We start from the raw sequence: 56,482 nt of genomic DNA on the forward strand, positions 1-56,482 counted from the left end.
CCGCTTCAGAGCTCTCGTTTCGGCTCATACGTATTCAGGTGACATAGTGAGTAGTCAGCTCCAATCACCTCTGCAACTGGTTGATACGTTGGGCGATTTTCTAAGTGAGGTTCTGTTAGCATCGGATTTTCAACCAGAGCCGCCACTTTCGTATGAAGTAAAAGGGCTCAACCCGCATTTGAGTGAGGCTTTAATTCTGGCAGTAAATTCGGGTGCACTGGTCGTAGATCAAACGACAGGTCGAAAGCAGTTGATTTTTGATCTTGAAGGCTGTCGGTTTCGCGCATCCCATCGGCTTGCGCCATTTTATAAGCTTCCGACTATCACAGGCCAACCGAGAGTGCTTTCAGGGATGCCGAGGACTCGGCGGTCGTATATAGATCAGCCTGATCTGCTGAGTTGGGCAAAAGACGATGGTTGATGTGGCATTGATAGAACCCGGTGATGTTCAACCTGATCTATTTGTTGGGTGTGTGGGCTACGAACGCCGATCGATCGAAGCTCTTAAAAAGTTAACTTCGGACAGATACAACGGTGAGGCTATAATTTTTGATTATCGGTCGGGAGATCTCCATTCTTATCGTGAGAATATTGAGGCCGAATGTCTTAGGAGTGCGGAGCTCATTGCAGATTTTTGCAAACTTCTCAAGCGTTTGGTTGAGTTAATCAATTTGAGAGAGCAAATTTCGATAACGCTTGATGTAACCTCTTTTGACCGAGAGAAGATTGCTCTTCTGCTTAAGGCAATATTTGAAAATAAGAGTCGCGTTAGCTCCGTCACGATTTGCTATTTCCCAAGGGAATTTACCGAACCATCGCACCGTTTGGACGTGGTTCAGTCATTCGGCCCAGTGCTTCCTGCCTTTATTGGTGAAGCATCCTTTTCTAGAGAGTCTTTAGCGCTTATAATTGGTGCCGGATATGAGTATGGACGAGCAGTCGGCGCCATAGACCTGCTTGAACCAGACCGGATTTACTGTCTGACTCCTGTTGGAACCGACCCGCGTTTTGAGGTGGAAATTGAAAAGAACAACCTCGAATTTAGTTTTTTGGAAGAGGGCGAACTTCTCCAAAGATACGATCTCATGAAGCCAGAGACTCTATTCTACGAAGTTAGAAGAATTGTCGAGTTTGAAACACATGAAAGAAACGTACTTATTCTCCCGCTAGGACCGAAAATCTTTGCTGCGGTGTCACTGATTGTCGCTCTGCTTCTTCATCCATCCGTCATGGTTTGGAGGCACTCCACGACTACTAAGTCTGCGCCGGCATCCACTTCTGATGCGCGCGCTAGCGGGGTCGATGTTCGGCTTGCGTTTAGGTTTACGGACTGACCTGCCGATCATCATTGTCTGATGTCCTTGCTTAGGATCATGGCGATGTCGGCTTGTTAGATACCCTAGCTCGTCGCTCGCCCACGCTCCGAATGTCCGTTGCCCGCCCTTTCATACGCCATTTTTGTTGAGATTTTTTCGAGGTGGCTTTTCTAGAATGCTGGCCACCCCTACACCCCACACGTCGACATTAGGTGAGCAAAGCTGAAACGAGGGGTGTTACGAACACGATCGCATAACTGATTGAATTAATTTCGTTATCCGAGATGTCGTGTCTCAATTCTTCGTTCCGTCGTTCTCTCATCGTCTACTCGCCGTCAGGTGTTCGATGGGTCATCAATTCATGAACGGTCCCTTGCACACATCCAGTCACACATTTAGATTCCAAATCGGTATTAGCGTATCAGAGCACCTCTGTTGAAGTGAGAAAAGCGAAGCTTTTCGAGGTCCTGAACGAAGTGAAGGCATCGGACGGCCGTAGGTTCGAATCCTACCGCCGGAGCCAGGCCCCCCATCCCGAACCGTGGAGATTGCGCCCGCCCCCGGCTCCGGGAACGGGCGCGGCGCGACCTCAGCCCGAGAGCGCCTCGTCACAGCGGCCGCAGACGGCCTCATGCGCATGAAGCCCGACATCGGGCAGCACCTTCCAGCAGCGAGCGCATTTCGCGCCCTCCGCCAAAGCGGGAACCACCGAGACGCCCGCCACGTCGTCGAGCCGGAAGGCGCCCTCCGGCCCCTCCCCCGCCTCGATCCGGAGCGCGGAGACGATGCAGAGATCCGCGAAATCCACGCTCTCCAGCGCCGCCTTGAGGCCCGGATCGGAGACATGAACCACCGGCGCCGCCTCCAGCGAGGCGCCGATCCGCTTCTCCCGCCGCTCCACTTCGAGGGCGCCGGTGACGACGCGGCGGGCCCGGCGCACGCCCTCCCATTTCCTCGCGAGGGCTTCGTCCCGCCAGTCCGGCGTCGCCGGGAAGTCGTGCAGGTGGACCGACTCCTCCTCGCCCGGATACCGCGTGAGCCAGACCTCCTCCATCGTGAAGACCAGCACGGGCGCGAGCCATGTGGTCAGCCGGTGGAAGATCAGGTCCAGAACCGTCCGCGCGGCGCGGCGGCGGAGGGAGGACGGCGCATCGCAATAGAGCGCGTCCTTCCTGATGTCGAAATAGATCGCGGAGAGGTCGACCGTCGCGAACTGGAAGAGCTTCGAGAAGACCCCGGCGAAATCGTATTCGCCGTAGCCCTTCCGCACCGCCTCGTCGAGCTCCGCCAGCCTGTGCAGCAGCCAGCGCTCCAGCTCCGGCATCTCCGCCGGGGCGACCCGCTCCGCCTCATCGAACCCTTCGAGATTGGCGAGGAGGAAGCGCATCGTGTTGCGGAGCCGGCGATAGCTGTCCGCCGTCCCCTTCAGGATTTTCGGGCCGATCCGCTGGTCCGCCATGTAGTCGGCCTGCGCGACCCAGAGGCGGAGGATGTCCGCGCCATACTCGTCGATCACCGCCTGCGGCGCGACGACATTGCCGAGCGACTTGGACATTTTCTGCCCCTTGTCGTCGAGCGTGAAGCCGTGCGTCACCACGGCGCGATAGGGCGCGCGGCCCATCGTGCCGCAACCCTGCAGCAGCGAGGAATGGAACCAGCCGCGATGCTGGTCCGTCCCCTCCATGTAGACGTCGGCGATCCCGTCCTCCGTCCCGTCCGCCCGGTCGCGGAGGACAAAGGCGTGGGTGGAGCCCGAGTCGAACCAGACGTCGAGAATGTCGTCCACCTTCTCCCATTCGTCGGGGTTCACGCCCTCGATCCCGCCGAGGAAGCGCTGCTTCGCCCCCTCCGCGAACCAGGCGTCCGCCCCCTCCGCGCGGAAGGCGGCCTCGATCCGGCCGTTGACGTGCTCGTTCCGAAGAACCTCAACCTCGCCGGGCCGGACTTCCCGCCTGAAGCAGGTGAGCGGCACGCCCCAGGCGCGCTGGCGGGAGAGCACCCAGTCGGGCCGCGCCTCGATCATCGAGCGGAGGCGGTTCTTGCCCGTGGCGGGGTAGAAGCTCACCAGCTTGTCGATGGAGGCCAGCGCGCGGGCGCGGATCGTGGTCCCGTAGTCGTTGTGCTCGTCCTCCAGCGTCCGGTCGATGGCGGCGAACCATTGCGGCGTGTTGCGGAAGATCAGCGGCGCCTTGGAGCGCCAGGAATGCGGATAGGAATGGCGCACCGAGCCCTTGGCGAAAAGCGCGCCGACCTCGGCCAGCTTCTTTATCACGGCGACGTTGGCGCCCGCCTCTTTCCCCTGCGCGTCGAAGATCACCTGCCCGCCGAAGAACGGGAGATCGGCGCGGAAGGAGCCGTCCTCGAGGACGTTGTGGGTCATCTCAAGATCAGGATACTGGTTCTTGAACTGGAGATAGACGTTGTAGTCGTCCGCGCCGTGCGAGGGGGCGGTGTGGACAAAGCCGGTTCCGGCGTCGTCGGTCACATGATCGCCGGGGAGCATCCGAACGGTAAAGTCCCAACGGTTGCTGCTCGGAGCCGAATGATCCACCAGACCCGCGAACGGGTGGCTGCACGAGATTCGACACAGTTCCTCGGCGGAAACCGCTCGGACACGTTCGTATCCCACAACCTTCGCTTTTTCGAAGCAGTCGGTGGCCAGACGGTCAGCGAGAAGCAGGAGATCACCGTTCGCGGCCTTCGCCTCTTCGCCCGCTTCGGTGACGCGGTAGAGTCCGTAAGCGACGAGCGGATTGAAGCAGATCGCGCGGTTCTGGGGAATGGTCCACGGGGTCGTTGTCCAGATCACAACCGACGCAGCATGCAGATCATCGAAGTCCGCAAGGTTCAGGTTGTTTGCCTGACCAACCATCGCCACCGGAAACCGCACCCATACCGTATGGCTCTTGTGCTCGTGATACTCGACCTCGGCCTCGGCCAGCGCCGTCTTCTCGACCACGGACCACATGACCGGCTTCGAGCCCTGATAGAGGCTCCCGTTCATCACGAATTTCATGAACTCGGCGGCGATGGTCGCCTCCGCCGCGTAATCCATGGTGAGATAGGGATTCTCCCAGTCCCCGATCACGCCGAGGCGCTTGAACTCCGCGCGCTGCACGTCGATCCAGCCTTCGGCGAATTTCCGGCAATCGGCGCGAAGCTCGCCCACCGGCACCGCGTCCTTGTCGAGCCCCCTGGCGCGATAGGCTTCCTCGATCTTCCATTCGATGGGGAGGCCGTGGCAGTCCCACCCCGGCACATAGCGGCTGTCATGCCCCATCATCTGGCGGGAGCGGACGATCATGTCCTTGATCGTCTTGTTCAGCGCATGGCCGATATGGAGATGCCCGTTGGCGTAGGGCGGGCCGTCATGCAGCGTGAAGGGCTTGCGGCCCGGCTTCGCGCGAAGGCGGGCGTAGATGTCCAGCCGCTCCCACCGCGCCAGCCATTCCGGCTCGCGCTGGGGGAGCCCGGCGCGCATCGGGAATTCGGTTTCGGGGAGGAACAGCGTCTCTTTGTAGTCGGGCGCGGCGGGCGCGGTCGTCTCGGCGTCCATGTCGGTCATCCGTGATGGGGAAGGGGCGTGCGGAAACCCGGCGCTCCCTCAGCGGGGCGCCGGGCCGGTAATTCGCAGAACGGCCCGATCCGTGATCATGCGGGCTCCATACCAGCGCAGGGCCGCGCGGTCCATGGCTGCGGGTCGATGCGCGTTCCTTCACGCTCCGCCCATCCCCGTCCTTGCGACGGAAGCGCCGGGCCCCGACGTGAGAGGGGCAGGCAACAGGAGGAAGACGCGATGTTGAAGCCCCTTCTCGCCGGCGCCGTGGCGCTCGGCCTCTTGATCGGAGCCGCGCCGCAGAAGGCCGCGGCGGATGACGACGTGCTCCGCGGCGTGCTGCTCGGCGCGCTGGCCGGCGGCGCCATCGCCATCATCATCGACAACGACCGGGACAAGCGCCATTACTCCCCGCCGCCGCGCCGCGTGTACCATTACGACCGCGGCCACTACAGGGGCTATGATCGCGGCTATGACCGGCGGCGCCCCGTCATCGTCGAGAAACATGTCTATCGGGACCGCGGCCATCGCGGATACCGCCACCGCTACGACCGGCGCGATTACCGCGTCCGCCACTACGACTGAGCGGCGGCGGGGTCAGAGCCCCGCCTCCAGCCGGCCGAGCAGCGCCGCCATCATCGAATCGCAGGCCGCCATCTGCGCGCGGGAGACGAACTCGTCCGGCTTGTGGCCCTGCTCCATCGAGCCCGGGCCGCAGACCACGGTCGGCGTTCCGAGCCTCGCGGAGAAGAGCCCGCCCTCGGTGCCGTAGGCGACCTTGATGGTGGAGTTGCCGCCCGTCAGCCCCTTCACGAAGCTCACGATCTCCGCGCTCGGCGGCGTGTCGAGCCCGGGATAGCCCATGAATTCCGTGAAGCTTATGGAAGCGGCGGGATCGCCCGTCGCCGCGGCGATGGCGTCTCCCTTCTCGGCGAGCCCGGCGAGGATCGCGTCCGCGTCGTCCCCGGCGAGGTTTCGGATCTCGAACTCGATCTCCGCCCGGTTCGGCACGATGTTGAGCGCGACGCCGCCCGCGATCTTGCCGACATGGAGCGTGGTGTAGGGCACGTCGTAATCCCCGTCCCGCAATCCCTCCGCCTCGATCCGCGCCTGCTCGGCCCGGATCGCGCCGATGAAGTCGGCGGCGAGATGGAGCGCGTTGAGCGCCATGGGCGCGAGCGCGGAATGCCCCTCCCGCCCGCGGCAGATCGCGCGGAGCCCGCGCTTGCCCTTGTGCCCGGTCGCGACCTGCATCGCGGTCGGCTCCCCGACGATGCAGAAGAGCGGGCGGATCGGCGCCGCCTCCATCATGTCGATGAGGGACCGGACGCCGAGGCAGCCGACCTCCTCGTCATAGGAAAGCGCGATGTGGAGCGGCGTGGAGAGCCGCCGCCGCCCCGCCTCCTCCGCCGCGGCGAGGGCGGAGGCGACGAAGCCCTTCATGTCCGCCGCCCCGCGGCCGAAGAGCTTCCCCTCCCGATCGACGAGGCGGAACGGGTCGGAGGACCAGTCCTGTCCGTCCACCGGCACGACGTCGGTATGGCCGGAGAGCATGACGCCCGGCCTGTCCGCCGGGCCGATCGTGGCGAAGAGATTCGCCTTGCCGCCGCCAGCGTCCGGAATGACCGTGATCCGCGCCCCCGCCGCCTCCAGCAGGGCGCGGGCATGGTCGATGAGGGCGATGTTCGGGTCCCGGCTCACGGTCGGGAAGGCGATGAGGCGGTCTAGGATCTCGATGGAACGCATGGGCACTCTCCTTCGTCTTCCGGGATAGCGGCTCGGCGGGCGATGCGCCATTGTCCCGCCCCGGACCGGAGCGCGCATGACCGAAGACCAGGCCTTCATCCTCCTCATCCTCGCCGCGGCGGGGGGCATGTTCCTCTGGGGGAAATGGCGGCACGACATGGTGGCGCTCGGCGCCCTCCTCGCCGCCTTCGCCGCCGGGCTCGTTCCGGGGGAGGAGGCCTTCGCGGGGTTCGGGCACCCCGCCGTCATCACCGTCGCCTGCGTGCTGATCCTGAGCCGCGGGCTGCAGACGACGGGCGCGGCGGAGGCGCTGGCGCGGGCGGTGCTGCCGAAGGATGCAGGCTTCTCGCTCAGCCTCGCGGCCCTTGTGGGGCTGGGAGCCTTCCTTTCGGGGTTCATGAACAATGTGGGGGCGATGGCGCTCCTGATGCCGATAGCAGGGCAGATGGCGAAGGCGCATGGCGTCCCGCCCGGGCGGGCGCTGATGCCGCTCGCCTTCGGCACGATCCTCGGCGGCATGACGACGCTGATCGGCACGCCGCCGAACCTCATCGTCTCCGGCTTCCGCGCGAGCGCGGGGGGCGAGGCCTTCGGGATGTTCGACTTCACGCCGGTCGGCCTCGCCGTGGCGCTCGCGGGCGTCGCCTTCGTCGCCTTTCTCGGCTGGCGGCTGACCCCGGCGAGGGAGGTGGGGGGGACCGAGGGGTTCGAGACCGGCGGCTATCTCGTGGAACTCCGGCTCGGCGAGGAAAGCCGGGCCGCGGGCATGACGGTGCGCGCCGTGGAGGCGGAGATGGAGGGGGGGCAGATCGTCGCCCTCGTCCGCTCCGGCGTCCGGATCGAGGCGCCGCACGGCGCGCGGAAGGCGCGGGCGGGGGACATTCTCGTCGTCGAGGCGGAGATGGAGGGCCTGGCGGACGCGCTCTCCTCGCTCGGCCTGAAGCTGGAGGAGGAGAAGCGGGGCGACGAGGCGCGGGAGGATGTGGAGATGCGGGAATATGTCGTCCGCCCCGGCTCCGCGCTCGCCGGCCGCTCCGCCTCGCAGATGCATCTTCGCACCCGGTTCGGCGTCAACCTCCTCGCCGTGGCGCGGGACGGGCGACGGAGCCGCGCGCGGCTCCGGACCCTCCTTCTGAAGCCCGGCGATCTCCTTCTCATGCAGGGGCCGGCGGACGCGCTTTCCGAATTCGCGGCGGATACCGGAGCCGTGCCGCTGGCGGCCCGCGACCTCTCGATGCCGGACGGCAAGCGCGCCTTTCTCGCCGCCGGAATCATGGCGGCGGCGCTGCTGACCGTCGCCCTCGGGCTCGTTCCCGCCGCCATCGGCTTCGCGGGCGGCGCCCTCGCGGCGATGGCGACCGGGATCGTCCCGCCCCGCACCGCCTATGACGCGGTGGACTGGCCGGTGATCGTGCTCCTCGGCGCGCTCATCCCCGTCGCGGGCGCGATGGAGACGACGGGCGCGGCCGCGGTGATCGCCGACGCGCTGATCGGCGGGCTTTCGGGCGGGAGCCCGATGATCGGCCTCGCGCTCATCCTCGTCGTCACCATGTTCCTCTCCGACCTCGTGAACAACGCGGCGACGGCGGCGGTGATGTGCCCCGTCGCGCTCGGCGCGGCCTCCGCGCTCGGCGTGAATCCGGACGCCTTCCTCATGGCCGTCGCCATCGGGGCCTCCTGCGCCTTCCTCACGCCCATCGGCCACCAGAACAACACGCTCATCCTCGGCCCCGGCGGATTCGGCTTCGGGGACTACTGGCGGCTCGGCCTGCCGCTCGAAGCGCTCGTCGTGGCCATATCGGTTCCACTCCTGCCTATGATCTGGCCATTCTGACGACGTTAGGAAAAAGCTAACCCACCCTGCACCGATTGAGTCTTGCCCTTCATGTCAGCTTCGCGTCACTTTTTTGCGGCGCACACATCGGGGGAGCGACAGTGAAGGACGGGGGCAGGGCCGACGCGGTCGAGCTTCGGGGGGTCGTCAAGCGCTATGGCGCGGTGACGGCGCTGAAGGAGACGTCCTTCGCCATCCGCGACAACGAGTTCTTCACGCTGCTCGGCCCGTCCGGCTGCGGCAAGACCACGCTCCTGCGCATGATCGCCGGGTTCGAGGAGGCGAGCGCGGGGGAGATCCGCCTCTATGGCGAGGACATCGCCGCGCTGCCGCCGAATCTCCGCCCCGTGAACACCGTCTTCCAGCAATACGCGCTCTTCCCGCACATGAATGTGGCGGAGAACGTCGCCTTCGGGATGCGGATGAAGAAGGTCCCGAAGCCGGAGATCGAAAGGCGCGTCGCGGAGGCGCTCGCGCTCGTGAAGCTGGGCGAATTCGCCGCCCGCCGCCCCTCCCAGCTTTCCGGCGGGCAGCAGCAGCGCGTCGCGCTCGCCCGCGCGCTCGCGCCGGGGCCGAAGGTGCTTCTGCTCGACGAGCCGCTCTCCGCGCTCGACCTCAAGCTGCGGCAGGCGATGCGGGTCGAGCTGAAGGAGATGCAGCGGAAAAGCGGCATCGCCTTCGTCTTCGTCACCCATGACCAGGAGGAGGCGCTGACGATGTCGGACCGGATCGCCGTCATGTCGGCGGGCGAGGTGCGGCAGATCGGCGGCGCGCAGGAGATCTACGAGGCGCCGGCGGACCGGTTCGTGGCGGATTTCATCGGGGAGACCAACCTCCTCGAGGTCGAGGTCGCGCGCGCGGGGCCGGAAGGCGCGGCGATCCGGCTCGCCGGCGCAGAATTCATCGCCGCGCCGCGGGCGGGCGTGAAGGCGGGGGAGAAGACCGTCGCCTCGATCCGGCCGGAGCGGATCACGCTCGTCGCCGCCGCGGGCGGGTTGACGGGCGTGCTTGAGCGGCTGGTCTATCTCGGGACGGACTGGGCGGCGACGCTCCGGCTCGACGACGGGCGCGCGATCACCGCGCGGGCGCAGAACGCGCACGGGCAGAAGCTCTCCGTAAGCCCCGGAGAGCGGGCGACGATCCTGATCGACGAAGGCGCGCCGCGCCTTCTGCCGCGCTGATGGCGGGGGGCGGCGGAGGCGCGGGGGGGCGGACGCAATCCGCCGCCTATGCGCCCGTCCGGCTCTGGCTCCTCCTCCCCTCCTGGGCGGTGATCGCGATCTTCATGGGCCTCCCGCTCCTCATCATGCTGGTCTATTCCTTCCTGACGAAGGAATTCCGCGGCGGCGTGATCTGGGAATTCAGCCTCGCCGCCTATGACCGCTTCATCTTCGACCGCGGGCTCTTCGGGGACGATCCGCCGGTCCTCAACACGACCTATCTGACGATCTTCGCCCGCTCGCTGATCCAGGCGCTGGTGGCGACCGCGCTCTGCCTGCTGATCGGCTTCCCCGCGGCCTTCTACATCGCGACCCGCCCGCCGGAGCGGCGGACGCTCTGGCTCCTGCTCATCACCGTGCCCTACTGGGTGAACCTCCTCATCCGCACCGTCTCCATGAAGTTCCTGATCCGGGAGAACGGGCCGCTGAACGAGTTCCTGATGGGAATCGGGCTGATCTCGGAGCCGCTGCCGCTGGTGAACACGGACATCGCGGTGCAGCTCGGGCTCTTCTATTCCTATCTGCCGTTCATGGTCCTGCCGATCTATGCGGCGGTGGAGCGCTACGATTTCTCGCTCTCGGAGGCGGCGGCGGACCTCTACGCGGACCGCTGGACGATCCTCCGCGAGGTGACGCTGCCGGCGGTGCGGCCGGGCGTGATCGCGGGCTGCATCCTCGTCTTCATCCCCTCGCTCGGCGCCTTCCTCGCGCCCGACCTCCTCGGCGGGGCGAGGACCTTCATGATCGGTTCGCTGATCGAGGAGCAGTTCAAGGGCGCGGCGGGGGACTGGCCCTTCGGCGCCGCGGCGGCGACGATCCTGATGACGATCGTGCTGATCGCGCTCCTCCTCCATGCCCGCGCCGAAGCGCGGCGGGAGGTCTGAGATGGCGCGGCGGAACGACGTGCGGCGCTATCCGGGCTTCCTCGGGATCACGCTCTTCTGCCTCGTCGTGCTCTATGCGCCGCTGATCGTCGTCGCCGTCTACAGCTTCAACGACTCGCCCTCCATCACGCTCTGGGGCGGCTTTTCCTTCCGCTGGTACGAGGAGGTTTTCTTCGGGCTGGAGGCGGAGAAGTTCAAGCGCGCGGCCTGGAACTCCGTCACCATCGCGCTGATGGCGGGCGGGGCGGCGACCGTGATCGCGACCGCCGCCGCGCTCGGGATGGTGCGGGCCGGTCGGTTCCGCGGCAAGGGGGCGAGCTTCGCGCTCCTCTCGCTCCCGATCATGGCGCCGGAGATCGTGACGGCGGTGGCGACGCTGATCTTCTTCTCCGTGATCGGGCTGACGCTCGGCTACGGCTCGATCCTCCTCGCCCATATCGTCTTCTGCATCCCCTTCGCCTATCTCCCCATCGCCGCGCGGCTCGAAGGGATCGAGGGGGCCTTCGACGAGGCGGCGCAGGACCTTTACGCGACCCGGTGGGAGGCGTTCCGCTTCGTGCTCCTGCCGCTTCTCGCGCCGGGCATCGTCTCCGGCTTCCTCCTCGCCTTCATCATCTCGCTCGACGACTTCATCATCACCAACTTCGTGAAGGGCGCGGGGGTGGAGACGCTGCCGACCGCGATCTTCGGCGCGGTGAAGCAGGGCATAAAGCCGGATATCATGGCGCTCTCGACCCTGATGCTCGGAATCTCCATCGTCCTCGTGACGATCTCTTACTTCGTGGGAAAAACAGGCTCGACAAGGAGGTAGAAATGAACGTGCTGAAACTCGGGGCCGCGGCCCTCATCCTCTCCGCCGGCGCGGCGGGGGCGCAGGAGAAACTCTCCGTCTATCACTGGTTCGAATACATCCCGCAGGAGCTGGTGGACAAGTTCACCGCCGAAACCGGGATCGAGGTGACCATCGACACCTACGATTCGAACGAGGCGCTGCTGGCGAATCTCAAGGCCGGCAGGCTCGGCTCCTACGACGTCGCCGTGCCGGGGGACTACATGGTCTCCATCATGCGCAGCGAGGGGATGCTGGACGAGATCGCGCCGGGCGAGCTGAAGAACATCGGCAATGTCGAGCCGCAATGGATGGACGTCGCCTTCGACCCGGGCCGCAAGCACTCGATCCCCTATCAGTGGGGCTCCACCAGCTTCATGGTGAACCGCAACGCCTTTCAGGGCGACATCCGGACGACGGAGATCATCTTCAACCCGCCGCCGGAGCTTTCCGGCAAGATCAACGTGCTCGACACGGCGGGCGAGACGCTGACCTTCGCCTCGCTCCATCTCGGCATCCCGCAATGCACGACGGACCGGGAGCAGCTGAAGGCGCTCAACGATCTCGTGCAGGGGGCGAAGGCGCACTGGGCCTCCTTCAACTCCGACGGGGCGAAGGACGTGCTTGTCTCCGGCGACGCGGCGGCGGGGATGATCTGGAACGGCTTCGGCCAGAAGGCGCGGCTCGAAGGCGCGAATGTCGAATATTCCTATCCGAAGGAGGGCTACATCGTCTGGATGGACAATGTGGTGCTGCTTAAGGACGCGCCGAACCGCGCCGCCGCCATCAAGTTCATGGACTTCCTGCTGGAGCCGGAGAACGCCGCGGCGGTGACGAACTTCGCCCGCTACACGGCCGGGGTGAAGGGGGTGGAGCCCTTCCTCGACGCGGAGCTGAAGACCTCGCCCGAGCAGAACCCGCCCGCGGACGCGCCGGCCGGGACCTTCGTGCAGGTCTGCGACGAGGCGACCCAGAAGGTCTATGACCAGATCTGGACCCGGCTGAAGCAGTGAGGCTCGCACTCTGGCAGGGGGCGTCGCCTTCGGGCGACGTCGAGGCCGCCTTTGCGGAGATCGCCCGCGCCCTCGCCGCCGGACGGGCGGCGGGGGCGGACATGCTCCTGATGCCGGAGCTGTTCCTCCCCGGCTACGGGGTCGAGCCGATGCGGGCCGATCCCGGCTGGGCTCCGCGCCTCTCCCGCCTCGCGGCGGAGGCGGGAACGGGGCTCTGCATCGGGCTGGCGGAGGAAGAGGGCGGCGCGCTCGTCAACGTCGCCCTGGCCTTCGGGCCGGACGGCGCGCTCCTCGCCCGCTATGTGAAGACGCAGCTCTTCGGCGCGCGGGAAAAGCGGCTCTTCACGCCGGGGAACGGCCCCGTCGCCTTCGACTTCGCGGGGACGCGGATCGCTCTCCTCATCTGCTATGACGTGGAGTTCCCGGAGCTGGTGCGGGCCTCCGCCCGCCTCGGCGCGGCGCTGATCCTCGTCCCGACCGCGAACCCCGAACCCTTCGACACGGTGCAGCGCTTCACCGTGCCCGCGCAGGCGGCGATGAACGGGCTCGCCGTCGCCTACGCCAATTTCTGCGGGCCGGAAGGGGCGTTGACCTATAACGGCCTCTCCCTCATCGCCGCGCCGGACGGGGAGCCCCTCGCCAGCGCGGGGCGGCGGGCGGCCTTCCTCGTCGTCGATCTTCCCTCCCGCAGCGACCCGACCCTCCGCGCCCTCTCCACCCAGCTCGAAGACCTCAGGGAATGAGCCGCCCCCCAGGCCATGACATCCTCTTCGAGCCGGCGAGGATCGGCCGCTTCATCGCGAAGAACCGCTTCTACCAGGTCCCCCATTGCAACGGCGGCGGCTATCGCGACCCGTCCGCCGCCGCCGCGATGCGGGCGGTGAAGGCGGAGGGCGGCTGGGGCGTGATCTTCACCGAGCAGGTGGAGATGCATCATACCTCCGAAATCACGCCCTTCATCGAACTCCGGCTCTGGGAGGAGAAGGACTTGGCCGGCCTCGCCCGCATGGCCGCCGCGATGAAGACAGAGGGCGCGCTCGCCGGAATCCAGCTCGCCTATCCGGCAGTGAACGGGCCGAATCTCTACACCCGCGAGGTGCCGATGGCGGTGACGGGCATGCCCGTCCGCGCCTTCATCAACGATCCCGTCAGCGCCCGGACGATGGACCGGGAGGATATCCGCGCCCTTCGCCTCTGGCATGTGAAGGCGGCGGAGCGGGCCGCGCGGGCGGGGTTCGACCTCATCTGCCTCTACGGCGCGCACGGCTTCGGCGTGCTCCAGCACTTCCTCTCCCGCGTCACCAACCACCGGGACGACGAATATGGCGGGAGCCTGGAGAACCGGGGGCGGTTCCTCCGCGAACTCGTCGGCGACATCCGCGAGAGGCTGGGAGACAGCGTGGCGCTGACGCTCCGCCTCTCGCTGGAGGAGATGGCGGGCGAGGGCTTCTCCAACTCAGAGCTGCGCGACTTCATCGAGATGCACGGCGATCTCCCCGACCTCTGGGACCTGGCGCACGGCGCCTGGGAGGATTGCTCCGGTCCCTCCCGCTTCGCGGAGGAGGGCGCGCAGGAGCCGCTCGTGGCGGGCATCCGCGACCTGACGCCGAAGCCCGTCGTCGGCGTCGGCCGCTTCACCTCGCCGGACGCGATGGCGCGGCAGGTGCGCGCCGGCGTGCTGGATTTCATCGGCTGCGCCCGGCCCTCCATCGCCGACCCGTTCCTGCCGAGGAAGGTGGAGGAGGGGCGGGCGGAGGACATCCGCGAATGCATCGGCTGCAACATCTGCATCAGCGGCGACATGACGATGAGCCTCTCCCGCTGCACCCAGAACCCGACCTTCATGGAGGAATGGCGGAAGGGCTGGCACCCGGAGATCATGAATCCGAAAGGACCGTCCGACCGGGTCCTCGTCGTCGGCGCCGGCCCCGCCGGGCTCGAAGCCGCCCGCGCGCTCGGCCTCCGCGGCTATGACGTGGCCCTCGCCGAGGCGACGCGGGAGCTGGGCGGCCGCGTGGCGCGGGAGCGGCTCCTGCCCGGCCTCTCCGCCTGGGGCCGGGTGGCGGATTACCGCGTGTTCCAGATCGGCAAGCTGCCGAACGTGGAGGTTTATCGTGAAAGCCGCCTCAGCGCCGAAGAGGTGCTGGAATTCGGCTTCGAACATGTCTGCCTCGCCACCGGCTCGCATTGGCGGCGGGACGGGGCGGCGCGCTTCCATGTGCGCCCGATCCCGCTCGACCCGGCTCTGCCCGTGCTGACGCCGGACGACCTGATGGCGGGGGCGGAGCCGCCTTCCGGCGCCGTCGTGATCTATGACGACGATCACTATTACATGGGCGGCGTCCTCGCGGAGCTTTGCGCGAAGGCGGGCGCGGAGGTGACGCTCGTCACCCCCGCCGCGCTCGTCTCGCACTGGACGGTCAACACGCTGGAGCAGGGCGCGATCCACCGCCGCCTCGCCGCGCTCGGAGTCCGGATCGTGACGCAGCGCGCCGTGGTCGCCAGGCGCGCGGGGATGGTAGAGACCGAATGCGCCGCGACCGGGGCGCGCGGGGAGATGGCGGCGGACGCGCTCATCCTCGTCACCGCGCGGGAGCCCGATGACGCGCTCTGGCGCGCGCTGAAGGCGCGGCGGGGGGACTGGGCGGAGGCCGGGCTCGCCTCCGTCCGCGTGATCGGGGACGCGGAGGCGCCCGCCCCCATCGCCTGGGCGACCTATGCCGGCCACCGCTACGCGCGGGAACTGGACGCCGCCGATACGGGCGATAATCTGCCCTTCCGGCGGGAGATCGCCGACCTTGCCGCCGATTGGGAGCCGAGCCGATGAAGACCGTCCAGAGCGATGACCACCGCCTGCATTTCCCGCAGGGCGAACTCTATGGCGGCGAGCTGGTGACGCCCTTCGAGCGGCCGAGCCGCGTGGAGCATGTGCTGAACCGCCTGCGGGAGCGCGGCTTCCCCGCCCCGGTCGGGCCAGGCTCGCTCGACATGGGCCCGGTGCGGCGGATTCATGCTCCTGATTTTCTGGAATTTCTGGAAACCGGCTGGAGCGAGTGGGAAGCCGCCGGTTTCAAGGGGGAGATGATCGCCGCCGCCTTTCCCGCGCGCCGGATGCATACGGGGCGCCCGCCGGTCAATATCGACGGCAAGCTCGGCTATTACGCCCTCGCCACCGAGACGGCGATCACCGGCGGCACATGGGGAGCGGCGCAGGCCTCCTGCGCCGTGGCGCAATCGGCGCAGCGGCTCGTCTCGGGCGGGGAGCGGGCGGCCTTCGCGCTCTGCCGCCCGCCGGGGCACCACGCGACGGCGGACATGTTCGGCGGCTACTGCTTCCTCAACAACGCCGCCGTGGCGGCGGAGATGTTCCGGCTCGACGGGGCGAAGCGCGTCGCGATCCTCGACGTCGACTTCCACCACGGCAACGGCACGCAGGACATTTTCTACAACCGCGGCGACGTGCTCTTCGTCTCGCTCCACGGCGCGCCGGAGCACGCCTTCCCCTATTTCCTCGGCTATGCGGACGAGACCGGCGCGGGCGAGGGCGAGGGCGCCAATCTCAATTACCCGATGCCGCCGGGCGCCGCCTATGACCGCTGGGCGGAGGCGCTGGACCATGGTATCGGAAAAATCAGGAATTTCGCGCCGGATGCGCTCGTCGTCTCCCTCGGCGTCGACGCCTACAAGGACGATCCGATCAGCTTCTTCAAGCTGACGAGCGCGGATTTCATGGATTGCGGGCGGCGCATCGCCGCGCTCGGCCTGCCGACGCTGTTCTGCATGGAAGGCGGCTACGCCATCGCCGAGATCGGGGTGAACGCGGTGAACGTGCTCGAAGGTTTCGAAGGCGCGTGAGCCGCCTGTTTTCGCCGCAACGCACTTCGCCCGCGGCGAAGGCGGGGAGGAGGCGTTGAAGCGGCAGGCGGCGGGGCGGTCCGCGCGGCTCCGGCTCTCAGGCGGGCATCCCGCCATCCGCATCGTCGCCCGTCTCGTCCAGGAGGGCGGCGAAATCCGGCGCGGTGACGCGGCGGAGCCCTTCGAGAGCGATGATCCCGTCCTTCTTCAGCGCGCTCATCTGGCGGCTCACCGTCTCCAGCGTCAGGCCGAGATAATCCGCCATCGCCTCCCGCGTGATCGGAAGGTCGAAGGTCACGGCGCCGGCCGCGCCGCCGGGCGCCAGGCTCAGCTGCCGCCGCGCGATAATGGCGAGGAAGCTTGCGATCTTCTCCCGCGCGGTCTTGCGCCCGAGGATCAGCATCCATTCCCGCGCCGCGTCGAGCTCGTCCATCGTCATTTCGAGCAGGCGGCGGGAGATGGCGGGCGAGGTTTCGATCAGCGCCTCGAATTCCGTCTTGGCGAAGCGGCAGACCATCACGTCGGAAACCGCGGTCACGTCATAGGGGGAGTTCGGGCGGCCCGGGCGGCCGACGAAATCGGAGGGGAGGAGGAGCCCGATCATCTGCCGCCTTCCGTCCTCCATCGTCTGGCTCAGCGTCGCGACGCCGGAGACGATGGAGCCGAGGAAGCGGATCCGGTCCCCCGCCCAGAGGATGGTCTCGCCGGCGGCGTAGGTCTCGTAGGTCTTGATCCGGTTCAGCATGTCCAGCTCCGAATCCTCGCAGCGCGAGCAGACGGCCCGATAACGGATCGGGCAGTCCCCGCATTCCATGCGGGCCTTCATGCTGGGAGCTTCGCGGCGAAGAGGCATCGGGTTGATTTCGATCAAGGCCGGAGTTCGGATCGGGCTTCACGCTATGGGAATGAAACACGCCGCGCAACTCGCCGCCGCCGGGCTCTTCCGGGAAAGGCCGCCCCGCTACACCAGCTACCCGACCGCGCCGAACTTTTCCGGCGGGGTGGGGCCGGAGACCTTCGCGGACTGGCTGGGGCGGGCGGGCCGCGCCGGCCCGGTCTCGCTCTACCTCCATGTCCCGTTCTGCCGAAGGCTCTGCTGGTTCTGCGCCTGCCGCACGCAGGGCACGCGGACGGACCAGCCCGTGGCGGCCTATGTCGAGGCGCTGAAGGCGGAGATCGCGCATGCTTCCGAGGTTGCCGGGCGGCCCTCCCTCTCCCGCCTCCACTGGGGCGGCGGGACGCCGACGATCCTCGCGCCGGAGCTGATCGCCTCGCTCGCGCGGACGATCCGCCGCAGCTTCCCCTTCGCGGAGGGCGCCGAATTCTCCGTCGAGATCGACCCGAACGAGATCGACGCGCCGCGAATCGCCGCGCTGAAAGAGGCGGGGATGACCCGCGCGAGCATCGGCATCCAGGATTTCGACCCGAAGATACAGGAGGCGATCGGCCGCCCGCAGAGCTTCCGCGTGACCGCGGAGGCGGCGGCGGCGCTGCGGCGGGCGGGGATCGAGAGCCTCAACGCCGATCTCGTCTACGGCCTTCCGGGGCAGAACGTCGCCAGCCTTCGCCGCACCCTTCGCCGCCTGCTCTGGCTCCGGCCGGACCGGATCGCGCTCTACGGCTACGCCCATGCGCCGCATCTCGCGAAGCGGCAGGCGATGATCCGGGAGGAGGACCTGCCGAAGGCGCCGCTCCGCTTCGACCTTGCGGAGGCGGCGCGGGAGATTCTCGTCTCCGCCGGCTACGATCCGGTCGGCATCGACCATTTCGCGCTGCCGGCGGACGGGCTGGCCCGCGCGGCGCGGGAGGGGCGGCTGAGGCGCAACTTCCAGGGCTATACCGATGACGCGGCCGCGGCGCTGATCGGCCTCGGCGCCTCCTCAATCTCGGAATTCCCCGAAGGCTATGCGCAGAACGCGCCGGCGACGGCGGCGTGGCGGCGGGCGGTGGACACGGGCGCCTTCGCCACCCATCGCGGCCATGTCTTCCGCGGGGAGGACCGGATGCGGAAGGCGGCGATCGAGCGGCTGATGTGCGACTTCGCGCTCGACCTCGGCGATCCGCGCCTCGGCGCCGGGGCCGAGGCGGCGCTCCTCCCGGCGGCGGAGGGCGCGGCGCGGCGCTGGCCGGGCTTCGCGGCGCTGGAGGGGAGCCGGCTTCGCATCACGGAGGAGGGGCGGCCCCTGACCCGGATCATCGCCCGCGCCTTCGACGAATACGACGAGGCGGGCTCGGCCTATTCGATGGCGATCTGAAGGGGCCGCGCGCTCAGGATTCGCCCGCGGCCCGCGCCTCCAGAATCTCGAAGGGCACGCCCGGCTCCGTCTTCGCCCCGCGGATGACGAGCGAGGTCTTGACGCTGGCGACATTCGGCGCCGCCGTCAGCGAGCCCGTGAGGAAGGACTGGAAGGTGGAAAGGTCCGGGGCCACGCATTTCAGCAGGAAGTCGATCTCCCCGTTCAGCATGTGGCACTCGCGCACCAGCGGCCAGGAGCGGGCCTTCTCCTCGAAGGCGCGGAGGTCCGCCTCCGCCTGGCTCGAAAGCCCGACCATCGCGAAGACGGTGACCTCGAAGCCGAGCGCGCGGGCGTTGACGCGGGCATGGTAGCCCTCGATCAGCCCCTCCTCCTCCAGCGCCCGCACGCGCCGCAGGCAGGGCGGGGCGGAGATGCCGAGCCGCTTCGACAACTCGACATTCGTCATGCGCCCGTCGCCCTGAAGCTCCGCGAGAATCTTCCTGTCGATCGCGTCGATCTTGCCGGCGGCCATGCCTTCCCCCGCTCACGGGGTTCGGCCCCGCGTTACTGCGCGTTCGGGTTACCCAATCGCCGCCCGCTGCGCAATAAAATTGCGTAGACTGCCGATCACGCGAACCGGAGCCGCGCTTGGCGCGGGCGGCCCGCGCCGCTACATACGGGCGCGACCAGCAGGACCGAGGATGCCATGACCGAGACGCGCGCGATGAAGCTCCTGATCGTCGGCTCCGGCCCGGCCGGCTACACCGCCGCCGTCTACGCCGCGCGCGCGATGCTCGATCCCGTCCTCGTGCAGGGCATCCAGCCGGGCGGCCAGCTCACCATCACCACCGAGGTGGAGAACTGGCCGGGCGACACCGAGGTGCAGGGCCCCGATCTCATGGTCCGGATGGAGGCGCATGCGAAGGCGATGGGGGCGGAGATCGTCTCCGACATCATCATGGACCTCGACCTCTCCAGGCGGCCCTTCATCGCGAAAGGGGATTCGGGGACGGTCTATGAGGCAGAGGCGGTGATCCTCGCCACCGGGGCGCAGGCGAGATGGCTCGGCCTCCCCTCGGAGGACCGGTTCAAGGGCTTCGGCGTCTCGGCCTGCGCAACCTGCGACGGGTTCTTCTATCGCGGGCGGGAGGTTGTCGTGATCGGCGGCGGCAACACCGCGGTCGAGGAGGCCCTGTTCCTCACCCGCTTCGCCGAAAAGGTCACGCTCGTCCACCGGCGGGATTCGCTTCGCGCGGAGAAGATCCTCGAACACCGGCTGATGAAGAACCCGAAGGTCGAGATCGTGTGGAACGCGACTCTCGAAGAGGTGGTCGGCGCGGAAGATCCCCTCGGCGTCACCGGCGCGCGCATCCGCGACGTGCATACGGGGGCGGAGCGGGTGATCCCCTGCGCCGGCGTCTTCGTCGCCATCGGCCATGCGCCGGCCTCGGAGCTCGTGAAGGACCAGCTCGAAACGCATCACGGCGGCTATGTCGTCACGAAGCCGGATTCGACGGCCACCTCCATCCCCGGCGTCTTCGCCGCGGGGGACGTGACGGACCATGTCTATCGCCAGGCCGTGACCTCGGCCGGCATGGGCTGCATGGCCGCGCTCGAGGCCGAGCGCTTCCTCGCGGGCGAAGGGTGAGGCGCGGCCTCCTCCTCGCGGCGCTCCTCGCGTCGCCGGCCGGCGCGCTGGAGCCGATGGACGGCGCGGCCTTCCGCGCCTTCTCCGAAGGCTGGACGCTGCATTTCTCCGACGAGAGCGGCGCCTATTTCGGCACCGAGCAGTATTTCGAGGACGGGCGGACGATCTGGGCCCCCTCCGGCGGCGGCTGCCATCATGGAATCTGGGCGGAGGACGCGGGGCGGATCTGCTTTCTCTACGATGTCGGCCTCTCCTGCTGGAAGCTCTTCTCCGAAGGCGAAGACAGCATCCTCGCCGAAAGCGTCGAGACGGGCCCGGGCGGCGGCCCGCCGACCCGGCTCCGCCTGATGCGGAAGGACCGGAGCGCCGCCCCCTGCGACGAGGGGCCCGGGGTCTGAACGGGCTTCCACGGCGCGGGCAAGGCGTAAAGTCTTCGTAAACGCGGCTGCCCTACGCTCCGTCTTCTGCTAGTCTCGGTGAAATCGAGCAAGACCCAACGGAGCCGAAGATGCCCCGACCCCTGAACGCCCTCCTTCTGGCGGCGGCCCTCGCCGTCGCCGCGCCGCCCGCCTCGGCGAGCCCCGCCCTTGTCGCCGCCTCGATGGAGGCGGCGGACCGGGAGCGATGGGCGGAGGCCCGCGCCCATGCCGAGGCCGCCGGAAGCCAGGCCGCCCGCGACCTTTACGAATGGCGGCTTCTTTCCGCCGGGGAGGGGGATTGGGCGCTCTACCGCGCCTTCGTCGCCCGCAACCCCGACTGGCCGAATCTAGGCCGCATCCGGGCGCGCGGCGAAGGGCTGATCCCGCGCGGAACGTCGCTCGGGGAGGTCGACGCCTTTCTCGGCGCCGGCGGCCCCTCCACGGGAACCGGCGCGCTCCGCCGGATCGAGGCGCTCGCCGCCGCCGGCCGCGGGGCCGAGGCGGACGAGCTCGCCGCCTTCGCCTGGCGGACATTCTCGCTGACCCCCTCGGAACAGGCGCTCTTCCGCGCCGAGCATATGGGCGCGATCCGCCCGCATCACGAGGCGCGGGCGGACGAGCTGCTCTGGCGCGGGCTGGCGGACGAGGCGCAGGCGATGAAGCCGCTCGTCTCCCCCGGCTGGGCCGCGCTGATCGAGGCGCGGGTGCGGCTCCGCGCGCTGGCGAACGGGGTGGACGGCGCGATCGCGGCCGTCCCGGCCGCGCTGCAAGACGATCCCGGCCTCGCCTTCGAGCGCTTTCTCTGGCGCATGAAGAAGGACAATTACGGCGGCGCGCTGGAGCTGGTCTCCGCCCGGTCCGTCTCCGCCGAAAGCCTCGGGCGGCCGGAGGCGTGGGGCGAGCGGCGGCGGCTGCTCGTGCGCCGGCTTCTGCGGCTCGGGCAGGTGACGGAGGCCTACAACCTGGCCAACCGGAACCACATGGTCACGGGCGCGGATCATTCCGACCTCGAATTCCTCGCCGGCTGGATCGCGCTCCGCTGGATGAAGGACCCGGCGCGGGCGGAGGCGCATTTCCGCCGCCTGATCGTCGCGGTGGAGACGCCGATCAGCCTCGGGCGCGGGCATTACTGGCTCGGCCGGGCGCTGGAGGCGGCGGGGGACCGGGGCGGCGCGCAGGCCGCCTATGCCGAAGGCGCGAAGCATCAGACGAGCTTCTACGGCCAGCTTTCGGCGGAGGCCGCGGGCGTTCCCGTCGATCCCGCGCTCGCGGCGGAGCGGGACGGGGACTGGCGGCGCGCCGCCTTCGCGAACCGCACGGTCGCCGAGGCCGCGCGGCTCCTCTCCGGGGCGGGGGACCGGCGGCGCGCGCACTGGTTCCTCACGCATATCGCCTCGGAGCAGTCCGGCTACGCCGATCTCGCCGGCGCCGCGCATCTCGCGATGGAGCTCGGCCGGCCCGACGCCGCGATCCGCATCGGCAAGATCGCGGCGCGGAAGGGCCATGTGCTGAAGGGGGACTATTACCCGCTCACCGAGCTCGCCCGCTTCAACGCCGGGGTGGAGCCCGCCCTCGCCATGGCGATCGGCCGGCAGGAGAGTGAGCTGAACCCCGAGGCGATCAGCCCCGCGGGCGCCCGCGGGCTCATGCAGGTCATGCCGGCGACGGCGCGGCGCGTCGCGGGCTGGGTGCAGCAGCCCTATTCGCTCGAACGGCTGACGGAGGACTGGCAGTATAACGCCCTCCTCGGGCAGACCTATCTCGCGCGCCGGCTCGGCGAGTTCGACGGCTCGGTCGCGATGGCCGCCGCCGCCTACAATGCCGGCGCCGGGCGCGTCGACCAGTGGATCGCCACCTATGGCGACCCGCGGACGGGCTCGGTGGACTGGATCGACTGGCTGGAGATGATCCCCTTCAACGAGACTCGCAATTACGTGCAGCGCGTGCTCGAAGGGCTCCAGGTATACCGGAGCCGGATCGAGGGGCGCCCCGTCGCGTTCACCCTGAAGCGGGACGCGCTGGGCCGCTGAAAGGGACGCCATGAAGATCACGACCTGCGTCTTCGACGCCTACGGCACGCTGTTCGACGTCGCCGCCGCCGCGCGGCAGGCGGCGGCGGAGCCGGGGCGGGAGGCGTTCGCGGCGAAATGGCCCGAACTCGCGGCGACATGGCGGCTGAAGCAGCTGCAATACACCTGGCTGCGCGCGACGGCGGGGGTTCACACGGACTTCTGGACCGTCACGCAGGACGGTCTGGACTTCGCGCTGGAGGCGCACGGCCTTGCGGAGCCTGCGCTGCGGGCGCGGCTGCTGGCGCTCTACTGGGAGCTTTCGGCCTATCCCGAGGTTCCCGCCATGCTCGCCGCGCTGAAGCGCGCGGGCCTCGCCACGGCGATCCTCTCCAACGGCTCCCCCGCCATGCTGGCGGGCGCGGTGGAGAGCGCCGGGATCGGCGACCGGCTTGACGCCGTGCTCTCCGTCGAAAGCGTCGGAATCTTCAAGCCGGCGCCGGCGGTCTATGACCTCGTGGGGCGGCGTTTCGGCTGCCCTGCCGGCGCCGTGCTCTTCGTCTCCTCGAACGGGTGGGACGCGGCGGCGGCCTCCGGCTACGGCTTCCGCTCCGTCTGGGTGAACCGGGCGAAGGAACCGGTGGACCGGCTGCCCTGGCGGCCCGAGCGCGTCCTGTCCGACCTCACGACGATCCCGGAGATCGCGCAGGCCGGCCTGTGAGGCGCTTCGCCGCCGCGCATGGCCTCTCCCTCGCCTATGCGGACGAGGGGGAGGGCGCCCCGCCCCTTCTCTGCCTCGCCGGCCTCACCCGCTCCTCTCGCGATTTCGACCATTTCGCCGCCGCGCTCCCCTCCGTCGTCGGCCCCCGGCGGATCGTGCGGCTCGACGCGCGGGGCCGCGGCGCCTCCGACCATGACCCGGACTGGACGCGCTACAACGTGATGGTCGAGGCGGGGGACGCGCTGGCGCTGCTCGACCATCTCGGGATCGACCGCGCCGTCATCGTAGGCTCATCCCGCGGCGGGCTCCTCGCCGCCGTGATCGCGGCGACGGCGCCGCAGCGCCTTGCGGGCGTCGTGCTGAACGACGTGGGCCCGGTGATCGAGCCGGAGGGGATCGGCAAGATCATGTCCTGGCTCGGCCTTCCCCCCGCCGCGAAGACGATGGCCGAAGCCGCCGCCGGGCTCGAAGCCGCCTTCGGCGCGCGCTTCCCCGGCGTCGGCGCCGATTTCTGGCGGGACTGGGCGGAGCGGAGCTTCGTCGAGGCGCCGGGCGGCCTCGCCCTCGCCTACGACCCGAAGCTGCGCGACGCGACGCTGGCGCAGGCCGCGGCGGCGCCCGAGGGCGGGCATGACCTCTGGCCGCTCTTCGACGCGCTGAAGCCGATCCCGACCCTTCTCCTCCGCGGCGCGAATTCGGACTTGCTCTCGGCGGCCACCGCGGCCGAAATGCGCGTCAGGAAGCCGGACCTGACCGTCGTCGAAATCCCCGACCGCGGGCATATCCCCCGGCTGGACGAGCCGGCGGCGCTCGCAGCCGTCGCCGCCTTCCTCGGAGGATTCGATGGCCGAAGCCGCGACGATCCATGACATCCGCGCCGCGCGCGGCCGGCTCGCCGGCGCCGCGCGCCGCACGCCGCTTCTCGAATCGGACGCGCTCAACGCGCTCGCCGGGCGGCGCGTGCTGGTGAAGGCCGAATGCCTCCAGCGGACCGGCAGCTTCAAGTTCCGCGGCGGCTGGAGCGCGCTCTCCGCGCTCGACCCCGTCGCGCGGAAGAAGGGCGTCATCGCCTTCTCCTCCGGCAATCACGCGCAGGGCGTCGCCCTCGCGGCGAAGCTCCACGGCGCGCCCGCGGTGATCGTGATGCCGGAGGACGCGCCGCAGGCGAAGATCTCCGGCACCCGCGGCTACGGCGCCGAGGTCGTGACCTATGACCGCTTCGGCGAGGATCGGGAGGCGATCGGCGCCCGCATCGCGGGGGAGCGGGGCCTGACGCTGATCCGCCCCTATGACGAGCCCATGGTCATCGCCGGGCAGGGGACGACCGGGCTCGAAATCGCGGAGCAGGCGGCGGAGGCGGGCGTGACGGAGGGCGACGTGATCGTCTGCTGCGGCGGCGGCGGCCTCGCCGCCGGCATCGCGCTCGCGCTGGAGGAGGCCGCGCCCGGCCTTCGCGTGCGAACGGCGGAGCCCGCCTTCTATGACGACATGGCGATCTCCCTCCGCTCCGGCCGGCGGGAGCGCTGCGGCGCGAACGAGAAGTCGATCTGCGACGCCATCGTCACGCCGATGCCAGGGGAGCTGACCTTCCCGATCCTGAAGGGCCGCGCCGGCCCCGGCTTCGCCGTGGCGGACGAGGAGGCGCGCTGCGCCATGGCCACCGCGTGGAAGCACCTGAAGATCGTAGCGGAGCCGGGCGGCGCCGTCGCCCTCGCCGCCGCGCTCTTCCGGCGGGAGGAGATCGAGGGGGACGCCGTGATCGTCACCGTCTCGGGCGGCAATGTGGACCCTGCGGTCTTCGCCGCCGCGCTATCGGATTACGGAGACGCGCCATGACCTTCCATCACCGCCACCAGAACCGGATCGCCGGGCTCCTGGAGGAGGCGACCGCCTGGCGGCGGGACCTTCACGCCCATCCCGAGATCGGCTTCGAGGAGAAGCGGACGGCGGGGATCGTCGCCGCAAAGCTCCGCGAGTTCGGCGTGGACGAGGTGCATGAGGGCCTCGCCCGCACCGGCGTCCTCGGGATCGTGCGCGGAAAGGGCGAGGGGCCGATGATCGGCCTCCGCGCGGACATGGACGCGCTGCCGATGCCGGACCTGAAGACCGTCCCCTGGCGCTCGAAGTTCGAAAACCGGAACCACGCCTGCGGCCATGACGGCCACACCGCCATGCTCCTCGCCGCGGCAAAGATCCTCTGCGAGACGCGGGATTTCGCGGGCTCCGTCGCGCTCATCTTCCAGCCCGCCGAGGAAGGTATGGGCGGCGGGAAGGAGATGGTGGAGGACGGTCTCTTCCGCCTCGCCCCGTGCGACAGCGTCTGGGGCCTCCACAACTGGCCGGGCGCGCCGCTCGGCGCCTTCACCGCGCTCGCCGGGCCGGTCATGGCCGGGGTGGATTACTTCGATATCCGGATCAGGGGCGTCGGCACCCATGCCGGCACGCCGCATCTCGGCACCGATACGGTCCTCGCCGCCGGGCACATGATCGCCGCGCTGCAATCCGTGGCGAGCCGCACCGCGCCGCCGCAGGAGGCGGCGACGATTTCCGTCACCCGCCTCTCCGCCGCCACGGCCTATCACGTCGTGCCCGACACGACGGAGATCGGCGGCTCGCTCCGCTACGTGAACCCCGCCATCCGCCCGAAAATGGAGGCGCAGCTCCGCGCCGTGGCGAAGGGCGTGGCGGAGGCCTTCGGCGCCGTCGCGGAGATCGACTACCGCGTGAACTATCCGCCGACGATCAACCCCGCGGCGGAGGCCGACCTCGCTGCCCAGATCGCCGCCGGCCTCGTCGGCGCCGAAGCGGTGGAGCGGCGGGCGGAGACCTGCATGGCGGCGGAGGATTTCGCCTTCATGCTGAACCAGAAGCCCGGCCATTACATCTGGATGGGGGTGGACGCGCCCGGCCACACGACGGCGAAGCTGCATCACCCGGAATACGACTTCAACGACGCCGCGATTCCCTACGGCGTCGCTTACTGGCTGTCGCTGGCGGACAGGCTCCTGCCGCGGGCCTGATGGGGCGCGGGGCGCGAACGCCCCGCGCCGCGGCTCAGATCTCCTTGCGGGACATCATGCCGGCGATCGTGTCGGCCTGCCGGATCGCGAGGGCGACGATCGTCAGCGTCGGGTTCTCCGCCGCCCCGGTCGTGAACTGGGAGCCGTCCGAGACGAAGAGATTCGCCACGTCATGCGTCTGCCCCCAGCGGTTGACCACGCCATCCGCCGCCCGCTCGCTCATCCGGTTGGTGCCGAGATTGTGGGTCGAGGGATAGGGCGGCGTCGGGAAGGTCCGCGTCGCCCCCACCGCGTCATAGATCGCGGCGCCGCGCGCATAGGCGTGGTTCCGCATCGCGACGTCGTTCGGATGGTCGGAGAAGTGGACATTGGCGACCGGGTCGCCGAACCTGTCCTTCACGTCGTGGTTCAGCGTCACCCGGTTCGTCTCCTGCGGCATGTCCTCGCCCACGATCCACATGCCCGCCATGTTGTTGTAATGGTCAAGCGCGGAGGTGAACTCCCGGCCCCAGGCGCCGGGGTCGAGGAAGGCGGCCATGAACGGCAGGCCGAGCGCCAGCGTCTCCAGCTCATAGCCGCCGACGAAGCCGCGCGACGGGTCGTGCCTCGACTCGTCCTGCACGATCCCCGCCATGGTGGTGCCGCGCCACATCTTCACCGGCTTGTCGAACACGGCGTAGACCGAGCCCGTCATGTGCCGCATGTAGTTGCGCCCGACCTGGCCGGAGGAATTCGCCAAACCGTCCGGGAACATCCCGCTTTCCGAGAGGAGGAGCAGCCGCGGGCTCTCGAACGAATTGCCCGCGACGCAGACGACGCGCGCCGCCTGCCGCTGGAGCGCCCCCGCCTCGTCGGCGTAGACGACGCCCGTGACCTTCCCCGCCGCGTCATGCTCGATCCGCACCGCCTGGCATTTCTCCCGCACTTCGAGATTGCCGGTCGCCTCCCCGTTCGGGATGTCGGTATAGGCGGCGGACCATTTCGCCCCCCATTTGCAGCCCTGGAAGCAGAACCCGGTCTGCTGGCAGGCGGCGCGGCCGTCACTCTCCACCGAGTTGATCGCCATCCGCCCGGTATGCACCTCCTTGTAGCCGAGCGCCTTCGCGCCCTTCTCGAACACCTTGTAGTTGTTGTTGCCGGGGAGGCCGGGCATCCCGTGCGTGAGCGTCACGCCCAGCTTCTTCTCCGCCTTGTCGTACCAGGGCGCCATCTCCGCCGCGTCGATCGGCCAGTCGAGAAGGCTGGCGCCCTGCACGGGGCCGTAGTTCGTCGCCGCCTTCCATTCATGCTCCTGGAAGCGGAGCGAGGCGCCGGCCCAGTGCGTGGTCGTGCCGCCGACCGCCTTCACGATCCAGGCGGGGAGGCCGGAGAAATCCTTCGCCACGCGCCAGTCTCCGCTCGTCGTGCGCGGGTCGGTCCAGGCGAGCTGGCCGAAGCTCTCCCACTCGTCGTTGACGTAGTCGTCCGGCAGGTAGCGCCCGCCGGCCTCCAGCGCGACGACGGAGATTCCCTTCTGCGCAAGCTCGTTGGCGAGGACGCCGCCGCCCGCGCCGGTGCCGATGATGACGACGACGCTGTCGTCGGAAAGGTCGAATGGTGCAGCCATGATCTTGCCCTCCCTCAGAGCCAGGCGATGTCGTCGAAGCCGCGGTCGATGTAACCGCCCTGGGAGAAGCTCTCCCCCTCATAGCCGAAGATCGGCCAGACGGCCTTCTGGTTGTAGAGCCCGGTCACGAGCCCGCCGCGCACCGTCTGGAAGAAGGCGCTCTCCTCCATCCCGCGGAGGATCGCCACCCGGTCCTTTTCCCAGGCGGCGGAGAGATAATCCGCATGGCCCTTGCCCTGCGCCGCCGCGTCGAGCGCCGCGATCCCGGCCTCGACGGCGGGCGCCGCCTCAGCGGTATCGTAGCCCTTCACGGCGACGGCATAGAACTCGTCCCCGACCTGGTCGTGCGGATAGATGTCCCGCGCCATCTGGATCAGCGTCGCCATCGTCTTCGGCTGGAGCGCAGTCGTCTCCAGCGCCCAGGCCGCATCCCGCCCGGCGACGAAGCCGGGGCCGACGACGAGCGCCGCGCCCGCGGCCATGCTCCTCGCCAGCAATTGGCGCCGCGTGAGCGCCGGTTTCCTCTCCTGGTAGGTCATCGCGTTCCCTTCCTGTTGTTTTTCTCTGGTCAGACGAAGCGCCCGGAGCGTTCCAGCACCTCGATCTCGTAGCCGTCCGGGTCGGCGACGAAGAAGAAGCGGCCGACGAGCTTCCCGTCCGGCGCGAATTCGACGAGCTTGCGCGGGTTCAATCCCTCCGCCGTGAAGCGGGCGTGCTCCGCGTCGAGATCGGCGACGGAGACGGCGAGATGGCCATAGCCGTTCCCGCGGTCATAGGGCTCGGTCCGGTCCTTGTTGATCGTGAGTTCGAGCTCGAACGCCGTCTCCGGGTTGGAGAGATAGACGAGCGTGAAGCCGGAGAAATCGAGCCGATCCGCCACCGCGAGCCCGAAAGCCTTTTGGTAGAACTCGACCGAGCGCGCCTCGTCGAGCACGCGAATCATGCTGTGAATGGCTTTCGCCATGAACGCCTCCCGCCTTGTCTGCGGGGGCATGATGCGCGCCTCTCGCGCGGGGCGGGTAGTAGTCGGTTACTACGTCGCCCGTCGGGCGCTATTCCGCCGCGATCAGCGCCTCGCGCTCTGCGGCGGCGCCGGCCTCATGGAGCAGGCAGGCGCAGCGCAGGAGCGAGGTGAAGTTCGGCGGTTCGCCCCTGAGTTCAAGCACTTCGCCATGAAGCTTCGAGAGGAAGGCGGCCGTCGTCAGCCGCTCGGCCGCGGCGATCCCGTCAAGGATCGACCAGAAGGCGTTCTCGAGGCGGATCGACGTGCTCTGCCCGTTGAGCCGCAAGCGCCGCGTGGTCAGCTCATATCGTTCGGGGTCCTGCCCCGCGAATATTCTGCACATGACGTTCCTCCGGTTCGTGCGGCGTCTTCCGCGCCGCATCGTCCCGCATCTTGCAGCGAAGCCGCGGCTTCGTGAACCCGTCCTGCGCCCGCCGCCGCGATGCGCGGATGGACGCGCGCGCCGCGCTCGTCTAATCATCCGGGGAAAAGAAGGGGAGCCGATGAGCGCGTTGAAACGCCTCCGCCTGCATGACCTGCATGAGCGTATCGGGGCGCGGTTCGCGCCCTTCGCCGGCTACGAGATGCCGGTCCAGTATCCCGCCGGCGTGATGAAGGAGCATCTTCACACGCGCGCCGCGGCCGGCCTTTTCGACGTCAGCCATATGGGCCAGGTCATCCTCCGCGCGCCCGGCGGCTACGAGGAGGCGGCGGCCGCCTTCGAGGCGCTGAACCCCGCCGCCGCGCTCGGCCTCCCCGAAGGCCGGCAGCGCTACGGCCTCCTCACCAACGAGGCGGGCGGGGTGATCGACGACCTGATGTTCGCCAACCGGGGCGACCATCTCTTCGTCATCGTCAACGCCGCCTGCAAGGAAGGCGACCTCGCCCATATGCGCGCCCGTCTCCCCGCCGCCGTGCAGGTGGAGGAGATCGGGGGCCGCGCGCTCCTCGCCCTCCAGGGCCCGGCGGCGGAGGCGGCGCTCGCGCGGCTCCTGCCCGGCGCGGCCTTGATGCGGTTCATGGACGTCGCCGTGATGGATTGGGAAGGGGCGGAGCTCTGGCTCTCCCGCTCCGGCTATACCGGGGAGGACGGGTTCGAGATTTCAGTCCCCGAGGACCGGGCGGAAGCCTTCGCCGAAGCCCTGCTTGCGATGGAGGAGGTGCTCCCCATCGGCCTCGGCGCGCGGGATTCGCTCCGGCTCGAAGCCGGGCTCTGCCTCTACGGCCACGACATCGACCTTGAGACGAGCCCGGTCGAGGCCGGGCTCGACTGGGCGATCCAGAAGGCCCGGCGCACAGGCGGCGCGCGCGCGGGCGGCTTCCCCGGCGCGGCGCGCATCCTCGCCGAGCTGGAGGAAGGCCCGGCGCGCCGCCGCGTCGGCCTCCGGCCCGAGGGCCGCGCCCCGATGCGGGAGGGAACGCCGCTCTTCGCCGCCGCCGAAGGGGGCGAGCCCGTCGGCGCCGTCACGTCCGGCGGCTTCGGCCCCTCGCTGGAAGGGCCGATGGCGATGGGCTACGTCCCCGCCGCGCTCGCCGCTCCCGGAACGCCGCTCTGGGGCGAGGTGCGCGGCAAGCGCCTGCCCGCCACCGTCTCCCCCCTCCCCTTCCGACCCTCCACCTACAAGCGCTGAGGCCCGAGATGAAATACACCGAAGACCATGAATGGCTCCGCGAGGAGGGCGGGATCGTCACCGTCGGCATCACCAAGCACGCCGCCGAGCAGCTCGGCGACGTCGTGTTCGTGGACCTGCCGGAGGTCGGCGCCGAGGTGTCGAAGGGCGACGAGATCGTGGTGATCGAAAGCGTCAAGGCCGCCTCCGACATCCTCGCCCCGCTCGACGGGGAGATCGTGGAGGTGAACGAGGCGCTGGCCGCCACCCCCGCCTCCGTGAACGAGGACCCGGAGGGCGCCGCCTGGTTCTTCCGCATGAAGGTGAAGGACGCCTCCGCACTCTCCGGCTTCATGGACGAGGCCGCCTATCTCGAAATGGTCGGCTGAGGACGACATGACCTATCAGCGCTCCGCCTACGATCCCTACGATTTCGCGAACCGCCGGCATATCGGCCCCTCGCCCTTCGAGATGGAGGCGATGCTGGAGGCGGTCGGCGCGCCGAGCCTCGACGCGCTGATAGAAGAGACGGTTCCGGCCGCGATCCGGCAGGCGGACGCGCTGGGCTGGGAGCCTCTTTCCGAGCACGGCCTCCTCGCCCGGATGCGCGCGGTCGCCGCGAGGAACCGGGTGATGACCTCGCTGATCGGGCAGGGCTATCACGGCACGGTGACGCCGCCCGCGATCCAGCGGAACATCCTCGAAAACCCGGCCTGGTACACCGCCTACACGCCCTACCAGCCCGAAATCGCGCAAGGGCGGCTCGAGGCGCTGCTGAACTTCCAGACGATGGTGGCGGACCTGACGGGCCTCCCCGTCGCCAACGCCTCCCTCCTCGACGAGGCGACGGCGGCGGCCGAGGCGATGACGATGGCGGAGCGCGCCGGCAAGTCGAAGGCGCGGGGCTTCTTCGTGGACGCGGAGTGCCACCCGCAAACCGTCGCTGTTCTCCGCACGCGGGCGGAGCCGCTCGGGATCGAGGTGATCGTCGGCCCGCTTGAGGCGCTGGACCCCGCGCGCGTCTTCGGCGCGCTCTTCCAGTATCCCGGCACGCATGGCCGCGTGCGCGACCTCTCGGGCGAGATCGCGGCGCTCCACGGGGCGAAGGCGCTCGCCGTGGTGGCGACGGACCTTCTCGCCCTCACCATGCTGAAGGAGCCGGGCGCGATGGGGGCGGACATCGCCGTCGGCTCCGCGCAGCGCTTCGGCGTGCCGATGGGCTATGGCGGCCCGCACGCCGCCTTCATGTCCTGCCGGGACGAGCTGAAGCGCTCCATGCCGGGGCGGATCGTCGGCGTCTCGGTCGATTCCCGCGGGAACAAGGCCTATCGCCTCTCCCTCCAGACGCGGGAGCAGCATATCCGGCGGGAGAAGGCGACCTCGAATGTCTGCACCGCGCAGGCGCTCCTCGCCGTCATGGCCTCGTTCTATGCCGTCTTCCACGGGCCGGAGGGGCTCCGCGCCATCGCGGAGCGGGTGCATTTCAATACCGCCCGCCTCGCCGCCGCGCTCCGCGCCGCCGGCGCGAAGGTCTCGCCGGAAGCGTTCTTCGACACGATCACCGTGGAGGTCGGCGTCGGCCAGGCCGGCATCCTCGCCGCGGCGCGGGCCGAAGGGCTGAACTTCCGGAAAGTGGGGCGGGACCGTGTGGGGATCACGCTCGACGAGACGACGGACGAGGGCGTGATCGCCCGCGCCCTCCGCGCCTTCGGGATACAGGAGCCGGCGCCGGAGGCGGAGGACGTCGCCTTCCCCGCCGCCCTGATCCGCCAGAGCGAATACCTCACCCACCCCGTCTTCCACATGAACCGGGCGGAATCCGAGATGATGCGCTACATGCGCCGCCTCTCGGACCGTGACCTCGCGCTCGACCGCGCGATGATCCCGCTCGGCTCCTGCACGATGAAGCTCAACGCGGCGGCGGAGATGGCGCCGCTCACCTGGCCCGAATTCGCCAACATCCATCCCTTCGTCCCGGCCGATCAGGCCGCCGGCTACGCCGAGGCGATTTCCGACCTCGGGGAGCGGCTCTGCGCGATCACCGGCTATGACGCGATCTCGATGCAGCCGAATTCCGGCGCGCAGGGAGAATATGCCGGGCTCCTGACGATCCTCGCCTGGCACCGGTCTCGCGGGGATGCGAAGCGGCGCGTCTGCCTCATCCCGATCTCCGCCCACGGCACCAACCCGGCCTCGGCGCAGATGGCGGGGATGAAGGTCGTCGTCGTCAATTCCGCGCCGAACGGCGACGTGGACCTCGCCGATTTCCGCGCCAAGGCGGAGGCGGCGGGGGAGGAACTCGCCGCCTGCATGATCACCTATCCCTCCACCCACGGCGTCTTCGAGGAGACGGTGCGGGAGGTCTGCGCGATCACCCATGAATTCGGCGGGCAGGTCTATATCGACGGCGCGAACATGAACGCCATGGTCGGCCTCGTGAAGCCGGGGGAGATCGGGGGGGATGTCAGCCACCTCAACCTCCACAAGACCTTCGCGATTCCGCATGGCGGCGGCGGCCCCGGCATGGGGCCGATCGGGGTGAGGGCGCATCTCGCGCCCTTCCTCCCCGGCCACCCCGAAACGGGCGGGTCGGAAGGCCCGGTTTCCGCCGCGCCGTGGGGCTCCGCCTCGATCCTCCTCATCTCCTGGGCCTATTGCCTGATGATGGGCGGGCCGGGGCTGACGCAGGCGACGAAGGTGGCGATCCTCAACGCCAACTACATCGCCGCGCGGCTGAAGGGCGCCTATGAGGTACTCTATCGCGGCGGCAAGGGCCGCGTCGCCCATGAATGCATCCTCGATGTCCGCCCCTTCGCCGAAAGCGCGCATGTGAATGTGGACGATATCGCCAAGCGCTTGATCGACAACGGCTTCCACGCCCCGACCATGAGCTGGCCGGTCGCCGGCACGCTGATGGTGGAGCCGACCGAGAGCGAAACGAAGGCGGAGCTGGACCGGTTCGTGACCGCGATGCTCTCGATCCGGGAGGAGATCGCCGCCATCGAGTCAGGCGAGATGGACGCGGAGAACAACCCGCTGAAACGCGCCCCCCACACGGTCGAGGATCTCGTGGCGGAATGGGACCGACCCTATGCCCGCGAGCAGGGCTGCTTCCCCCCCGCCTCCTTCCGGGTGGACAAGTACTGGCCCCCCGTGGGCCGGGTGGACAATGTCTATGGCGACCGCAACCTCGTCTGCGTCTGCCCCCCGCTCGAAAGCTATCGCGACGCGGCGGAATAGCGATGCTGTGCAGGGTCGGGGCCGTCGAGATCTGGCGGATTCTGGAGATCAACGCCCCGTTCCTGACGCCCGAAGAACTCTGGCCCGAAGCCGGGCCGGAGGCGCGGGCGGCGGTGGAGCGGCATGTTCCCCGCTGCCTCTGCCCGCATTCGGGCCGGGTGATCCTGCCCATTCAGGGCTTCCTGCTGAAGACGCCCTCCCATTTCATCCTCGTCGACGCCTGCGTCGGCAATGACAAGACCGTGCCGGGGCTCCCCGCATGGCATCAGCGCAAGGATGCGCGCTTCATGGCGGGCCTCGAAGCGGCGGGCGTCGGGGTCGAGGATGTGGGCTTCGTGCTCTGCACCCATCTCCACACCGATCATGTCGGCTGGAACACGCAACTGCTGGACGGCCGCTGGGTCCCCACCTTCCCGAAGGCGCGCTACCTCATGCCGGCGGCGGACGAGGCGATGCAGCGCGCCCGCGGCTCCGACCTCTGGCGCGAGAGCGTCTCGCCCGTCATCGAGGCCGGGCAGGCGGAACTCGCCGGCGCGGATCACATGCTGGGCGACGAAGTCTCCCTCGTCCCCACCCCCGGCCACACGCCCGGCCATGTCTCGGTGCTGATCCGGAGCGAAGGCCGGGAGGCGATGATCACGGGGGACGCGCTCCATTCCACCGTCCAGTGCTGGCGGCCCGACTGGCGGTTCAAGTACGATTCGGACGGCCCGATGGCCGTCGCCTCCCGCCGCTTTTTCCTCGAACAGGCGGCGGAGACAGGGGCGACCGTTCTCGGCAGCCATTTCACCCTGCCCTCTCTCGGCCGGGTCGAGGCCGAGGGCGACGCCTTCCGCTGGATCGAGTGACGGCGAAGCAGGGCGCGCATCGCCCCGTCGCGCCTTAATCCTTTGGCGACCTTGCTGCGCGAGACTGCTCCCGCAAACATCCGGGAGGCCGCCATGAACCTCTATCACTGCTCCATCGACCTTCGGGACAGCGCGAAGGCCATGTCCTTCGCCGTGGCGATGGAGGCCTGGATGAACGCGCTGCAGGCGCAGGGCGTGATCCTCTCCTGGCGGCTCTGCCGGCGGAAGCTCGGCTTCGGCGGCCCGCGCGCCCGCGATTTCCTGCTGGAGATCGAGGTGGAGGACATGGCGCAGCTCGACCAGGCGTTCCGCTTCATCGGCTCCGGCGGCGACCAGGTGGAGAAGCTGCACAACAGCGTCCACCAGATGGTCGGCGAGGTCGACGTGGCGCTCTACCGCCCCTTCCCCGACCCGGAGCGGGCGGAGCGCATGGCCTTCGTCTGAACCCTCAGGCGAGCGCGAGCAGCCGCCCCGCGCCCGGAACCGCCTGACCGGCCCCGGCGAGCCGCATCGCGCCCCAGACCCCGGCGACGGCGGAGGAGATGACGGGCAGGCCCGTCTCCGCCTCCAGCGGCCGGGTGACGGAAAGCGTGCGGAGCCCCCCGCAGGAGAGGAAGAGCGCATCCGCCCCGCCGCCCTCAGCCGCCCTGCGCCCGAGGGCCAGAAGCTCCGCCTCCGTCACCCGGAAGATCGCCTCCACATCCTCGATCCCCATCGCTTCGAGGCGGACGACCGCGAACCCCTCCTCCTCCAGAAAGGCCCTGAGCGGCGCGTTCACCCGCTCGCCATAGGCCGCGCCGACCGCCACGCGCCTTGCGCCGAGCGCGCGGAGCGCGGAGGCGACGGAGACGCTCATCGTGGTGCAGGGAACGCCCGAAGCCGCCTCCATCCGCGCGATGAGGTCGCGGTTGAACGCGGCGCCGCGATAGAAGCTGAGCGAGGTGCCCATCAGCGCCACCGCCTCCGCCCCCCGCGCCGCGAGCCGCCGCGCCGCCGCCTCGACCTCCCCGATGACGGAGTCGTATCCCTCCGGCGTCAGCCGCGTGAGCCCGAGCCCCTCCGCGATGAACCGCCCGTCGGGGTGGAGCGCCGCCGCCTCCGGCGGAACCTCCCCGGCGGCGGGCGGCACGATCATACCGATCAGCGGCGTCATCTTCGTCTCCCCTTGCGCCCCCCGCCCCGGCGGATAGCCTCGCCTCGACGTCAGGGAGGGTATGGCATGGCCGAAGACGGCTTCAAGGGGCGCAGCTTGCGCTCCCGCATCGTGACCGAGGGGGTGGACCGCACGCCCCACCGCGCCTTCATGCGCGGCATGGGGCTGGATGACGAGGAGATTGCGCGCCCCTTCATCGGCGTCGTGACGACCGAGGGCGAGATGTCCCCCTGCAACATGGGCCTCGCCGCGCAGGCGGAGCATGCCTGCGCGGGCGTGCAGGAAGGCGGCGGCACGCCGCGGCGCTTCACCACGATCTCGATCTCCGACGCCATCTCGATGAACCACCAGGGCATGAAATGCTCGCTGGTGAGCCGGGAGGTGATCGCCGATTCGGTGGAGCTTGTCGTCCGCGGCCATTGCTATGACGGGCTCGTCGCCTACGGCGCCTGCGACAAGAACCTCCCCGCCATGATGATGGCGATGACGCGGCTGGACGTTCCCTCCGTCTTTCTTCACGGCGGCGCGACGCTCGCCTCCGAATTCGGCGGCAAGCCCTTCTCCGTCATCAACGCCTACGAGGCGGTGGGCGCCGTGCAGAAGGGCGAGCTGGACCGCGGAACGCTGAAGCGCATGGAAAAGGCCGCGATGACGACGATTGGCGCCTGCCCCGGCCAGTTCACCGCCTCCACGATGGCGATGGTGGCGGAGGTGATGGGCTTCGCCCTCCCCGGCTCCGCCACCGCCCCCGCGGTCGCGGCGGAGCGGAAGGCGATGGGCCGGCGCGCCGGGATCACGGTGATGGAGATCCTCCGCCGCGGCGGGCCGACCCCGCGCCAGCTCGTGACGCGGGAGAGCCTCGAAAACGCCTGCGCCCTCGTCGCCGCCACCGGCGGCTCCACCAACGCCGCGCTCCACATCCCCGCCATCGCGCATGAGGCCGGCATCCGCTTCACGCTCGACGATGTGGCCGAAGTGCTCCAGCGCACGCCGCTGATCGCGGACATGCAGCCCGGCGGGCGCTTCTTCGCGAAGGACGTGCACGATGTCGGCGGCGTCGCCGTCGTGGTGAAGGAACTCATCAAGGGCGGCCATATCCACCCCGACACGCCGACCGTGACCGGCCTGACCCTCGGCGAACTGGTGAAGGACGCGCCGGAGCCGGACGGAACGGTGATCCGCCCCCTCTCGAACCCGATCTCCCCCACCGGCGGCGTCGTCGTCCTGAAAGGCAGCCTCGCGCCCGACGGCGCGCTCATCAAGGTCGCCGGGCTGAAGGCGCTCGTCCATGAAGGCCCCGCCCGCGTCTTCGAGAGCGAGGAGGAGGCGGTGAAGGCGATCCGCGCCTCCGCATACGCGGCGGGCGACGTCGTCATCATCCGCAACGAGGGGCCGAAGGGCGGGCCGGGGATGCGGGAGATGCTGGGGCCGACCGCGATGATCTACGGCCAGGGCATGGGGGAGAAGGTCGCGCTGGTGACGGACGGCCGCTTCTCCGGCGCGACCCGCGGCCTCTGCGTCGGCTATGTCTCGCCGGAGGCCGCGGCGGGCGGCCCGTTCGCGCTCGTGCAGACCGGCGATCTCGTGAGGGTCGATGCGGAGAAGGGAACGCTCGACCTCCTGATCCCGCCCGAGGAGATGGACCGGCGGCGGGCCGCCTGGACCCCGCGGAAACAGGCCCGGCTCGCCGGCGCGCTCCAGAAATACGCGGAAAGCGTCGGCTCCGCCCATCTCGGCGCGGTGACGCATGACGGCGCCGCCGAATGGCCGATGGACGAGATCGCGGATGACTGAGCGCATCGGCTTCATCGGCCTCGGCCTCATGGGCGCGCCGATGGCGGGCCGGCTGATCGAGGCCGGCTTCCCCCTCACCGTCTGGAACCGCAGCGCGGAGAAGGCCGCGCCCTTCGCCGCGCGCGGCGCCGCCGTGGCGGAAAGCCCCGCCGCGCTCGCCGCCGCGGTCGACATCGTCATGCTCAACCTGATGGACGCGAAGGCGGTCGAGGCGGTCGTATTCGGCCCCGCAGGCGTGGCGGAGGGGAAGGGCGCCGCGATCCTCGCCGATTTCGGCACGATCCCGCCGGAGGCGACGCGCGACTTCGGCGCCCGGCTGAAGGCTTTGAACGGGATGGACTGGGTGGATTGCCCCGTCTCCGGCGGCGCGCCCGGCGCCGCGGCGGGGACGCTCGCGATCATGGCGGGGGGCGAGGCGGCGGCGGCGGAGCGGCTCCGCCCGGTCATGGCGCATCTCTCCGCCCGCTACACCCATATGGGCGGGCCGGGCGCGGGGCAGGCGACGAAGCTCGTGAACCAGATCATCGCCGGCTGCACGATGGCGGTGGTGGCCGAGGCGGTGGCCTTCGCGGAGCGGACGGGGGTGGACCCGGCGCTCCTCACCGGGGCGCTCGCCGGCGGCTTCGCCGATTCCCGCCCCTTCCAGATCTTCGCCCCCCGCATGGCGGCGCGAACCTACGACCCGCCCCTCGGCGCGACCGACACGATGATCAAGGACCTTGCGGAGGTCGAACGCGCGGGCGGCGCCCTCCCGATGGTCTCCGCCGCGCTCGCCGCGATGCGCGCGAGTTCGGCGGCGGGGGACGGGGAGAGGGACATCGCCGCCATCGTGGAAGTCTGGCGGGGCGGCGAAGCGCGCGCGGAATAGCCGCTTTCGCCCTTGTCTCGCAACACGCGAGGCGCTTGCGTCGACGCAACCTTTCGCTGTGCGGCCGGCTTCGCCCTGTGATAACCTGTTGCGAGTTCCGTGGGAGGCGCCGTTGCCGTCCGATGTGCTTCAGGGCTTCTTCGCCGGCGGCCGTCCCCGCGTCGCGCCGCAGCCCGTCTTTATGGCCGCGCCGCCGCGCGCCGCGGCGCCGGTCGCACGGGCCGTACTGCGCCCCGCAGCCGCGGGCCGCCCGAATGCCGCCGGAGCGGCGCAGCGCGCCGCCGCGCTTCCCGCCTTGCATGGTCGCTTGAGCGACCGTTTCGCGGTGGACCCCGCCGTGCTGCGCACCAATGGCCCCGGACGCGCGCTGCCTGGATCCGTTCGCGCGCAGATGGAACAGGCGTTCGGGGCGGATTTCGGAGATGTGCGCATCCATGTCGGCCCGCAGGCGGAGCGGATCGGCGCCATCGCCTTCACCGCCGGCGCAGACATCTATTTCGCGCCCGGCCGCTTTCGCCCGGAAAGCGCGGAGGGGAGGCGCCTTCTCGGCCATGAACTCGCCCATGTCCTGCAACAGCGGCAAGGCCGGGTGCGCGGCGGCGCCGGCGCCCTGACCGTCGTGCAGGACGCGGCGCTCGAAGCCGAGGCGGACCGGATGGGCGAACGGGCCTCCGCGGCGACGACGGTCAGCAGGGCGCCGGCCGTGCGCTCCCTGCCGCGCGCGATTGCGGCGGCGCAGCGCAAGGCCCTGATCCAGAGGGCGGGGGACAAGGTCGCGTTCGTGGCCGGAACGGCGGCGAACCCGAACGATCAGGATCTGATCGACGCTATCGAGCGGATCGTCGAAGACGAGCGCAGTCGGAAAAAGAAATACAAGGATGCGATAGAATCAGTTAAAGATCTCGCAATCGGAAAAATAGGTGTCTCAAGGGACAAGGAAGAAGAAGAAGAATTTAGAGAGGCGCGCGTGGAGGTGCTTCACAGTTTCCACCGGGACTATCAGGATTCCGGCTGGAATATCGACAACATAGTGAAGGACGTGCAGACGACGCTCTCGGCACAGGTGCTGTGCCAGCGCCGCGGCGCGCGCGGTTGTCAGTTCATCAGCATAGCGACCAAAGCCGTCCTGCTGGAAATCGTCGAAGGCGAAGCCCGCTTCACGGCCGGCGCAGACGCCGGCGTCTTCGTGAAGAAGGGCACGACGAAGGAATACGTTCAGGACAGCCGCAATCTCTATATTAGCCGCTACGTCGTGCGCGGATGCAGCGCCGCGCAGATGAACGACCTCTTCTCGAAGGGCAAGATCACCCCGCGCAACCCGACGCTGGAAATCGGGAGCCAACTGGAGAATTATGAGTTCGGATCGCGCGGCAAGACGGACCGGATCACGCAGGCGGAGAGGGAGTTTCTTCAGCAGCGTGACGGCAGCGGCGAAGACCAGCGCCTCCTCTCCGTCACGCGAAACCAGACGCGCACGATCTTCAGCAATCACGGCACGACCTTCACCGACGAAGCCGTCATCAAGATCGATCTATCGAAGATCGCCAAGAGCAAGATCTTCGATATCCACCTGGAGGAGTCGCACGCGGGCAAGACGTCTCTCGCCAGCAAGAAATATGCTGACAGCAATGCTATAAAGGAAAAAAGGAAATATATTTACAGCGCCGAGAAAAATCGTGAGATCTTGTTGGAAGAGATCCCGCTCGTAGCGGTCGTAGAGTACAGGATAGGCGGGAACCCGGTTTCGGAACACGAGGCGCGACTGAAGTTCGAGAAAGGCTACCAGCTTCGGTTGGAGTACGAGGCGCGGTTGAAGCGCGAACAATTCGAGAAGGAGCAGGAGGAAGCCAGACAGCGCGAAAAGCAGCGCCTGAAAAACGAGTCCAAGAAGGAAACCAAGGCGCTCGAGAAAGACAGCAGTCAGCGCAAGTTCGCGGCGGAGGCGGCCACAAGATACAGAGGCAAACTTTCCGGCGCCGCGAAGAAGAACCTTGATCTGGAAAAATTTGCTGATGCTATATTAGAGTGGGCCGATGTAGAAAAAAAGAAGATTGGCGCATCCGTTCCCGGAAAAGAAGACTTTATCATAATTAAGAAAGACTACTATGAACAGTGAAAATCGCAAATAATAAATCGTGCCAATTGCCTACCAAAGATCGAATTTGAGAGAAGTCATTGCGGCCCACCCGCGCCGGAAATCGACGGATTGCAGAGCGGACCCGACCGGCCCGTGGCGATCCATCACAAATACTTCCCCGCCTCCTTCCGCGCGAAAGCCTTCATCGCCTCCCCATGCGCGGCGAGGAAGGCGCGCACGCGCTCCGGGTCCCGCTTCGAGAGGGTGCGAAGCCACCAGGCGACCGCCTTCTGGATGAACCACTCCCGGTCCGCCGCATAGCCCGCGGCCCAGCCGAGCACGCGCTCCCGCTGCTCCGGCGGGGCGAAGCGGCCCTTGGCGAGGTGGAGCGTGAAGGTCAGCGCCGCGCGGCGCGTCCACATGTTTTCGGAATTCGTCCAGCCCTCCACCTCGTCGAGCCGGGCCGGGTCCGCGGCGAGCCGCCGCTCCCCCGCGCTCGCCGCGCTATCGGCGACCGCCCAGGCGTCGAAGCCGGGCGCCCAGGAGGCGATGAGCCGCCAGACCGGCCCGTCATCGGGAATCCGCGCCTGAATGAGCAGCTTCGCGGCGGCGACCATCGCCTCGTGAACGTCCGTGCGCCAGAGCCCGTCCGCGAGCGCGACGCGGCCCGGAACATCCAGCGCCGCGCGCCATTCCGCCACGCGGAGGTCGATCTCCCCGTTGGTGACGCCAAGATAGCGCCGGGGGGCCTTGTGATAGGCCGCCATCCCCGCGGCGCGCTCCGCATCCGCGCCCGCCTCGAGCGCGGCGAGCGCCGCCTCCGGCGTCACAGCCGCGAGTTCACGCGCGGCAGCATGGCGATCCGCAGCTCGCCGCTCCCTTCCTTGCGAAGGCCGTAGAGCCGGCCGTTCTCCAGCCAGTATTCCGCGATCACCGCGCCGTAGGAGACGCGGAGCCGCCCCTCCTTCGTGATGAAGCCCTTGCGGCGGAAGGCGGTGGCGGGCTTCGCCCAGGGCTCGTAGGGGGCGTGGAGGTCCATCAGGTCCACCTCGCCGCTGGCCGCGATCTTCAGGATGTGAAGGTCATGGCACCACTTCCCGTCCCAGGCCGCGCTGCCCCACTTGCCCGAGAAGCCGGCCCATTCCGCCGGCACGTCGGGCCCCGGCGTCTCGACCTTGGCGACCGTGAAGAGATCGACCGTATAGCAGTCGTTCACCACCGTCCTGTCATAGGGAGTCGGCCCCGCGGCCTCCTGCCGTTTCGGCGCGCACCCCGTCAGCGCCAGCCCCAGCGCCGCTGTCAGCGCCAGCGCGCCGAAGCCCCGTCTAAACATGCCCTCGCCTCCGCCGGCTCTTCCGCCGGTCTCCAGACCGTTCGGGCGGCAGCTTACTCGACTGTGACCGATTTGGCGAGATTTCGCGGCTGGTCCACATCCGTCCCCTTTGCGAGCGCGGCGTGATAGGCGAGGAGCTGGGCCGGCACGGCGTAGACGATGGGCGCAATGAAGGGGTCCACCGCCGGCAAAACAACGATCCGCCAGGCCTCCGCCCCGGCGAGCGCCGCGCCGTTCGCGTCCGTGATCAGCGCCACCTTCGCGCCGCGCGCCATCACCTCCTGCATGTTGGAGACGGTCTTGCCGAAGACCGTGTCTGTCGGCGCCAGCACGATCACCGGCACCGTATCCTCGATCAGGGCGATGGGCCCGTGCTTCATCTCGCCGGAGGCGTAGCCCTCCGCATGGATATAGGAGAGCTCCTTGAGCTTCAGCGCCCCTTCCAGCGCCATCGGATACATCGCGCCGCGGCCGAGATAGAGAACGTCCCGCGCCTTCGCGATCTCGTGCGCGAGGTCCGCGATCTCCGGCTCCAGCGCCAGCGCCTCGGCGAGCCGGCGCGGGGTCTCGGCGAGGAGGTCGGTGAGCCGCGCCTCCCCCGCCGCGTCGATCTCCCCCCGCTGCCGCGCGGCGAGGATCGCCGTGGTCGCAAGGGTGACGAGCTGGCAGGTGAAGGCCTTGGTCGAGGCGACGCCGATCTCCGTCCCGGCGCGGATCGGCAGCACGATGTCCGCCGCCCGGGCGATGGAGCTTTCCGGCACGTTGACGACGGCGAGCACCGTCCCCACCCGGCCCTTCGCGTAGCGGAGCGCGGCCAGCGTGTCCGCCGTCTCGCCCGACTGGCTGACGAAGATCGCCGCGTCGGAGCGGGAGAGGGGCGGCTCGCGATAGCGGAATTCCGAGGCGATCTCGATCTCGACAGGCAGCCGCGCGATCGACTCGAACCAGTATTTCGCCACATGGCAGGCGTAATAGGCCGTGCCGCAGGCGACGAGCGTCAGCCGCCCGACCTTCGAGAAATCCACCGCCTCGGCGGGGGAGACGACGGCGCGTCGCGCCGCGTCCACATAGGCGGCGACGGCGTAGCCCGCGACGGTCGGCTGCTCATGGATCTCCTTCGCCATGAAATGCCGGTGCTCGCCCTTGTCCATCAGCACGTTCTCGACCGAGACGACGCGGACCGGGCGCTCCACGAACCGACCGTCCGCATCGTGGATCGTCGCGCCGCTGCGGCGAAGCACGGCCCAGTCCCCCTCGTCGAGATAGGCGATGCGGCTGGTGAGCGGGGCGAGCGCCAGCGCGTCCGACCCCACATACATCTCCCCATCGCCATAGCCGATGGCGAGCGGGGAGCCCCGGCGGGCGGCGACGATCAGGTCCTCCTCCCCGTCGAAGAGGAAGCAGAGCGCGAAGGCCCCTTCGAGCCGCGCCAGCGTCGCCGCCGCCGCGTCCTCCGGCGAAAGGCCGGTCTGCATCAGATGGGTGCAGAGCTGCACCACCGTCTCCGTATCCGTCTCGGTCTCGAAGTTCCGGCCGAGGCCGGTCAACTCGGCCCGGAGCGCGCGGTAATTCTCGATGATCCCGTTATGGACGACGGCGACCTTCCCGGCATGATGGGGATGCGCGTTCCGCGTCGTCGGCGCGCCATGCGTCGCCCAGCGGGTGTGCCCGATGCCGATCCGCCCCGCGATCGGCTCCGCCGCGACCAGCGCCGCGAGCGCGGAGAGCTTGCCGACCGCGCGGCGGCGCAGCAGCGCGCCCTCCGCCACCGTGGCGATCCCCGCGCTGTCATAGCCCCGGTATTCGAGCCGCTTGAGCGCCGAGACGAGATCGGGCGCCACGTCCTTCGAGCCGAGAATTCCGATGATGCCGCACATCAGCCGCTCTCCTTCTTCGCCGCCGCCTTCCTCGCCTGCAAGATTGACCGGAATTTGGCGACAAAGCCGCGCCTGTGCGTCTCCGGCGCGCGGGCGATGGCGAGCGCGTCCGGCTCCACGTCCTTCGTGATGACGGAGCCGGAGGCGACATAGGCGCCCTCGCCCACGGTGAGCGGCGCCACCAGCGAGGCGTTGGTGCCGATGAACGCCCCCGCGCCGATCTCCGTCCGGTGCTTCATCACGCCGTCGTAATTGCAGGTGATGGCGCCGGCCCCGATATTCGCGCCGGCGCCCACATTCGCGTCGCCGATATAGGCGAGGTGGTTCGCCTTCGCCCCGGCGCCGAAGACGGCGTTCTTCACCTCGACGAAATCGCCGATCTTCGCGCCGGGCCCGATCACCGTTCCGGGCCGGAGCCGCGCGAAGGGGCCGACCTCGGCGCCTTCCTCCAGCCGCGCGCCCTCTATATGGCAGAAGGCGTGGACCGTGGCGCCATCCGCCACGCTGACGCCCGGCCCGAAGACGACGTTCGGCCCCACGATCACGTCCCGCCCGAGCGCGGTGTCATGGCTGAGCCAGACCGTCTCCGGCGCCGTCAGCGTCGCGCCCCCCGCCATCGCCGCCGCGCGGGCGCCGGCCTGGAAGGCCGCCTCCGCCGCCGCGAGATCGGCGCGGGAATTGACGCCGAGCGTCTCCGCCTCCGGGCATTCCACCACCGCCGCCCGCTCGCCATGCGCGCGGGCGATCTCCACGAGGTCGGTGAGGTAGTACTCGCCCTTCGCGTTGTCGCAGCCGACCTCGCCGAGCCACTGGAGCATCCGCCCGGCGTCGGCCAGCATCACGCCGGAATTGCAAAGGTCGATGGAAAGCTCCTCCGGCCCGGCATCCCTCGCCTCGACGATGCGGAGAAGCTCCGCGCCCTCCATCACGAGCCGCCCGTATCCGCCCGGCTCCGCGGCGCGAAAGCCGAGGACGACGAGCCCCGCCCCCTCCGCCCGCGCCCGCCGCATCGCCGCCAGCGTCCCGGGCCGGATGAAGGGCGTGTCGGCGTAGAGCACCGCCGCGTCCCCGTCATGGCTCGCCAGCGTCGCCCGCGCGGCGAGGACGGCATGCGCGGTGCCCCGCCGCTCCGCCTGCTCCGCGATCTCGACATCCGGGCGCAGCGCCCGCGCCGCCTTCGCGACCATGTCGCCCCCGGCGCCGACGACGACGGCGACGCGCGCCGGCGAGGCCGCCTCCGCCGCGCGCATCGCATGGCCGAGGAGGGAAAGGCCGCCGACCTCATGGAGCGGCTTCGGGCGCGCGGATTTCATCCGGGAGCCCTCGCCGGCGGCGAGGAGGAGGACGGCGAGGGGGGCGGGGCCGGTCATGGCCGGTTCATATCCGGCTTGGCGGGTGCGGGGAAGGGAGGGGGCGCTACGCCCGGTTGATCGTATCTCGATCTCTGCAACGTTCGCGCCGCCGACCTGACGCGAACCGCCATCAAGAGCGCCCGGCAGATCAGACACGCGGCTGATCTGCCCGCGGCCGCCGCCCCCCGGCGGCCGCGTTTCCGCGCCCGCCGCGGCGTCCGCCGGCAGATCTTCGACCGACGCGGCGGCTTGGCGCCCCTCGCCCTCCGGCCTTCGCCTCCGGGCGACGGCCTCTGCGGGCTTCCCCCGGAAGCCCGCTGATCGAGGCCGGGGAGAGGAATTGCGAGCGTGCGTCGCTTTCGATGACCTCGCCAAAGGGCCCGAGAGGCAAACCCCCCTCACCCCCAGTCCAGCACCACCTTCCCGCAGGCCCCCCGCCGCATCAGCTCGAACCCGTCGGCATAGGCCGCAACCGGCATCCGGTGCGTGATGAGCGGCGCAAGGTCGAGCCCGCCCTGCACGAGGCCGATCATCTTGTACCAGGTCTCGAAAATCTCCCGCCCGTAGATGCCCTTGATCGTCAGCATCTTGAAGATGACCTGGTTCCAGTCCACCGCGAACTCCACCGGCGCGATGCCGAGGAGCGCGATCTTCCCCCCGTTGTTCATCGCCCCGATCATGTCGCGCATCGCCGGCGCCGCGCCCGACATTTCGAGCCCGACGTCGAAGCCCTCCGTCATCCCGATCTCCGGCATGACCTCCCGGAGCGACCGCTTCGCCGGGTTCACCGCATGTTCGACGCCGAGCCGGGCGGCGAGCGCCAGCCGCTCCTCGTTGATGTCGGTGATGACGACCTTCCGCGCCCCCGCCCGCTTCGCCACCAGCGCGCCCATGATGCCGATGGGCCCCGCCCCCGTCACCAGCACGTCCTCCCCCACGAGGTCGAAGGAAAGCGCGGTGTGGACGGCGTTGCCGAACGGGTCGAAGATCGCGGCGATCTCGTCCGGCACATCGTCCGGGATCGGCACGACATTCGCCTCCGGCAGCGCGAGGAAATCCGCGAAGGCTCCGGGCCGGTTCACGCCCACGCCCTTCGTGTTGCGGCAGAGATGCCCGCGCCCGGCGCGGCAATTGCGGCAGCGCCCGCAGGTGACATGCCCCTCGCCCGAGACGCGCTGGCCCGGCGCATATTTCGTCACCGCCGGGCCGACCGCCTCGATCACGCCGCAAAACTCGTGCCCGACGACCATGGGGACCGGGATCGTCTTCGCCGACCATTCGTCCCAGTTCCAGATATGCACGTCCGTGCCGCAGATCGCCGTTTTCTTCACCCGGATCAGCACCTCCGCGGGCCCGATCTCCGGCACCGGCTCCTCCCGGAGCGTCAGCCCCGGCGCCGCCTCCGCCTTCACCAGCGCGCGCATCCCGTTCCTCATGCGATCACTCCCATCTCGCGGCCCACCGCGGCGAAGGCGTCTATCGCCCGCTCCAGCGTCGCCTCGTCATGCGCGGCGGACATCTGCGTGCGGATGCGGTCCTGCCCCTTCGGCACCACGGGGTAGGAGAAGGCGGCGACGAAGACGCCCCGCGCCATCAGCCGCGCCGCCATCTCCTGCGCCAGCTTCGGGTCCCGCAGCATGACGGGCGCGATCGGATGCTCCCCCGGCAATATCTCGAAGCCGAGCGCATTCATCCGCTCCCGGAACCGCGCCGTGTTCCGCCAGAGCCGCTCCCTGAGCCCCGGCTCCCGCTCCACGAGGTCGAGCGCCTTGAGCGAGCCCTCCGCGATCATCGGCGCGAGGCTGTTGGAGAAGAGATAGGGGCGGGAGCGCTGGCGCAGCCATTCGATCACCGCCGCCGGCCCCGCCACATAGCCGCCCGAAGCGCCGCCGAGCGCCTTGCCGAGCGTCCCCGTCATGAGATGGACGCGCCCCATCACCCCGCAATGCTCATGGGAGCCGCGCCCCGTCGCCCCGAGGAAGCCGACCGCGTGGCTGTCATCCACCATCACCATCGCGTCATGCCGCTCCGCGAGGTCGCAGATCTCCCGCAGCTTCGCGATATGCCCGTCCATGGAGAAGACGCCGTCCGTCGCGATCAGCCGGTGCCGGGCGTCCGCCGTGTCGCGCAAGGCGGCGTCGAGCGCGGCCATGTCGCCGTTCGGATAGCGGTGGCGCCGCGCCTTGCAGAGCCGCACGCCGTCGATGATCGAGGCGTGGTTGAGCGCGTCGGAGATCACCGCGTCCTCCGGCCCGAGCAGCGTCTCGAAGAGGCCGGCGTTGGCGTCGAAGCAGCTCGAATAGAGGATGCAGTCCTCGAAGCCGAGAAAGGCCGCGAGCCGCGCCTCCAGCGCCTTGTGCGGCGCCTGCGTGCCGCAGATGAAGCGGACGGAGGCCATGCCGTAGCCCCAGCGCTCCAGCGCCTCCCGCCCCGCCGCGACGAGCGCGGGATGGTCCGCAAGGCCGAGATAATTGTTGGCGCAGAGATTGATGGAGGGCGCCCCGGCGACGGCGACCTCCCCCTGCTGCGGCGTCGCGATCACGCGCTCCGCCTTGAAGAGCCCCTCCTCGCGCAGGTCTTCGAGCCGGGCCTCGACGTCCTTCAGGAAAGCATGCATGGCGGCGCTCCTTTCCCGCCCTGAGTGGCGCCGGGCGCGGGCGCTGTCCAGTGGCGGGGCGGAAGGGCGCGGACGACGGTCGCCTCATTCTGTTGATCTTCTCGGAACGTCTTAGAGAGCGCCCGGCGGATCAGACAAGCGGCTGATCCGCCCGCGGCCGCCGCCCCTCCGGCGGCCGCAGTCAGATCTTCGACCGACGCGGCGGCTTGGCGCCCCTCGCCCTGCGGCCTTCGCCTCCGGGCGACGGCCTCGGCGACCTTCCCCCGGAAGGTCTCTGATCGGGGCCGGGGAGAGAAACGACCAGCGCGCGCCGCGTTTACGGGATCTAAGGACGCCGCCTGTTTCCTGATTGCGCCGCAAGGTTCGGGTCGCCGCGGCATTGCGCGAAAAGCCGGATCAGCAAGCTGTCTGCAATACGTTTGTAATACGCTTGTAATACGTTTGTAATACACGCCGACCCTGAAATAAGCCTTTCAGGACAGCACCTTGCGGCGTTACCCCCTGATTTCGGACCGAAAACCCCCGAAACGCGACCGCGCGTTGCGCGAATCGACCGGCGCTTGCGGCGCCCGAAATCCCTCGCCGGCGGCGGATCATGCGTCGAAGGTCGGTCCCTGCGCCCTGGGCGCGCAACGGGGCCTGGCGCTCAGGCCGCGCGGGCCGGGGCGAGGCCGAGCGCCGGCTCGAAGAGATGCGCGGCGAGCCAGCGCACCACGGGCGGCGCCACCCCGTCCCCCGCCAGATGCAGCGCGGCGTTGAGCCGGGCGGGGAGGATGTAGTCGTCGGGGAGCCCCATCAGCCGCGCCGCCTCCCGCGCCGTCATCAGCCGGGCGCGGACGCGCGCCCCCTCGACCTCGATCAGGAACTGGCGGGAGGAGCCGCCGCCCGGCGTGCGGAGGCAGCCCGCCAGCCCGTCGAACCGCACTTCCGCCCGCTGCGCCTTGCCCCCGCCCGCCACGGGCCGCGTCCGGCGGAAGACGCAGCCATGGACCATCCGCCCCGCCCCCTGCGCCGCCTCCACCACCGCGCGATGCCTCGGCGCCATGAGGGAGAGGAGCCGCGCCGTCTCCGCCTCCGGCAGCCAGCCCTCCGCGCCCTCCTCCACGACCGCGGAAAGCGTCAGGTTCCGCCGCGGCGGCTCGGGGAGCCGGAGCAGGAGATGCGCGGCGCGCAAGGCGTCCGGCAGGGCCGCGACCGCGCGCAGCAGCGCCGGCGGATGGAACGCCCCCGGCTCCGCCGCGACCGGGAGCGGCACGCCCTCCCGCGCCCCGATCACGAAGAGCCGCGGGCGCGATTGCGGCAGGAACGCCGCCGCGTCGATCACCAGCGCCCCGGCGCGGTAGCCGTTCGCGGCGAAGGCGTCGAGGATCGCGGCGAAATCCGCGCCCCCCCGCGCCGTCAGCGCCCCGGCGACGTTCTCGACCGCGACGAGCGCCGGCGCCCGCCCCTCCGCCGCGAGCCCCGCCAGCAGCCGCCAGAAGGCGAAATACGTCCCCGACCGCGCCCCGCCGAGCCCCTTCCCCGCCCCGGCGAGCGAGAGGTCCTGGCAGGGGAAAGATCCCCAGGCGAGCGCCGCCCGCCCCGGAATCTCCGCGGGGACAAGCGCCGTCACGTCGCCGAGGCGGAACGCCTCCGCGCCCCAGTTCCCGGCATAGGAGGCGGCCTTCTTCGCGTCGATGTCATTGGCGAAGAGGCACTCCCAGCCCGGCCCGAGCCCGGCGCGGGCCATGCCCCCGCCGGCGAAGAATTCGAGGAATCCGGGCTTCATGCCCCCTCGAATTCCGTGAGCGCATGGACGGAAAGCCCCATCCCCTCCAGCCGCTTCCGCCCGCCGAGATCGGGCAGGTCGATCACGAAGGCGCAGCCCACCACCTCGCCGCCCAGCCGCTCGATCAGCCGAACCCCCGCCGCCGCCGTGCCGCCCGTGGCGAGAAGGTCGTCGACCAGCAGCACCTGCTCGCCGGGCTGGATGGCGTCGTCATGCACCTCCATCACCGCCTGGCCGTATTCGAGCGTGTATTCCTCCGCGATGGTGCGGAAGGGCAGCTTCCCCTTCTTGCGGATCGGCGTGAAGCCGACGGAAAGCTGGTGCGCCGCCGCCCCGCCGAGGATGAAGCCCCGCGCCTCCAGCCCCGCCACCCGGTCGATCCGCCGCCCGGCGAACGGGTGGATGAGGAGGTCGACCGCCATGCGGAAGCCGCGCGGATCGGCGAAGAGCGTCGTCACGTCCCGGAAAAGGACGCCCTCATGCGGAAAATCGGGGATGGTGCGGATATAGTCCCGGATAGACGTCTGGCTCATGGCTCCCCCGCTTTGCGCAAGGGCCACGATCCGGCGTCAGGCGCGCGCCGTCAACCGCCTCTCAGGCGGGCCGGCGCCGCAGAAGAAGCCCGCCGACGCCGAGCGCGCCGAGGAGGAGCGGCAGGGTGGCCGGAAGCGGAATCACCCCGTCGGGGTTGCCGGGCCCGGGCGAGCCGGGCGTCGTGTTGCCGCCCATGAACGTGAAGAACTCGCCCTCGAACACGAGGTCGCCCGCGTCGTCGATATCCGGCTCGCCGCCGAAGGCGAAGGCGAAGGTGGAAAGCGCGTCTCCGTCGAACTCGTAGTTGAAGTCGAGGATCGAGAAGAGCGGCGCGCCAGGCCCGCCGAAATCCTCGACCTCGAGTTCGAGGCTCGCATCGGCGTCCGCCTCGGTGAAGGTCCGGCCGGAAAGAACGAACGAGATCGAGACTGCGGAGCCCGGGATGAACCCTGCGCCCGGCGATGCGAGGTTTTCGATGAACGCGGAATCGTCGAAGGAAAGCGTCCCCTCGATCGTCGCTTCGGGCAGGCTCTCGAACGCCGGCAGCACAGCGGAGAAGTCGAAGGACGCAGCCTGAGACGAAAGGGCCGACGCCCCCGCAAGGGCGGCGCCGGCGCAAGCGCCGCGCAGAAGGCGAGTGAGGTTCATGGAATGCCCCGCAGCATGTACACCGCCGGCCACACACCCGGCACCTAAACACTATTCGCCGCTTTTCCGAAAAGTCAATCGACTCGCTCAGAAGTCGGAGACGACCCCGTCCTTCTCCCAGTCGCCATAGCGCGTGGGCTCCGGCCCGTCCCGCCCGCCGAGCTCCTTCGGCAGGATCAGCGGAGCCTCCGCCTTCCGCCGCGCCTCCGCCTCCGCGAGCGCGCGTGCGGCCGCTTCCGCTATGCGCGCTTCGGCTCCTTTCGCCGGGCCTCCGTCAGGCATATATCCCTCCGCGATCTGTCCTCCTCGGGGATATAGCGGATGAACTACGCAAAGACAGCCTTGCTGCTGGCGGCGATGACCGCGCTCTTCCTCACCGCGGGGTATCTCCTCGGCGGCGCGGGCGGCGCGTTGATCGCGCTTCTCGTCGCGCTCGGCATGAACGGCTGGGCCTGGTGGAACTCCGACAGGATGGCGCTCCGGATGCACAATGCGGAGCCCGTCACGCCCGCCGGCGCGCCGGAACTCTACGAGATGACGGAGCGGCTGGCGGCGAATGCCGGCCTGCCCATGCCGGCGCTCTACATCATCCATTCCGACCAGCCGAACGCCTTCGCCACCGGGCGGGACCCGGACAACGCGGCGGTCGCGGCGACGACCGGGCTGATCCGCCTCCTGACCAAGCCGGAGTTGGAGGGCGTCATCGCGCACGAACTGGCGCATATCCGCAACCGCGACACCCTCATAATGACCATCGCGGCGAGCATCGCGGGCGCCGTCGGCTTCCTCGCGCAATTCGCGCTCTTCTTCCGGAACGACCGCGGGCCGATGGGCGCCGTCGGCGCGATCCTCGTGATGATCCTCGCGCCCCTCGCGGCGACGGTGGTGCAGATGACGATCTCCCGCACCCGCGAATACGCGGCGGACCGGGCGGGGGCGGAGATCTGCGGCGACCCGCTCGCCCTCGCCGGCGCGCTCAGGAAGATCGCGGGCTTCGCCGGGCGGATCGAGATGCCCTCCGCCGAGCGGAACCCGGCCTCCGCCCATCTCTTCATCATGAACCCGCTGACCGGGCGGGGGGCGGACAAGCTCTTCTCCACCCATCCGAACCCGGAAAACCGCATCGCCGCGCTGGAGGAGATGGCGGGGCGGAGCCTGATCGAGCGGCGCAGCCGCGTCCCCCGCCGCCCCGGCTCGACCCCGTGGGCGTGACCCGCCCGGCGAAGGCCCCCGCCTCCGGCTCCTCCGCCCCCGGCCAGCCCGCCCGCGCCGCCGCGCTCGCCCTCATCCGCCGCGCGCTGGAGGAAGGCGCGCCGCTCGAAGACGCGGCGCTGCCCGCAGGCCTCGCGGGGCCCGAACGCGCCCGCGCGCTGACCCTGGCGCGGGAGACCTTGCGCTGGGTGGGCCCGGTGGACGCCGTGCTGGCGAGCCTCGCGGAGCGGCGGCCGCCGGAGGGGGCGCTCGCCATCCTCCGCCTCGCCGGAACCGAGCTTCTCGCCCTCGGGGAGGCGCCCCATGCGGCGGTGGACGCCGCCGTGCGCCTCGCCAAGGCCGAAGGGGAGACGGCGCGGCTTTCCGGCTTCGTCAACGCCGTCCTCCGCCGCACGGCGGCGGAGGGGCCGGAGATCTGGTCCGCGCTCGACCTGCCCCGCCTCGCGACGCCGGACCCGCTCTGGCGCGCGCTCCGCGCGGACTGGGGCCGCGACGGCGCCCGCGCCATCGCCGCCGCGCATCTCCGCCCCGCCCCGCTCGATCTCACGCCGCGCGACGGAAACCCGGAGGCCCTCGCCGCAAGGCTCGGCGGGGAGGCGCTGCCCGGCGGCTCCGTCCGGCTCGAACGGCCGGGGCGGATCACCGAACTCCCGGGCTATGCGGAGGGCGAATGGTGGGCGCAGGACGCCGCCGCCGCCATCCCAGCCCGTCTGGCGGGGAAGGGCGAGGGGCGCCGCGCGCTCGACCTATGCGCCGCGCCCGGCGGCAAGTCGATGCAGCTCGCCGCCGCCGGCTGGCGCGTCACCGCGCTCGACGCCTCGGAGCCGCGGACGGAGCGGCTGAGGGAGAACCTCGCCCGCACCGGCCTCGCGGCGGAGATCGTCGTCGCCGACGCGCTCGACTGGAAGGCGGAGCCCTTCGACCTCGTCCTCCTCGACGCGCCCTGCACCGCCACCGGCACGATCCGCCGCCATCCCGAGCTGCCGCATATCCGCGCCGACCTCGGCGTGGCGGAGGCGGCGGCGCTCCAGTCCCGCCTGCTGGAGGCGGCCTTCGCGCTGACCCGCCCCGGCGGCCTCCTGATCTACGCGACCTGCTCCCTCATCCGCGCCGAAGGGGAGGCGCAGGCGAACGCCTTCCTCCGCGCGCATGAGGATGCGGCGCGCGAAGCCGTGACGGCGGAAGAGGCGGGGGACGCCGCATTCATCACCCGCGCCGGCGACTTCCGCGCCCGGCCCGATTTCTGGCCGGAGCGCGGCGGGATGGACGGATTCTTCGCCGCCCGGTTGCGCCGCCGCGCCTGATGCGCGTGACAGCGGCGCGGCGGCGGCGTAGACTCCGCCCGACAAGCCGCAGAAGCGGCGCATCGAGCGGCGACATGACGGGAACAACCTCCCCCTCGCGGGCGGATCGGATGCACGCCTTCCTGGCGCGCTTCGGCCGCGCGCCCACCGCCATCGTCACCGCGCCCGAACCGCTCTGGACGGGGGACGGGGCGGAGGCGCGGCGCCTCGCCTCCGGCTTACTCCGCTTCGCCGGCGCGCTCGTCGAGGCGCCGGGCAAGAGCCCCTGGGATGTCGAGCCGCCGACCGCCGCCTGGTCCGAGGCGCTGCACGGCTTCGACTGGCTGGACGATTTCGCCGCCGCCGACCCAGAGACGCGAAGCGCGCTGCGGCTCTGGCTCTTCGACTGGATCGGGCGCTGCGGCGGCGGCGCGGGGCCGGGCTGGCGGCCGGACCTGACGGGGCGGCGCCTCAGCCGCTGGATCGCCCATGCGCCCCTGATCCTCTCCGGCGCCGGCCCCGCCCGCTCCCGCGCCTTCTTCCGCGCGCTCGGGCGGCAGACGCGCTTTCTCGCCCGCCGCTGGCGCGCCGCGCCCGCCGGCCTTCCCCGCTTCCGCGCCGCCGCCGGCCTCGTCCATGCCGGGCTCGCGCTCGAAGGCGCGGAGGGAAAGACCCTCGCGCTCGGCGCCGCCGCGCTGGGGCGGGAGGCCGCGCGCTCCGTCTGGCAGGATGGCGGCATCGCGGCGCGGAACCCTGAGGCGCTGGCGGAGATCTTCGCGATCCTCGTCTGGGCGGCGCGAAGCCTCGAGGAGGCGGGGCGCGCCCCGGCCCCGGAGCACGCCGCCGCGCTGCCGCGCCTCGCCGCCGCGCTCCGCGCGCTCCGGCTGGGGGACGGGCGGCTCGCCCGCTTCCACGGCGGCGGCGGGGGGGACCCGGAACGGATCGACCGGGCGCTTTCCGCCTCCGGAATCCGCCCCGCCGCCCCGGTGCGGGAGACGATGGGCTTCCACCGCCTCGGCTCCGCCCGCACGACGATCCTCTTCGACGCCGCCGCGGCGGGGGAGAGCGCGGCGGCCCATGCCAGCCTGTTCTGCTTCGAGATGTCGGTCGGCCGCCGCCCGCTCGTCGTCAATTGCGGCCCCGGCGCCCGGTTCGGGGAGGAATGGCGCCGCGCCGCCCGCGCCACCGCCGCGCATAGCGGCCTCTCCGTGGACGAGACCTCCTCCGCCCGCCTCTCCGGCGCCGCCGGGCGGCTCACCCGCCCCGGCCATGTGAGCGCGGTGCGGGAGGAGGACGAGAGCGGCGTCTGGCTCGTCGCGGAGCATGACGGATGGCTCGGGAGCCACGGCCTCGTCCATCACCGCCGCCTCTGGCTTTCCGCGGACGGGACGGATTTCCGCGGGGAGGACCGGGTGGACGCCACGGGCCCCGGCCCGCGCGAGATTTTCGACGTCGCCGCCGGCCAGGAAGGCCGCGGCAGCGTGCCCTTCACCATCCGCTTCCACCTCCATCCGGAGGCGGAGGCGGGCCTCTTCCTCGCCGGCTCCGCCGCCCGGCTCCGGCTCGGGCCCGAGATCTGGGTCATGCGCGCCTCCGGCGGCGCGCTCTCGATCGAGGAGAGCGTCTGGCTGGATGAAGCGCGGGCAGCCCCGCGCGCGACGAAACAGGTGGTGGTCAGGGCCGCGGCGAAGGATTACAGGGGCGCCGTGAAATGGACGTTCCGCCGCGCGGAGGGCGAAGGCCCGGAGGCGCGGGCCGCCGCCGAAGCCGACGCCTGAACCGGGAGAGCCCCATGCAAGACGCCCCCGCGCCGATCCGGCGCGCGCTCATCTCCGTCTCCGACAAGACCGGGCTCGAAGCCCTCGGCGCAGCCCTCGCCGCGCGGGGCGTGGAGCTTGTCTCCACCGGCGGCACGGCGAAGGCGCTGCGCGCCGCCGGCCTCGCCGTGCGCGACGTGAGCGAGATCACCGGCTTTCCCGAGATGATGGACGGGCGGGTGAAGACGCTGCACCCGATGGTGCATGGCGGCCTCCTCGCCCTCCGCGGCAACAAGGAGCATGAGGCGGCGATGGCGGCGCACGGCATCGCGCCGATCGACCTCCTCGTCGTCAACCTCTACCCGTTCGAGGCGGTCCGCGCCGCCGGCGCCGGCTATGACGAGAGCGTGGAGAACATCGACATCGGCGGCCCGGCGATGATCCGCGCGGCTGCGAAAAACCACGCCCATGTCACCGTCATCGTCGACGCCGAGGATTATGGCGCGCTTCTGTCGGAGATCGACGCAGGCGGCCCCTCCGCCGCCTTCCGCCGCCGCATGGCCGCCGCCGCCTATGCCCGCACCGCCGCCTACGATTCCGCCGTCTCCGGCTGGCTGAGCGCCGAGGCGGGGGAGGAAGCGCCGCGCCGCCGCGCCTTCGCCGGAACGCTCCGGCAGGTCATGCGCTATGGCGAGAACCCGCACCAGGGCGCGGCCTTCTATGTGAGCGGCGAGGCGCGGGAAGGCGTCGCCACCGCGCGGCAGGTTCAGGGCAAGGAACTGTCCTACAACAACATCAACGACACCGACGCCGCCTTCGAGCTCGTCGCGGAGTTCCCGCCCGCGGAGGGGCCGGCCTGCGTCATCGTCAAGCACGCCAATCCCTGCGGCGTCGCCCGCGGCGGAACGCTGGCGGAGGCATACGCCCGCGCCCATGATTGCGACCGGACCTCGGCCTTCGGCGGCATCGTCGCGCTGAACCGGCCGCTCGATGCGGAGACGGCGCGGCTGATCGCGGAGATCTTCACAGAGGTGGTGATCGCCCCGGGCGCGAGCCCGGAGGCGGAGGCCGTCTTCGCCGCGAAGAAGAACCTCCGCCTCCTCCTCACCGCCGGCCTGCCCGACCCGGCCGCGCCCGGCCTCGCCTTCCGGCAGGTCGCCGGCGGCTTCCTCGTGCAGGATCGGGACGCGGGATCGCCCGCCGCGATGAAGGTCGTCACGAAGCGCGCCCCGACGGCGGCGGAGATGGCGGACCTCCTCTTCGCCCGCATCGTGGCGAAGCATGTGAAGTCCAACGCCATCGTCTATGCCAAGAACGGCGCAACGGTCGGCGTCGGCGCGGGCCAGATGAGCCGGGTGGATTCCACCCGCATCGCCGCCCGGAAAGGGGAGGACATGGCCGCGGTTCTCGGGCTCCCCGCAAGCCCGGTGAAGGGCGCCGTCGTCGCATCGGACGCCTTCTTCCCCTTCGCGGACGGCGTTCTGACCGCCGCGGAGGCGGGGGCGACGGCGCTGATCCAGCCCGGCGGCTCGGTGCGGGACGAGGAGGTGATCGCGGCGGCGGACGCGGCGGGCCTCGCGATGGTCTTCACCGGG

50 protein-coding genes (2 of these 50 cut by a window edge) are annotated in these 56,482 nt (G+C 69.9%); 31 read left to right on the forward strand and 19 right to left on the reverse strand.

All coding sequences use genetic code 11. The annotated features are described in order from the left end of the window. Positions 1-421: the end of a hypothetical protein gene (locus ACE37J_RS04190; RefSeq protein WP_409707500.1), read on the forward strand. 1,370 nt of this gene lie to the left of the window's left edge; 421 of the gene's 1,791 nt are visible here — the last part of the coding sequence; its start codon lies off the left edge, out of view; the stop codon is at positions 419-421. Further along, entirely contained in the window at positions 414-1,334 is a 921-nt protein-coding gene (locus ACE37J_RS04195; RefSeq protein ID WP_409707503.1) for a hypothetical protein, read from the forward strand. The genes ACE37J_RS04190 and ACE37J_RS04195 overlap by 8 nt, the downstream gene beginning before the upstream one ends. A 571-nt stretch (positions 1,335-1,905) precedes the next feature. Here the strand turns inward: ACE37J_RS04195 and ileS are convergent. Continuing rightward, positions 1,906-4,872, reverse strand: coding sequence for an isoleucine--tRNA ligase (gene ileS / locus ACE37J_RS04200; RefSeq protein ID WP_409707988.1), 2,967 nt, complete (start codon positions 4,870-4,872; stop codon positions 1,906-1,908). A gap of 240 nt (positions 4,873-5,112) precedes the next feature. On the opposite strand from ileS, the gene ACE37J_RS04205 reads away from it, so the two are divergent. Continuing rightward, positions 5,113-5,457 (forward strand): hypothetical protein, encoded by a 345-nt coding sequence (locus ACE37J_RS04205; RefSeq protein ID WP_409707506.1) that lies wholly within the window; start codon positions 5,113-5,115, stop codon positions 5,455-5,457. A gap of 12 nt (positions 5,458-5,469) precedes the next feature. Here ACE37J_RS04205 and argE read toward each other — a convergent pair whose 3' ends face one another. Next, positions 5,470-6,618, reverse strand: coding sequence for an acetylornithine deacetylase (gene argE, locus ACE37J_RS04210; protein ID WP_409707509.1), 1,149 nt, complete (start codon positions 6,616-6,618; stop codon positions 5,470-5,472). Between the two features lie 76 nt (positions 6,619-6,694). On the opposite strand from argE, the gene ACE37J_RS04215 reads away from it, so the two are divergent. From ACE37J_RS04215 to ACE37J_RS04250, 8 genes are all read left to right on the forward strand, one after another. Next, positions 6,695-8,452 (forward strand): SLC13 family permease, encoded by a 1,758-nt coding sequence (locus ACE37J_RS04215; RefSeq protein WP_409707512.1) that lies wholly within the window; start codon positions 6,695-6,697, stop codon positions 8,450-8,452. A gap of 101 nt (positions 8,453-8,553) precedes the next feature. Continuing rightward, positions 8,554-9,633, forward strand: coding sequence for an ABC transporter ATP-binding protein (locus tag ACE37J_RS04220; RefSeq protein ID WP_409707515.1), 1,080 nt, complete (start codon positions 8,554-8,556; stop codon positions 9,631-9,633). Further along, positions 9,633-10,556, forward strand: a complete 924-nt coding sequence (locus tag ACE37J_RS04225; protein ID WP_409707518.1) for an ABC transporter permease — start codon at positions 9,633-9,635, stop codon at positions 10,554-10,556. The genes ACE37J_RS04220 and ACE37J_RS04225 overlap by 1 nt, the downstream gene beginning before the upstream one ends. A gap of 1 nt (position 10,557) precedes the next feature. Next, complete coding sequence (locus tag ACE37J_RS04230; RefSeq protein ID WP_409707521.1) at positions 10,558-11,367, forward strand: ABC transporter permease; 810 nt, start codon at positions 10,558-10,560, stop codon at positions 11,365-11,367. A 2-nt stretch (positions 11,368-11,369) separates the two neighbouring features. Beyond that, a complete protein-coding gene (locus ACE37J_RS04235) occupies positions 11,370-12,398 on the forward strand; it encodes an extracellular solute-binding protein (protein WP_409707524.1) in 1,029 nt (342 codons plus the stop codon). Beyond that, positions 12,395-13,141: a nitrilase-related carbon-nitrogen hydrolase gene (locus tag ACE37J_RS04240; RefSeq protein ID WP_409707527.1), complete on the forward strand. Its 747-nt coding sequence runs from the start codon at positions 12,395-12,397 to the stop codon at positions 13,139-13,141. Before ACE37J_RS04235 ends, ACE37J_RS04240 begins: the two co-directional genes overlap by 4 nt. Next, positions 13,138-15,225, forward strand: coding sequence for an NAD(P)-binding protein (locus ACE37J_RS04245; RefSeq protein WP_409707530.1), 2,088 nt, complete (start codon positions 13,138-13,140; stop codon positions 15,223-15,225). The genes ACE37J_RS04240 and ACE37J_RS04245 overlap by 4 nt, the downstream gene beginning before the upstream one ends. Further along, positions 15,222-16,253, forward strand: coding sequence for a histone deacetylase family protein (locus ACE37J_RS04250; protein WP_409707533.1), 1,032 nt, complete (start codon positions 15,222-15,224; stop codon positions 16,251-16,253). Before ACE37J_RS04245 ends, ACE37J_RS04250 begins: the two co-directional genes overlap by 4 nt. Before the next feature lie 97 nt (positions 16,254-16,350). Here ACE37J_RS04250 and fnrL read toward each other — a convergent pair whose 3' ends face one another. Further along, complete coding sequence (gene fnrL, locus ACE37J_RS04255; protein ID WP_409707536.1) at positions 16,351-17,079, reverse strand: transcriptional regulator FnrL; 729 nt, start codon at positions 17,077-17,079, stop codon at positions 16,351-16,353. A 79-nt stretch (positions 17,080-17,158) separates the two neighbouring features. On the opposite strand from fnrL, the gene hemN reads away from it, so the two are divergent. Beyond that, positions 17,159-18,508: an oxygen-independent coproporphyrinogen III oxidase gene (gene hemN, locus ACE37J_RS04260; RefSeq protein ID WP_409707539.1), complete on the forward strand. Its 1,350-nt coding sequence runs from the start codon at positions 17,159-17,161 to the stop codon at positions 18,506-18,508. Positions 18,509-18,521: 13 nt separating this feature from the next. On the opposite strand, the gene ACE37J_RS04265 is transcribed toward hemN, so the two are convergent. After that, positions 18,522-19,022: an Lrp/AsnC family transcriptional regulator gene (locus tag ACE37J_RS04265; RefSeq protein WP_409707542.1), complete on the reverse strand. Its 501-nt coding sequence runs from the start codon at positions 19,020-19,022 to the stop codon at positions 18,522-18,524. A 174-nt stretch (positions 19,023-19,196) separates the two neighbouring features. Between ACE37J_RS04265 and trxB the strand changes: the two genes are divergently transcribed. The 7 genes from trxB (at position 19,197) to ACE37J_RS04300 (ending at position 26,307) form a co-directional block, all read left to right on the forward strand. Further along, the gene (gene trxB, locus ACE37J_RS04270; RefSeq protein WP_409707545.1) at positions 19,197-20,138 is read left to right on the forward strand and encodes a thioredoxin-disulfide reductase; all 942 of its coding nucleotides are present in this window, start codon (positions 19,197-19,199) and stop codon (positions 20,136-20,138) included. Beyond that, entirely contained in the window at positions 20,135-20,536 is a 402-nt protein-coding gene (locus ACE37J_RS04275; RefSeq protein WP_409707547.1) for a hypothetical protein, read from the forward strand. The genes trxB and ACE37J_RS04275 overlap by 4 nt, the downstream gene beginning before the upstream one ends. 110 nt (positions 20,537-20,646) lie before the next feature. After that, positions 20,647-22,587: a lytic transglycosylase domain-containing protein gene (locus ACE37J_RS04280; RefSeq protein WP_409707550.1), complete on the forward strand. Its 1,941-nt coding sequence runs from the start codon at positions 20,647-20,649 to the stop codon at positions 22,585-22,587. A 10-nt stretch (positions 22,588-22,597) separates the two neighbouring features. Next, complete coding sequence (locus ACE37J_RS04285; RefSeq protein ID WP_409707553.1) at positions 22,598-23,287, forward strand: haloacid dehalogenase type II; 690 nt, start codon at positions 22,598-22,600, stop codon at positions 23,285-23,287. Next, on the forward strand, positions 23,284-24,156 hold the full coding sequence (locus ACE37J_RS04290; RefSeq protein ID WP_409707556.1) for an alpha/beta fold hydrolase: 873 nt from the start codon (positions 23,284-23,286) through the stop codon (positions 24,154-24,156). Before ACE37J_RS04285 ends, ACE37J_RS04290 begins: the two co-directional genes overlap by 4 nt. Continuing rightward, on the forward strand, positions 24,131-25,123 hold the full coding sequence (locus ACE37J_RS04295; RefSeq protein WP_409707559.1) for a threonine/serine dehydratase: 993 nt from the start codon (positions 24,131-24,133) through the stop codon (positions 25,121-25,123). The genes ACE37J_RS04290 and ACE37J_RS04295 overlap by 26 nt, the downstream gene beginning before the upstream one ends. Beyond that, positions 25,120-26,307, forward strand: coding sequence for a M20 aminoacylase family protein (locus ACE37J_RS04300; protein WP_409707562.1), 1,188 nt, complete (start codon positions 25,120-25,122; stop codon positions 26,305-26,307). The genes ACE37J_RS04295 and ACE37J_RS04300 overlap by 4 nt, the downstream gene beginning before the upstream one ends. A 34-nt stretch (positions 26,308-26,341) precedes the next feature. On the opposite strand, the gene ACE37J_RS04305 is transcribed toward ACE37J_RS04300, so the two are convergent. From ACE37J_RS04305 to ACE37J_RS04320, 4 genes are all read right to left on the reverse strand, one after another. Continuing rightward, positions 26,342-27,913: a GMC family oxidoreductase gene (locus ACE37J_RS04305; RefSeq protein WP_409707565.1), complete on the reverse strand. Its 1,572-nt coding sequence runs from the start codon at positions 27,911-27,913 to the stop codon at positions 26,342-26,344. A gap of 14 nt (positions 27,914-27,927) precedes the next feature. Continuing rightward, positions 27,928-28,452 (reverse strand): Twin-arginine translocation pathway signal, encoded by a 525-nt coding sequence (locus ACE37J_RS04310; protein ID WP_409707568.1) that lies wholly within the window; start codon positions 28,450-28,452, stop codon positions 27,928-27,930. 29 nt (positions 28,453-28,481) lie between these two features. After that, complete coding sequence (locus tag ACE37J_RS04315) at positions 28,482-28,877, reverse strand: VOC family protein (RefSeq protein ID WP_409707571.1); 396 nt, start codon at positions 28,875-28,877, stop codon at positions 28,482-28,484. A gap of 88 nt (positions 28,878-28,965) precedes the next feature. Continuing rightward, positions 28,966-29,259, reverse strand: coding sequence for a ribbon-helix-helix domain-containing protein (locus tag ACE37J_RS04320; protein ID WP_409707574.1), 294 nt, complete (start codon positions 29,257-29,259; stop codon positions 28,966-28,968). Positions 29,260-29,419: 160 nt separating this feature from the next. Between ACE37J_RS04320 and gcvT the strand changes: the two genes are divergently transcribed. The 5 genes from gcvT (at position 29,420) to ACE37J_RS04345 (ending at position 35,058) form a co-directional block, all read left to right on the forward strand. Beyond that, complete coding sequence (gcvT, locus tag ACE37J_RS04325) at positions 29,420-30,547, forward strand: glycine cleavage system aminomethyltransferase GcvT (RefSeq protein ID WP_409707577.1); 1,128 nt, start codon at positions 29,420-29,422, stop codon at positions 30,545-30,547. A gap of 8 nt (positions 30,548-30,555) precedes the next feature. Next, on the forward strand, positions 30,556-30,915 hold the full coding sequence (gene gcvH, locus ACE37J_RS04330; RefSeq protein ID WP_409707580.1) for a glycine cleavage system protein GcvH: 360 nt from the start codon (positions 30,556-30,558) through the stop codon (positions 30,913-30,915). 7 nt (positions 30,916-30,922) lie between these two features. Next, entirely contained in the window at positions 30,923-33,766 is a 2,844-nt protein-coding gene (gene gcvP / locus ACE37J_RS04335; protein ID WP_409707583.1) for an aminomethyl-transferring glycine dehydrogenase, read from the forward strand. Positions 33,767-33,768: 2 nt separating this feature from the next. Next, positions 33,769-34,614 (forward strand): MBL fold metallo-hydrolase, encoded by an 846-nt coding sequence (locus tag ACE37J_RS04340; protein WP_409707586.1) that lies wholly within the window; start codon positions 33,769-33,771, stop codon positions 34,612-34,614. 93 nt (positions 34,615-34,707) lie between these two features. Continuing rightward, complete coding sequence (locus ACE37J_RS04345) at positions 34,708-35,058, forward strand: DUF6614 family protein (RefSeq protein WP_409707589.1); 351 nt, start codon at positions 34,708-34,710, stop codon at positions 35,056-35,058. Positions 35,059-35,062: 4 nt separating this feature from the next. Here the strand turns inward: ACE37J_RS04345 and ACE37J_RS04350 are convergent, their stop codons facing one another. Then, complete coding sequence (locus ACE37J_RS04350; protein ID WP_409707592.1) at positions 35,063-35,767, reverse strand: aspartate/glutamate racemase family protein; 705 nt, start codon at positions 35,765-35,767, stop codon at positions 35,063-35,065. A 66-nt stretch (positions 35,768-35,833) separates the two neighbouring features. Between ACE37J_RS04350 and ilvD the strand changes: the two genes are divergently transcribed. The 3 genes from ilvD to ACE37J_RS04365 all read left to right on the forward strand — a co-directional run bounded on the left by ilvD (position 35,834) and on the right by ACE37J_RS04365 (position 40,545). After that, positions 35,834-37,561, forward strand: a complete 1,728-nt coding sequence (gene ilvD / locus ACE37J_RS04355; RefSeq protein WP_409707595.1) for a dihydroxy-acid dehydratase — start codon at positions 35,834-35,836, stop codon at positions 37,559-37,561. Further along, a complete protein-coding gene (locus ACE37J_RS04360) occupies positions 37,554-38,429 on the forward strand; it encodes an NAD(P)-dependent oxidoreductase (protein ID WP_409707598.1) in 876 nt (291 codons plus the stop codon). The genes ilvD and ACE37J_RS04360 overlap by 8 nt, the downstream gene beginning before the upstream one ends. 112 nt (positions 38,430-38,541) lie before the next feature. Then, positions 38,542-40,545: a DUF4157 domain-containing protein gene (locus ACE37J_RS04365; protein ID WP_409707601.1), complete on the forward strand. Its 2,004-nt coding sequence runs from the start codon at positions 38,542-38,544 to the stop codon at positions 40,543-40,545. Between the two features lie 125 nt (positions 40,546-40,670). On the opposite strand, the gene ACE37J_RS04370 is transcribed toward ACE37J_RS04365, so the two are convergent. From ACE37J_RS04370 to ACE37J_RS04415, 10 genes are all read right to left on the reverse strand, one after another. Continuing rightward, positions 40,671-41,336 (reverse strand): DNA alkylation repair protein, encoded by a 666-nt coding sequence (locus ACE37J_RS04370; RefSeq protein ID WP_409707604.1) that lies wholly within the window; start codon positions 41,334-41,336, stop codon positions 40,671-40,673. Then, positions 41,333-41,839, reverse strand: coding sequence for a hypothetical protein (locus ACE37J_RS04375; protein WP_409707607.1), 507 nt, complete (start codon positions 41,837-41,839; stop codon positions 41,333-41,335). The genes ACE37J_RS04370 and ACE37J_RS04375 overlap by 4 nt, the downstream gene beginning before the upstream one ends. A 53-nt stretch (positions 41,840-41,892) precedes the next feature. Then, a complete protein-coding gene (gene glmS, locus ACE37J_RS04380) occupies positions 41,893-43,716 on the reverse strand; it encodes a glutamine--fructose-6-phosphate transaminase (isomerizing) (RefSeq protein WP_409707610.1) in 1,824 nt (607 codons plus the stop codon). Continuing rightward, a complete protein-coding gene (glmU, locus tag ACE37J_RS04385) occupies positions 43,716-45,086 on the reverse strand; it encodes a bifunctional UDP-N-acetylglucosamine diphosphorylase/glucosamine-1-phosphate N-acetyltransferase GlmU (RefSeq protein ID WP_409707613.1) in 1,371 nt (456 codons plus the stop codon). The genes glmS and glmU overlap by 1 nt, the downstream gene beginning before the upstream one ends. Before the next feature lie 380 nt (positions 45,087-45,466). Then, a complete protein-coding gene (gene tdh / locus ACE37J_RS04390) occupies positions 45,467-46,492 on the reverse strand; it encodes an L-threonine 3-dehydrogenase (RefSeq protein WP_409707991.1) in 1,026 nt (341 codons plus the stop codon). An 8-nt stretch (positions 46,493-46,500) separates the two neighbouring features. Then, a complete protein-coding gene (locus ACE37J_RS04395; RefSeq protein WP_409707616.1) occupies positions 46,501-47,685 on the reverse strand; it encodes a glycine C-acetyltransferase in 1,185 nt (394 codons plus the stop codon). A 646-nt stretch (positions 47,686-48,331) separates the two neighbouring features. Further along, positions 48,332-49,453 (reverse strand): DNA cytosine methyltransferase, encoded by a 1,122-nt coding sequence (locus ACE37J_RS04400; protein ID WP_409707619.1) that lies wholly within the window; start codon positions 49,451-49,453, stop codon positions 48,332-48,334. Next, on the reverse strand, positions 49,450-49,986 hold the full coding sequence (locus ACE37J_RS04405) for an adenine phosphoribosyltransferase (RefSeq protein WP_409707622.1): 537 nt from the start codon (positions 49,984-49,986) through the stop codon (positions 49,450-49,452). The genes ACE37J_RS04400 and ACE37J_RS04405 overlap by 4 nt, the downstream gene beginning before the upstream one ends. Before the next feature lie 61 nt (positions 49,987-50,047). After that, positions 50,048-50,635 (reverse strand): hypothetical protein, encoded by a 588-nt coding sequence (locus ACE37J_RS04410; RefSeq protein ID WP_409707625.1) that lies wholly within the window; start codon positions 50,633-50,635, stop codon positions 50,048-50,050. 87 nt (positions 50,636-50,722) lie between these two features. Then, on the reverse strand, positions 50,723-50,917 hold the full coding sequence (locus tag ACE37J_RS04415; RefSeq protein WP_409707628.1) for a DUF1674 domain-containing protein: 195 nt from the start codon (positions 50,915-50,917) through the stop codon (positions 50,723-50,725). Positions 50,918-50,956: 39 nt separating this feature from the next. Here ACE37J_RS04415 and htpX point away from each other — a divergent pair, with 39 nt between their 5' ends. The 4 genes from htpX to purH form a co-directional block, all read left to right on the forward strand. Continuing rightward, complete coding sequence (gene htpX / locus ACE37J_RS04420; protein WP_409707631.1) at positions 50,957-51,847, forward strand: zinc metalloprotease HtpX; 891 nt, start codon at positions 50,957-50,959, stop codon at positions 51,845-51,847. Continuing rightward, a complete protein-coding gene (locus tag ACE37J_RS04425) occupies positions 51,838-53,151 on the forward strand; it encodes an RsmB/NOP family class I SAM-dependent RNA methyltransferase (protein WP_409707634.1) in 1,314 nt (437 codons plus the stop codon). Before htpX ends, ACE37J_RS04425 begins: the two co-directional genes overlap by 10 nt. Before the next feature lie 74 nt (positions 53,152-53,225). Further along, positions 53,226-54,908: a heparinase II/III family protein gene (locus ACE37J_RS04430; RefSeq protein WP_409707637.1), complete on the forward strand. Its 1,683-nt coding sequence runs from the start codon at positions 53,226-53,228 to the stop codon at positions 54,906-54,908. Positions 54,909-54,922: 14 nt separating this feature from the next. Further along, a protein-coding gene (gene purH / locus ACE37J_RS04435) for a bifunctional phosphoribosylaminoimidazolecarboxamide formyltransferase/IMP cyclohydrolase (RefSeq protein WP_409707640.1) crosses the window boundary here: on the forward strand, positions 54,923-56,482 show its 5' portion. 21 nt of this gene lie beyond the right edge of the window; 1,560 of the gene's 1,581 nt are visible here — the first part of the coding sequence; the start codon lies at positions 54,923-54,925; its stop codon lies off the right edge, out of view.

The organism is Pikeienuella sp. (assembly GCF_046290545.1).
Classification (GTDB): Bacteria; Pseudomonadota; Alphaproteobacteria; order Rhodobacterales; family Rhodobacteraceae; genus Pikeienuella.

What these genes read in the sequence shown, in the direction of transcription:
- ACE37J_RS04395 (WP_409707616.1), bottom strand. Translation starts at nt 47,685, where the DNA reads ATGCATGCTTTCCTGAAGGACGTCGAGGCCCGGCTCGAAGACCTGCGC.
- ACE37J_RS04295 (WP_409707559.1), top strand. Translation starts at nt 24,131, where the DNA reads ATGGCCGAAGCCGCGACGATCCATGACATCCGCGCCGCGCGCGGCCGG.
- ACE37J_RS04225 (WP_409707518.1), top strand. Translation starts at nt 9,633, where the DNA reads ATGGCGGGGGGCGGCGGAGGCGCGGGGGGGCGGACGCAATCCGCCGCC.
- ACE37J_RS04265 (WP_409707542.1), bottom strand. Translation starts at nt 19,022, where the DNA reads ATGGCCGCCGGCAAGATCGACGCGATCGACAGGAAGATTCTCGCGGAG.
- ACE37J_RS04400 (WP_409707619.1), bottom strand. Translation starts at nt 49,453, where the DNA reads ATGAAGCCCGGATTCCTCGAATTCTTCGCCGGCGGGGGCATGGCCCGC.
- ACE37J_RS04300 (WP_409707562.1), top strand. Translation starts at nt 25,120, where the DNA reads ATGACCTTCCATCACCGCCACCAGAACCGGATCGCCGGGCTCCTGGAG.
- gcvH (WP_409707580.1), top strand. Translation starts at nt 30,556, where the DNA reads ATGAAATACACCGAAGACCATGAATGGCTCCGCGAGGAGGGCGGGATC.
- ACE37J_RS04405 (WP_409707622.1), bottom strand. Translation starts at nt 49,986, where the DNA reads ATGAGCCAGACGTCTATCCGGGACTATATCCGCACCATCCCCGATTTT.
- htpX (WP_409707631.1), top strand. Translation starts at nt 50,957, where the DNA reads ATGAACTACGCAAAGACAGCCTTGCTGCTGGCGGCGATGACCGCGCTC.
- argE (WP_409707509.1), bottom strand. Translation starts at nt 6,618, where the DNA reads ATGCGTTCCATCGAGATCCTAGACCGCCTCATCGCCTTCCCGACCGTG.
- ACE37J_RS04305 (WP_409707565.1), bottom strand. Translation starts at nt 27,913, where the DNA reads ATGGCTGCACCATTCGACCTTTCCGACGACAGCGTCGTCGTCATCATC.
- ACE37J_RS04195 (WP_409707503.1), top strand. Translation starts at nt 414, where the DNA reads ATGGTTGATGTGGCATTGATAGAACCCGGTGATGTTCAACCTGATCTA.
- gcvP (WP_409707583.1), top strand. Translation starts at nt 30,923, where the DNA reads ATGACCTATCAGCGCTCCGCCTACGATCCCTACGATTTCGCGAACCGC.
- ACE37J_RS04320 (WP_409707574.1), bottom strand. Translation starts at nt 29,259, where the DNA reads ATGTGCAGAATATTCGCGGGGCAGGACCCCGAACGATATGAGCTGACC.
- fnrL (WP_409707536.1), bottom strand. Translation starts at nt 17,079, where the DNA reads ATGAAGGCCCGCATGGAATGCGGGGACTGCCCGATCCGTTATCGGGCC.
- ACE37J_RS04375 (WP_409707607.1), bottom strand. Translation starts at nt 41,839, where the DNA reads ATGTTTAGACGGGGCTTCGGCGCGCTGGCGCTGACAGCGGCGCTGGGG.
- trxB (WP_409707545.1), top strand. Translation starts at nt 19,197, where the DNA reads ATGACCGAGACGCGCGCGATGAAGCTCCTGATCGTCGGCTCCGGCCCG.
- ACE37J_RS04235 (WP_409707524.1), top strand. Translation starts at nt 11,370, where the DNA reads ATGAACGTGCTGAAACTCGGGGCCGCGGCCCTCATCCTCTCCGCCGGC.
- glmS (WP_409707610.1), bottom strand. Translation starts at nt 43,716, where the DNA reads ATGTGCGGCATCATCGGAATTCTCGGCTCGAAGGACGTGGCGCCCGAT.
- ACE37J_RS04280 (WP_409707550.1), top strand. Translation starts at nt 20,647, where the DNA reads ATGCCCCGACCCCTGAACGCCCTCCTTCTGGCGGCGGCCCTCGCCGTC.
- ACE37J_RS04250 (WP_409707533.1), top strand. Translation starts at nt 15,222, where the DNA reads ATGAAGACCGTCCAGAGCGATGACCACCGCCTGCATTTCCCGCAGGGC.
- ACE37J_RS04310 (WP_409707568.1), bottom strand. Translation starts at nt 28,452, where the DNA reads ATGACCTACCAGGAGAGGAAACCGGCGCTCACGCGGCGCCAATTGCTG.
- ACE37J_RS04350 (WP_409707592.1), bottom strand. Translation starts at nt 35,767, where the DNA reads ATGACGCCGCTGATCGGTATGATCGTGCCGCCCGCCGCCGGGGAGGTT.
- ilvD (WP_409707595.1), top strand. Translation starts at nt 35,834, where the DNA reads ATGGCCGAAGACGGCTTCAAGGGGCGCAGCTTGCGCTCCCGCATCGTG.
- ACE37J_RS04315 (WP_409707571.1), bottom strand. Translation starts at nt 28,877, where the DNA reads ATGGCGAAAGCCATTCACAGCATGATTCGCGTGCTCGACGAGGCGCGC.
- ACE37J_RS04230 (WP_409707521.1), top strand. Translation starts at nt 10,558, where the DNA reads ATGGCGCGGCGGAACGACGTGCGGCGCTATCCGGGCTTCCTCGGGATC.
- ACE37J_RS04430 (WP_409707637.1), top strand. Translation starts at nt 53,226, where the DNA reads ATGACGGGAACAACCTCCCCCTCGCGGGCGGATCGGATGCACGCCTTC.
- ACE37J_RS04415 (WP_409707628.1), bottom strand. Translation starts at nt 50,917, where the DNA reads ATGCCTGACGGAGGCCCGGCGAAAGGAGCCGAAGCGCGCATAGCGGAA.
- ACE37J_RS04410 (WP_409707625.1), bottom strand. Translation starts at nt 50,635, where the DNA reads ATGAACCTCACTCGCCTTCTGCGCGGCGCTTGCGCCGGCGCCGCCCTT.
- gcvT (WP_409707577.1), top strand. Translation starts at nt 29,420, where the DNA reads ATGAGCGCGTTGAAACGCCTCCGCCTGCATGACCTGCATGAGCGTATC.
- ACE37J_RS04285 (WP_409707553.1), top strand. Translation starts at nt 22,598, where the DNA reads ATGAAGATCACGACCTGCGTCTTCGACGCCTACGGCACGCTGTTCGAC.
- ACE37J_RS04245 (WP_409707530.1), top strand. Translation starts at nt 13,138, where the DNA reads ATGAGCCGCCCCCCAGGCCATGACATCCTCTTCGAGCCGGCGAGGATC.
- tdh (WP_409707991.1), bottom strand. Translation starts at nt 46,492, where the DNA reads ATGCGCGCGCTGGTGAAGGCGGAGGCGGCGCCGGGGCTGACGCTCCGG.
- hemN (WP_409707539.1), top strand. Translation starts at nt 17,159, where the DNA reads ATGAAACACGCCGCGCAACTCGCCGCCGCCGGGCTCTTCCGGGAAAGG.
- ACE37J_RS04215 (WP_409707512.1), top strand. Translation starts at nt 6,695, where the DNA reads ATGACCGAAGACCAGGCCTTCATCCTCCTCATCCTCGCCGCGGCGGGG.
- glmU (WP_409707613.1), bottom strand. Translation starts at nt 45,086, where the DNA reads ATGACCGGCCCCGCCCCCCTCGCCGTCCTCCTCCTCGCCGCCGGCGAG.
- ACE37J_RS04360 (WP_409707598.1), top strand. Translation starts at nt 37,554, where the DNA reads ATGACTGAGCGCATCGGCTTCATCGGCCTCGGCCTCATGGGCGCGCCG.
- ACE37J_RS04345 (WP_409707589.1), top strand. Translation starts at nt 34,708, where the DNA reads ATGAACCTCTATCACTGCTCCATCGACCTTCGGGACAGCGCGAAGGCC.
- ileS (WP_409707988.1), bottom strand. Translation starts at nt 4,872, where the DNA reads ATGGACGCCGAGACGACCGCGCCCGCCGCGCCCGACTACAAAGAGACG.
- ACE37J_RS04205 (WP_409707506.1), top strand. Translation starts at nt 5,113, where the DNA reads ATGTTGAAGCCCCTTCTCGCCGGCGCCGTGGCGCTCGGCCTCTTGATC.
- ACE37J_RS04340 (WP_409707586.1), top strand. Translation starts at nt 33,769, where the DNA reads ATGCTGTGCAGGGTCGGGGCCGTCGAGATCTGGCGGATTCTGGAGATC.